A 57,671-nucleotide genomic window follows, 5' to 3' on the forward strand; every position below is an offset into this window, starting at 1 on the left:
GATAAGCGGCACACATCGCCTTGAACCTTCCCGGAGCGGTAACGGTTCTGCGTCGCTCTTCGCCTTTGAACACGGCACCCAGGTGTTTGAGCTCACGATTCAGGGCCATGGGGGAATCATAGGGCAAGGTGAGGGTTGCCGTCTCGAGGGTGGAACCGGGGAGTTGCCGGCTGGTTAATTGCTGCCAGTCGGTATGGTGGGTAAAACGGTTTACGTGGGGTTGGCCGGGGTCGGCCTCGGCCCAGGCTTGTTTGAGCTCTTCCAGGGTGCCGTGCAGTAGGGTGGAGATGGCGAGGGTGCCGCCGGGTTTGAGGATCCTTTGGCATTCGGCCAGGATGGTTTCCGGGCGAGTGCTCCACTGGATCATCAGGTTGCTGAAGACCAGATCGACGCTGTTGTCCGCCAGCGGGATCTGTTCGGCGTCTGCGTTAAGCCAGGTGATGGTTTCGGGGCTGAAGGATCGGGCCTGTTGCAGCATGCCGGGGGCGAGGTCTGCGCCGGTGACGGCGGCATTCGGGTATTGGTTTGCCAGTTTGCGGGTGAACCAGCCGGTGCCGCAGCCGAGATCCAGGATACTTGTTGGTTCGAAGTTTTCGGGAATGCGGGCGAGCATGGCGTCGCCCATGGCTTTTTGCAGGCGGGAGGCGCCGTCGTAGGTTCCGCTGGCGCTGCCGAAGCCCCGGGCGATGCAGGCTTTGCTGCCGGTTCCGCCTGCGGCAGGGGCTATTGCCGTCAGATCGCTATAGGCACTCATACCGCCACCGGCTCCTGAACGGCCTGCTCTGGTAACAGCGAGCGACACTGCGCCAAGGCTTGCAACAACCGATCAACCTGCGCTTCCGAATGCGCAGCGCTCAGGGTTACCCGCAACCGGGCCTCGCCTTCCGGCACCGTGGGCGGGCGGATGGCAGTGACCAGTATGCCCTGTTCCTCCAGTGCCCGGCTTAGTGCCAGTGCGGCATGATTATCACCCACCATGATGGGCTGGATGGGCGTGTACGAGGGCATCAACTGATAACCCAACTCCTGCGCACCGGCACGGAACCGGGCAATCAGGGCCTGCAAGTGGGAGCGGCGAGCATCATCCTGCTCGATCAGGTCAATACTGGCGCAAGTGGCTTTCGCCAGCGCCGGCGGCATGGCGGTGGTGTAGATGTAAGTGCGCGCCTTCTGCACCAGGTAATCCATCAACACCTCCGGCCCGGCCACAAACGCCCCGCTGGTGCCCACGGCCTTGCCCAACGTACCAATCAAAACCGGCGCATCCGCCTCCGACAACCCCGTCTCAAGCACACTCCCCCGCCCCTGCGGGCCAAGCACGCCAATACCGTGGGCATCGTCCACCACCAGCAAGGCGTCATGGGCCTTACATACCCGGGCAAGCTCCTTCAACGGCGCCACGTCCCCGTCCATACTAAACACACCGTCGGTTACCACCAGTTTATGGCCCGACGTCTCCGCCAGCATCGCCTCCAGCGCAGACACATCTCCATGGGCATACCTGCGCACCTTCGCCCGGCTCAGAACGCAGCCATCGATGATCGAAGCATGGTTCAACCGATCCGAAAAAATCGTATCCCCCCGCCCCGCCAGCGCTGAAATCACGCCCATGTTGGCCATATAACCGGTGGAGAAAAACAACGCTGAACTACGCTGCGTGAACTCCGCCAGCCGCTGTTCCAGCTGATGATGGGCGTCGTGATGGCCGCAAACCAGGTGAGAAGCGGCGCCGCCCAGACCGGTTTCAGGCAAAGCTTCACTCAAGACTGAAATATTTCCAGCATGATTTGCCAGCCCCAAATAATCGTTACTACAGAACGACAGCAGCGGTTTTCCATCGGCTATCAGCTCAGGTTTCTGGGGCCCAGACACTAACCGGCGAGTACGGTACAGCCCGGCCTGTTTTCGCTGTTCAATCTCGGCGCCAAAGTCACGCATAGTGTCGCTTACTCTCAAATGCTGTACTTAAGGTTCCGCAGCAAACCGGGTAGGGCTTTCCGGGACACGCTCACTTGGGGCGTAGCCTTCGGGGTCACAATCACCCAGGTTTACTGGCCGCGGGGCGGGGTCCCCTTTCCGGGACCATAGAGGGCCATGGATGGCCCGACCTGAGCGCACAGGGACGTCTTGAGCGAGTCCCGGAAAGGGGACCCCGCCCTGCGGCCCTGCACCGTAAGCCCCGGTGAAAGGCCAAGACCAAAGTCAGACTGAGGCAGCCGACTCCCGACTCGCGTCATAGAACAGATGCCGCGTAGCCTCATACTCGACGGCATCAGACAGCGCCTCCACCTCCTGCTCCTCGGTAGCACACTGCTCCCGCTGCTCCGGCCGGATCCCCAACTTGCGGAACAGCTGCATATCCGCATCCGCCTCCGGATTCGATGTGGTCAGCAACTTCTCGCCGTAGAAAATCGAATTAGCACCCGCCATAAAACACAGCGCCTGCATCTGCTCATTCATCTGCTCCCGACCCGCAGACAAGCGCACATGGGATGCGGGCATCAGAATCCGCGCCACCGCGATAATCCGCACAAACTCGAAGGGGTCCAGATCCTCTACGTTCTCCAGCGGCGTGCCCTTTACCTTCACCAGCATGTTCACCGGCACACTCTCCGGATGCTGGGGCAGATTCGCCAGTTGCACCAGCAGCCCTACCCGGTCGTCCTCGTCTTCGCCCATACCCATAATGCCGCCGCAGCACACTTTCATGCCGGCCTTACGCACGTTATCCAGGGTATCCAGCCGATCCTGGTAGGTTCGGGTGGTGATGATGTGGTTGTAGTACTTCTCGGAGGTGTCCAGGTTGTGGTTGTAGTAATCCAGCCCGGCGTCAGCCAGCTCCCGGGCCTCTTCCTCTTTCAGCATGCCCAGGGTCATGCAGGTTTCCATGCCCAGGGATTTGACCTGTTTCACCATATCCAGAACATAGGGCATGTCCTTTTTGGACGGGCTACGCCAGGCAGCGCCCATGCAGAACCGGGAGGCGCCCTTCTCTTTGGCTGCGCGGGCTTCAGCCACCACCTTTTCGATTTCCAGCAGCTTTTCCTTTTCCAGCCCGGTGTTGTAGTGACCGCTCTGGGGGCAGTACTTGCAGTCCTCCGGGCAGGCGCCGGTTTTGATCGACAACAGGGTGCTGACCTGCACTTCGTTGGGGTCGAAATGCTCCCGGTGAACCGTCTGGGCGCGGAACAGCAAATCGTTGAACGGCAAGTTGAAAAGATCCCGGGCTTCCTGAAGCGTCCAGTCGTGACGGAGGGCAGTAGCGGTCATGGCAAAGTCCTGTTAACCTTCGCAAGGTTTTTGGTTTACGGATAAACCGCGATGATAAACGGACTGAAATCGCTGTCAACCTTGATCAGCCAAAAGGTTAACAGCACAAAACGAGGTGGCCGCTGCGTCACCTGTCTTTCGCCCCATGCCAGCTTCGGGTTGTGTCAGGGCTGTCGGGACGACCTTCCAGCCATCCGCTGGGCCTGCCACACCTGTGCGTTGCCGCTGCCCTTTGCCAGCCCCGGGCTCCAGTGCGGGGAATGCCAGGTGGCAAAACCACCCTTTTCCCGCGCACTGATTCCCTGGCGCTACCAGTTCCCGGTAGACGGCATGATCGGCCGCTACAAGTACAACGGCCACCGAAAGTTTGTGCGGCCACTTCTGGCCGGCTTCAGCGAGTTTGTCGAACAACAACTGGCTGCCGATCAACGGCCCGATGCCCTTATTCCCGCCCCCATGCACTGGTCACGCAGGTGGCAGAGAGGCTTCAACCAGGCCCTGGATATCGCCGAATTCGTCGGTTCACAGCTGGATATTCCGGTCGCTGGCGATGTGGTTCGGCGTCGACGGCGGGTAACGGCCCAGCGGAAACTGAACCGGGCCGAACGGCTGGTCAACCTGGCGGGGGTGTTCGAGGTGTGCGGGCCGGTGCCGGCGCGGGTCGCCATAGTGGATGACGTGGTGACCACCGGGGCAACGGCGAAGCTGCTGGCTGATGCGCTCCGCGACGCCGGTGCCCGGGACATTCAGGTCTGGGCCCTGGCGCGAACTCCCGGTTAGGTAGCCGCAAGCATCGATTTCACATACCCGGCGATGGCCAGGCTGGACGTGAGCCCCGGGGACTCTATGCCGAACAGGTTAACCAGTCCGGCCAGGCCATGTTGCTGCGGGCCATCAATGCGGAAATCGAAGAAGCCGCCCTCAGGGCCGGTAAGCTTGGGGCGAATGCCGGCGTAGGCGGGTTGCAGGCGACCGGCGTCGATGCCCGGCCACCAGGCCCGGATACCTTCCACAAACCGATGCACCCGTTCCGGGTTGACTGTGTAATCTTCGGAATCAATCCACTCTACGTCCGGGCCAAAGCGCGCCTGGCCCGCCAGGTCTAGGGTCAGGTGCACGCCCAGGCCACCCGGTTCTGGCAACGGATAAATCAGGCTGTCGAAAGGATGCTTGCCGTTGTAGCTGAAGTAAACGCCCCGGGCCAGCCATTGTCGGGGGCGGGCAGTATCCGGCAAGCCCTGCCAGCTACCGGCCAGGGCCGGAGCGCCGAGGCCTGCGGCATTGACCACTTCCCGGGCCTGCAGGGTTACGCCTGCAGCTCCACCAACGGTCAGGGTATGGAGCGGGCCGTCCGAGCAAACGGCCGTCACCGGGCTGTTGAGCACCAGCTGGCCACCAGCGTCTTCCAGCTCGCCCAGCAAGGACAACATCAGGCCATGGCTGTCGACAATGCCGGTTTCCGGTGACCAAAGACCGGCTTCGGCATTAATAACCGGAATTTTCCGGGTGATATCCTGGCGGCCTGCCAGCTGCAACGAAACGCCATTCAGGGCCGCCTGCTCACGAATACCGGCCAGCTTTTCGCTCTGGGCCGCGTCTGTGGCGATGATCCACTTACCACACTTGCGGTGGCCTACCTTATGACGCTGGCAGTAGTCATACAGCAGTTGGCGGCCACGCACGCAGAAGCGGGCCTTCAGGGAATCCTGCGGATAATAGAGGCCGGCGTGGATAACCTCGCTGTTTCGGGAAGAAATGCCTTCACCAAAGCGGGGGCCCGCTTCCAGAACAATGACTTCCCGCCCGCTAGCGGCAAGCTCGCGGGCAACGGCCAGCCCCACCACACCGGCGCCGATCACCACCGTTTGCACCTTGTAACTGTCTTCGCTCACACCCATTCCTGCTTTCCGGCACGGACTGCAGAAATTACCGCAGTTAGCGGGCCGTTGCATTACCTGAGCCCCCATAACAGGTATACTTTGCGCCAAATCCTGCTTCCAGTTGGGCCTTATGAACACCGAGTCTTCAGACATAGCCGTGTCTACCCACCCTTACGACAGTCTCACACCCGAAGTGATCCTGGACGCCATGGAAGACGCCGGTTTTGAAGTCAGTGGCCGGCTGTTCGCCCTGAACAGCTATGAAAACCGGGTGTACCAGGTAGGGCTGGAAGAGGGCCCGCCGGTGATCACCAAGTTTTACCGGCCGGGGCGCTGGTCAGACGCAGCCATTATGGAAGAACACGAGTTTTCCCTGGAGCTGCAGGCCGCAGACATTCCGGTCATCGCCCCCATGATCATGGAGAACGGCGAATCCCTTGGCCGGCATGCCGACTTCCGGTTCGCGGTATTCCCCCAGCGGGGCGGGCAGGCGCCGGATACCAGCATTACCGACACCCTGTATCGTCTCGGCCAGTGGCTGGGCCAGATCCACAACCTGGGCGCCACCAAAAGCTTTCAGCACCGCCCCGGCTTTGATCTGGTGCAAGGCATTCAGGATCATAATGCCCTGCTGATTGAGGGTGGCTGGGTACCGGACGATCTCCGGCCAGCGTGGGACAGCCTGATTCCGGACCTGGTCAGGGGCTGCCAGCAGCGGATCGAAGAGGCCGGTGTTGTCGACACCCTGCGCATTCACGGAGACTGCCACGCCGGCAACATCCTGTGTCGTGACGAAACCATGCTGTTTGTCGACCTGGATGACTGCCGCACCGGCCCCGCGGTACAGGATATGTGGCTGCTGCTGAACGGCGAGGCCACTGAAAGGGGCAGCCAGCTAGGCGAGCTGCTGGAAGGCTATGAAATGTTCCGGGACTTCAACCGCCGGGAGCGGCACCTGATCGAACCCTTGCGCTGTTATCGGCAGATCGCCCACTGCGCCTGGCTGGCCCGGCGCTGGGAAGACCCTGCCTTCCCCCGGTTCTTCCCCTGGTTTGCCCAGCCCCGTTTCTGGTCCGACCAGGTCCTGGCATTGCGTGAGCAACTGTCGGCCCTGCAGGAGCCAGCCATTTCCCTGCCCGGGCAATACTGAATTTCGTAAAGAGGTAAGCAATGAGCGACAACGAAAACCGTTATTCCGTGCGCAGCCTGATTGTCACCGCCCTGGTGGCTGTAGTGGGCACCGTGCTGGCGCTGGAAGCCAGCGGCCGCATCGACCACTCGGACAACAAGGACCATGTGCCGGTGGGCGACTTCCAGGCCATCCACGTCAAGCCGGGCGAGGAATTCCGGATGTCCCGCAAGTCCTCCGAGTTGCATGCGGTGTGTGATAACGGTTACCTGGCCATTGCTGCCGATGTGGACCCGTCTTTCCGGGGCATCCTGGTGGACTACAAGAATCGCGGTATCCGCTGCCAGCGGCCTTCACCCACCGACAAGGACCTGGCCTCCGAACCCGCCGGAGAAGCCGGCAATGAGTGACCGCAAGCCGACACAACCGGAGCAGCTGACCGACCGACTGTTTGCCACGCAACGCAATCCGGAAGACTTCCGCTTTGATGCCTCGGTTGCCCGCGTATTCCCGGACATGATCCGCCGATCGGTGCCCGGCTACACCACCATTATTCCGATGATCGAGGTGATCACCGAGCAGTACGTGCAACCAGGCTCCCACTGCTATGACCTGGGCTGTTCCCTGGGCGCATCCACCCTGGCCATGCGCCACGGCATTCCCTACGGTGACTGCACTCTGGTGGGTGTAGACAACTCCAGCGCGATGATCGAGCGCTGCGAACATTACATTGCCCTGGATGACCACGAACTGCCGGTCACCCTCCGGTGCGAAGACATTCTGGCGACGGAACTGAGCCAGGCCTCGGTAACCACCCTCAACTTTACCTTGCAGTTTGTGCCGCCCGAACAGCGGCTGGATCTGTTGACCCGCATTGCCGATGCCACCCTGCCGGGCGGCGTGCTGATCCTGTCGGAAAAAATCCGCTTTGAGTCGGATGCCGAGCAGGATACCCAGACCCGCCTGCACCATGAATTCAAACGGGCTAACGGATACTCCGACCTGGAAATCAGCCAGAAGCGGTCCGCCATTGAAAACGTGCTGATCCCGGAAACCCTGTCAGCCCACCGCGAACGACTCATGAACGCCGGCTTTGACCAGGTACTGGTGTGGTACCAGTGCTTCAACTTTGTCTCCATGCTGGCCATCAAGAACCCCTGATTCCGAGACCGACCAAGACCCATGGCAGCTTTCGACTGGCGTAACCATTTCACTCCGTTCCTGGACTACCTCAATGGCGAGCACCAACAGGCCTGGGCCAGCGTGCTCACCGGCCAGCTGGTCAGCCGTTTTGAAGACAATCCCCACGGCGACATGGCCCGCTGGCAGGCCGCCCTTGACGCACTGCCATCGGTGACTGATGCCACCGTCGACCTCAACACCTCTGCGGTGTCGGTGTCAGGCCCAGAGCCTCTTTCTCCGGAGCAGGCGGAACGCCTTGAGCAGGGCCTGCGTGGCCTGATGCCCTGGCGCAAAGGCCCGTTCGAGTTTTTCGGCACCCACATTGATACCGAATGGCGCTCAGACTGGAAATGGGACCGTGTGGCACCGCACCTGGGGGACCTGTACGGGCGCACCATCCTGGATGTGGGCTGCGGCTCCGGCTATCACTGCTGGCGTATGGCCGGGGCCGGGGCAAAACGGGTGGTGGGTATCGATCCGGGCCTGCTGTTCATGTTCCAGTTCCTGGCGGTGAAGGGGTATCTGGACAACGTACCGGTCGACCTGCTTCCAGTGCGTATGGAAGACCTGCCGGAGAACCTGGAGCTGTTCGATACCACCTTCTCTATGGGCGTGCTGTACCACCGCCGCTCTCCGCTGGATCACCTGCTGGAACTGAAAGGCACCCTGCGCCGGGGCGGCGAACTGGTACTGGAAACACTGGTGGTGGACGGCCCGGAGGGATACAGCCTGATGCCGGAAGACCGCTACGGGCAGATGCGCAATGTCTGGTTCCTGCCCAGCTGCCCCACCCTTCTGCGCTGGCTCGAACGCACCGGTTTCCGCAATGCCCGGGTGGTGGATGTCAGCGACACCACCACCGATGAGCAGCGCAGTACCGACTGGATGCGCTTCAATTCCCTGAAAGATTTCCTGAACCCGGACGATCCCTCGAAAACCATCGAAGGCTACCCGGGGCCAAAGCGGGCAACCATCATCGCTGAAAAGCCCTGAAGTCTGTCTCCCTGAAACGAAAAGAAAAGAAACGAAAAAACCGCCTGAAGCTCTCGCTGCAGGCGGTTTTTTTTCTCCTGGCCGTTACTCCCCGAAAGGATGGCGCAGGGTAATGGTCTCGATACGGTCAGGACCGGTAGAGATGATGTCGATCGGCGCTTCAATCTGCTCTTCCAGGAAGCGGATGTACGCCTTGGCGTTCTCCGGCAACTGGTCGACGCTGGTCAGGCCTACGGTGCTGTCGCTCCAGCCCGGCAGCTCTTCATACACCGGCTCGATGTCGGCATAGCTGTCGCAGCCAATCGGCGGACGGGTAATCTCGCCGTTCGGCGTTTTGTAACCCACGCATACCTTTACCGTTTCCAGGCCGTCCAGAACATCCAGCTTGGTCAGGCAGATGCCGGACACACTGTTAATCTGGATCGCGTGGCGCAGGGCCACGGCGTCAAACCAGCCACAGCGGCGGGAGCGACCCGTGGTGGTGCCCACTTCGTTACCCTTCACGGCCAGGTGCTCGCCCATGGCATCAAACAGCTCGGTGGGGAACGGACCGGAGCCCACGCGGGTTGTGTAGGCCTTGGTAATACCGAGTACGTAGTCCAGGTAAAGCGGACCAAAACCGGAACCGGTGGCGGTGCCGCCCGCGGTGGTGTTGGACGACGTTACGTATGGGTAGGTACCCAGGTCGATATCCAGCAGCGAACCCTGTGCACCTTCGAACAGGATATGCTCGCCACGCTTGCGGTAGTCGTGCAGGATGTCGGTTACGTCGGCAGACATGGGCAGGATTTCCTCCGCCATCTGCATCAGTTCTTCCAGGGCCGCATCGATATCTTCCGCTTCTTCCTTGAAGTACTCGGTCAGCACGAAGTTGTGGTAAGACATGATCTCGCGCAGCTTGGCTTCAAAGTCGGCCTTGTTGCACAGATCGCCGACACGTACGCCGCGACGGGATACCTTGTCTTCGTAGGCAGGGCCGATACCACGACCGGTGGTGCCGATCTTGTCGTTACCCTTGGCGCGCTCGCGGGCCTGGTCGATACGAACATGGGTACGCAGGATAATCGGGCAGGCCAGGCTGATCTTCAGGCGCTGACGAACCTGCACACCGTTAGCTTCCAGTTCACGGACTTCCTTGAGCAGGGCTTCCGGCGACAGAACCACGCCGTTACCGATCAGGCACTGGACGTCCTTACGCAGAATACCGGACGGAATCAGGTGCAACGCGGTCTTCTTGCCATCGATTACCAGGGTATGACCGGCGTTATGGCCACCCTGGAACCGTACAACGGCAGACACCTTGTCTGTCAGAAGGTCGACAATCTTGCCCTTGCCTTCATCACCCCACTGGGTGCCCAGCACAACTACATTTTTACCCATGATTCTCTCTCACATCAGGCAGCCCGGAGGCAGGCGCCTTGCAAATTTACGCGAAAATATCAGCAAGCAACGGGCGATGTCTCAGCCCAGAGCTTCCAGAATCCACTGGCCGTCACGCTTGACCAGTTGCCGGTCGCAGCCCTTTGAGGCCGGATCGGTGTGTGCATCTTCAGGCAGTGCCCGAATGACGGTGTCGGTTGCCCGAAGCGCGGCGACCGCCTGCTCCAGGGCAGGATCGGCGTCTGCCGGTGCCCAGACAGAGCCCGGACGCTGCACAGAGCGCTGCCCCAGTGCCACCAGGGCCCGGATATCCAGGCTGAAACCGGTTGCCGGCCGGGCGCGGCCGAAATCGCTGCCGATAGCGTCGTAGCGACCACCCTTGGCAACCGAGTCGCCATGGCCGGGCACATAGGCGGCAAATACCAGGCCGGTGTGATAGTTGTAGCCGCGAAGCTCGCAGAAATCGAAGCCAAGGCTCACTTCCGGATAGTCCCTCTGCAGCATGTCTGCCACCCGGGACAACTGGTCCAGGGCAGCATCCAGCGCATCGGAAGCGCCACCCAGAATACTGCGGGCTTCATCCAGCGCTTCCACGCCACCGTTTACCCGAGCCAGCTTGCGCAGGCGCGCACCGGCTGAGCCTTCGGCGCAATCGCCCAACAGTTCATCCAGTTCAGGCACCGACTTGCGCGCCATGGCATCAAACACCGAGGCTTCGGTGTCTTTGTCAAAGCCGGCCGCAGAGATCAGGCTTTCGTAGATGGAAACATGGGCAAGGTCCAGGTGCACCCGGGGCAGGCCAGCCACCCGGAGGGCCTCCAGCATCAGGCTGATCACTTCCAGGTCTGCAGATTCAGAGGCACTGCCAAACAGTTCGCAACCGGCCTGGATCGGCGTACGGCCGGTCAGCATGTGGCGCGGGCGGGTATGCAGAACATGGCCGGCGTAGCACAGGCGGGTAATACCGTCCTGACCCAGCGTGTGGGCATCAATGCGGGCGGCCTGGGGCGTCATATCGGCGCGCACACCCATCATCCGGCCAGTCAGCTGGTCGGTGAGCTTGAAGGTTTGCAGTTCCAGGTCGTGTCCGGTACCTGTAAACAGGGACTCGAGATATTCGATCAGCGGGGGAATTACCAGTTGGTAGCCCCAACGCTGGCAGGTGTCCATTACTTCCCGGCGCAGGGATTCGATCTGTCCGGCCAGCGGTGGAAGAATATCTTCGACACCATCTGGCAGTAACCAGCGATCAGATACAGTCATGAGATTCGGTTGTCCGTTTTTCCCTTTCCGGCCACGTGCCGGGGGAATGACTCAGGGTTCAGGATGAGCGGGCCAAAAATACCCGCACAAAACCGCCAGAATTCTACACCCTTGGCAGACACAAAAAAACCGGAATACCTGAGTATTCCGGTTTTCAGTGCCTGCGGGCCGATCAGTTGGCGCCGGCAGGGTCCTTCAGGAACTTCATGAAGTTGCTGTCGGAATCGATGACCATGATGTCATCCTTGCCGGCGAAGGTGTTCTGGTACGCCTGCAAGCTACGGTAAAAGCTGTAGAATTCCTCGTCAGCACCGTAAGAGTCCGCGTAAATCCGGGCAGCTTCACCGTCACCCTCACCGCGGGTTTCCTCAGCTTCGGCAAAGGCCGTTGCCAGGATAACGGTTTGCTGACGGTCCGCATCGGCACGGATACCTTCAGCCAGCTCCTGGCCCCGGGAACGGAATTCCTGGGCCAGCTTCTGGCGCTCGGTCGCCATCCGGCGATACACGTTCTCGCTGACGGAGCCCGGCAGTTCGATGGCCTTGACCCGGATATCCAGGATTTCGATACCGAACTCCTCGATGGCAGTTTCGTTGGCGCGGTCCCGCAGGGTGTGCATAAGCTCATCACGCTGGCCGGATACCACCTCGTGCATGGTACGGATACCGAACTCGTCACGCAGGCCATTGTCCACGCGGGACAGGATCAGAGTCTGGGCACGGAACTCATCGCCACCGGTAGCCCGATAGTACTGATCCACATCACGAATTTTCCAAGCCACGTAGGAGTCCACGTCCAGGGGCTTCTTCTCGATGGTCAGGTACTGACGGGAGGGAAGGTCCATGGTCAGCACCCGGATATCGAACTCACGGATCTGGTCGATCACCGGCACCTTGAAATGGATGCCTGCCTGGATATTGGTTTCCACCAACTCACCGAAACGCAGTTTCACGCCCCGATGGGTTTCGGGAATGATGTACACGCTGGACAGCACGAGCAGGACAACAATAAGGGCGCCTGCAAGACCCACTACACCTTTAGGTCCCATGGCTTATCTGCTCCTCCGGATGTTGGTGTCCTGACGGGTACGCAGTTCCTGCAGTACCTGGTCGGTCAGTGTCTGGATATCAAGCTGCTGGTTACCGGAACCGGAATTACCGGAACTGTTCGCCGGCAGGCGACCCTGAGTCAGACGATCCAGGGGCAGGTACATCATGTTGCCGCTGCTTTCGGTGTCGACAAAGATCTTGCTGCTGTTACCCAGAACCTGTTCCAAGGCCTGGATGTACATACGCTCACGGGTAACCGCCGGGGCGTTTTCATACACGGCAAGCAACTGGTTGAAACGCGCGGTTTCACCACGGGCCCGCTCGATCACCTCTTCCTTGTAGGCGCTGGCTTCTTCAATCATGCGCTGGGCCTGGCCGCGGGCTTCCGGAACAATCTTGTTACGGTAGGTTTCCGCTTCTTCCTTCAGGCGCTGCTCGTCTTCACGGGCACGCTGAACTTCACGGAAGGCGTCCTGCACCGGTCCTGGCGGCTGGGTGCTTTCCACGTTGACACGAACGATCTCAAGACCCGCGCCATAGTCACGCAGGAAGCTCTGCAACCGCTGTTCAACCCGTACAGCCAGCTCGGCACGGCCTTCGGTCAGCACGTCATCCAGGGATGAACTACCCACTTCATGGCGCAGGGCACTGTCGGTGGCAAAGGCCAGGGCCTGGTTGGAATCCCGGATGTTCAGCACGTAGGCCTTGGCATCGCCAACCCGGTACTGGACCTGGAGATCCACGGTCACCAGGTTCTCGTCCTGGGTCAGCATCTGGCCGGAGGACTGGGCAGTACGTACGTTCGTTACCCGCACCTTGTACACGTTATCGATCAACGGCACCTTGAAGCGCAAGCCCGGGCTCTCGGTACGGCTGTATTCACCGAAACGCAGCACAACGGCGCGCTCCTGTTCGTCTACGGTGTAGAACGACTGGTACATCACGTAACCGACCACCAGGATCGCCGCGATCGCCAGGATGGCACCAAAGCCACCACTGCTACCGCCCGAGCTGCTGCCGTTGTTGCCGGAGCCAGAGCCGCCTTTGCCGCCCAGCATCCGGTTGAGTTTGTCGAGGCCCTTTTTCAGCGCTTCGTCGAGGTCTGGCGGACCCTGATCATTGCCGCGACGACCACCGGTCCCCCAGGGATCGTTGTCGTTGCGGTTTCCACCCGGTTCGTTCCAGGCCATAGTTCTCTCCGTTCGTGTTTTATCGAATGGCTGCAAATACTAGGGATTTATCCTGCCCCCGGCAATAGCCGGGTGGATTCAGGCGTTCCGCTGCTCAAGGCGTATGGCGTCTTCACGCACCCCTGCCCGGCTCAGCAGTTGCTGCCAGTCCCGGTTCTGCAACCTTACTTCTACTACCGATTCACCGGTGTCCCGATGCTCCTCACTCAGCACCGAGCCGGCTTCGTGCAGCAATGCCCGAAGCTTGCCATCGGCCGGCCCGAGCACAACAAAGTGATGCACGACGTCTTCTGCCAGCCGCTCGACAATGGCATCGAACAGCAAATCCAGGCCGGCGCCGGTGACCGCCGATACCCAGGCCCGCACCGGAATACCTTCTTCGTTACGGTCTACCCTGGGCTCGAAATCTTCCAGCAGGTCAATCTTGTTGAACACCTGCAATTGGGGAATTTCATCGGCGCCGATTTCTACCAGCACTTCTTCGACCTGCTCGATGTTTTCATCACGACGATCGTCATGACAATCGATCACATGCAGCAGGATCGTCGCCTGGATGGTTTCTTCCAGCGTCGCGCGGAAGGCTTCCACCAGTTTGTGAGGCAAGTGCCGGATGAAGCCCACCGTGTCCGCCACTACGACCGGCCCTATGTCCGGAAGTTCCAGCCGGCGCAGGGTTGGGTCCAGGGTTGCGAACAACTGGTCTGCAGCATATACGCTGGAAGTTGTAATCCGGTTGAACAGGGTGGATTTACCGGCATTGGTATAGCCCACCAGGGACAGGGTCGGGATATCTGCCCGCTTCCGGGCACGGCGGCCCTGGTCCCGCTGTTTACGCACCTTCTCCAGGCGCTTGTGAATGGATTTGATGCGTTCACGCAGCAGCCGGCGGTCGGTTTCGAGCTGGGTTTCACCCGGGCCGCGCAGGCCGATACCGCCCTTCTGGCGTTCCAGGTGGGTCCAGCCCCGTACCAGCCGGGTAGACATATGCTCTAGCTGAGCCAGTTCTACCTGCAGCTTGCCTTCGTGGGTGCGGGCGCGCTGGGCAAAGATATCCAGGATGACCCCGGTACGGTCCAGTACCCGGCACTGCAACTCCCGTTCGATGTTCCGCTCCTGGCTGGGGCTCAGGGCGTGGTTAAACAGCACCACGTCGGCCTCGCTGGCGGCAACCGCATCACGGATCTCCTCCAGCTTGCCCTCCCCTACGAACAGCCGGGGGCTGGGCTGCTTTCGCGTTCCGGTTACGCTGGCAACCGGCTCAACGCCGGCCGAGGTAACCAGTTCCCGGAACTCGCCCGGGTCTTCAGTGTCTTCGTGGGCGGTAAAATCGATGTGGACGAGAACCGCCCGTTCTCCGACGTCAGGACGTTCAAACAAGATTCGGTCTACTCCATAAAAACAAACACCCGCGGCCACTCCAGCTCAAGGGCTGTCCTGGAACGCGGGTGTTAAAACCGGAAACTCCGGAGGTATCAGTCTTCAGATTCTTCCTCTCCTGCCGCGGTCGCTTGCGGCAAACGCACATTGCGGGCCGGCACCACGGTAGAAATAGCGTGCTTGTAAACCATCTGGCTGACAGTGTTCTTCAGCAGGATTACGAACTGGTCAAAGGATTCGATCTGGCCCTGCAGCTTGATGCCGTTTACCAGAAAGATAGAAACCGGAATGCGTTCCTTGCGCAGAGCGTTGAGGTAAGGGTCTTGTAAGGAATGCCCTTTTGACATGTTTATTCTCCTGTTTATAGGTAAGTGCAGATCGTCATTTTTCAGAATTAAATGTGGTGGGTAGTCCGGACTTTTTCAAGGTTTCCAGCACCACTTGCGGATCACCGCTGTTCAGCCAGTGCAAATCCGGCCATTTTCGCAACCAGGTAAGTTGGCGCTTTGCCAGCTGGCGGGTAGCCGCCACGCCCCGGTTTACAAAGGTTTCGTAGTCACAATCGCCAGCCAGGTATTCCCATGCCTGTCGATAGCCCACGCAACGCATGGACGGCAGCTCCGGGTTCAGGTCTCCCCGGGCCATCAGGCTCCTGACTTCTTCCAGAAAACCGGACTCCAGCATCAGCAGGAAGCGTTTTTCGATTCTCTCGTGAAGAACCTTGCGCTCCTCGGGGGCCAGAGCAAACTGGAAAACAGTATACGGCAGGTCTCCGGTTTCGTCTGCCTGCCACCTGGTGAAATACGTGTAATCCTCAATACCGGACCGATGTTGCTGTGCAGAAGTTCCCGACTCTGCCTGCCAGAGTTCAGAAATCGGCCGGCCGGTCAGGCGAATCACCTCGATGGCACGCATCAGGCGCTGGCGATTATTGGGGTGAATCAGCTCAGCCGCCACCGGGTCCTTAGCCGAAAGCTCATCATGCAGGTGCTGCCAGCCAAGGGATTCGGCTTCCTGCTCGATTTGCCGGCGCAACTCCGGGCTGGCAGAGGGTAAGCCTGACATGCCGTGCAGCAAGGCCTTGAAGTACATCATGGTGCCGCCCACCAGCAGCGGTATTCGCCCGCGGCGGGTTATATCGGCCATTTCTGCCAGTGCATCCCGGCGAAAGTCGGCCGCCGAGTAGGTATCGGCCGGGTCGCAAATATCAATCAGGCGGTGTGGTGCCCGGGCCAGCTCTTCAGCGCTCGGCTTGGCGGTGCCGATATCCATGCCACGGTAGATCATGGCGGAATCAACACTGATGATCTCGCAGGGCAACCGGTCACACAGGGCCATGGCCAGGTCGGTTTTACCAGAGGCGGTGGGCCCCATCAGAAAAATGGCCGGAGGCAATGGCTGTCCGGCACCGGCAGAAGGCTGCGTCATGGCGATCAGCGCCCCCTGAGGAACAGCTTGTCCAGCTCGGACAGGGTCACCAGGGTCCAGGTAGGCCGTCCGTGGTTACACTGGCCGCTGCGTTCGGTGGCTTCCATATCCCGCAGCAGGGAATTCATTTCAGGGATGGTCAACTGCCGGTTGGCCCGCACCGACCCATGGCAGGCCATGGTGCCCAACAATTCGTGGGTGACGGCTTCTACCCGGTCACTCTGGCCATGCTCGATCAGGTCAGCCAGCACATCCCGCACCAGCTGTTCAGTATCGGCACCCCGCAGCAGCGCGGGAATCTGCCGAACCGCCAGGGTTTCCGGCCCGATGCGTTCAATCTGCAGGCCCAGGTGCTGCAATTCTTCCCCATGGGTTTCCGCCAGCGCCGCTTCCTTCTGGCTGACGGCAAGGGACAGGGGCACCAGCAACGGCTGGCTTTTCAGGTCCTGCTCCACCAGCGCACGCTTCATACGCTCGTAGGTAATGCGTTCATGGGCGGCGTGCATATCCACCACGATCATCCCTGCCCGGCTCTGGGCGAGGATATAGATACCATGCAGCTGGGCAATGGCATAACCCAGCGGCGGTTCTTCCTCGCCATCCTGTGGCGGCGTTGGCATGGGCTGCGGTGTAAAGCCTTCAGACCGGGATGCGGTGGCCACACCACCGCCTTCGTTCAGGGAATTATAGAAAGCCATCTGGTCGCTGGCTTTCCATTCCTGCTGTGGCTGCGGGCCTCCGGCCTGTCCGAAATGTCCGTTAAAAGCAGAGGGCTGCCCGGATATCTGGTGCGACTGCGGCTGGAATGCCGGAGCGTCGGTACCCGCGCCAGCAGCAGGCTCCGGCTCACGCCCGAATGATTGCGCCACGGCGCCCCGCAGGTGATCATCCGGGCGTACATCGGCCAGTGCCCGGTGCAGGGTACGGAAAATAAAATCGTGCACCAGCCGGCCATCCCGGAAGCGCACTTCATGCTTGGTGGGGTGCACATTCACATCCACCGTGGCCGGGTCCACTTCCAGGTACAGCACGAAGGCCGGGTGACGGTTGTTGTAGAGTACATCCCGGTAGGCCTGGCGCACGGCGTGGGCCACCAGCTTGTCGCGAATAACCCGGCCGTTGACGAAGAAATACTGAAGATCCGCCTGGGAGCGGGAGAACGTTGGCAGCGCCACCCAGCCCCACAACCGCAGGCCACTGGCCTCGGCATCGATCACCACGGCGTTGTCGATAAACTGCTGGCCGCACAGGGAACTGATGCGCCGTTCTTTATCCAGCGGCGATTCCGCCGGTCTCAGGCTCTGCACTACCCGCTGGTTGTGGCGCAGGGTAAAGCCGGCATCAAAACGGCTCAGCGCCTGCCGGCGAATGCATTCTTCCACGTGGTTGAATTCAGTTTTTTCCGTGCGCAGGAATTTGCGCCGGGCCGGGGTATTGAAGAACAGGTCCCGCACTTCCACCGTGGTGCCCACCGGATGGGCGGCCGGCGAGATTTTCGCGTCCATGTCCCGGCCTTCCACTTCCACCCGGGAAGCGGCTTCCTGCGCCTCGGTTCGGGACGTCAGGGACAGGCGGGATACCGAGCTGATACTGGCCAGGGCTTCACCCCGAAAGCCGAGGGTGCCCACCGCTTCGAGGTCGTCCAGGGTCAGGATCTTGCTGGTGGCGTGGCGGCTCAGGGCCAGGGGCAGGTCCGCTTCGTCGATACCGGAACCGTCATCACGAACCCGGATCAGCTTGACCCCGCCCTGCTCGATCTCGATATCTACCCGGCCGGCCCCTGCATCCAGGGCATTCTCTACCAGCTCTTTAACTACGGATGCAGGGCGCTCCACCACCTCGCCGGCGGCTATCTGGTTGGCAAGCCGGGGCGAGAGCAATTGGATGTGGGGCATAACCGGGAACTACCTCTTGATCAGGATGAGGGAATACGAATGGTTTGCCCTACCATAACACGATCATCGCTCATGCCGTTAAAGCGCATGAGCTCACTGACGGTGGTCTGATTCTGCCGGGCCACGCCCGACAGGGTATCGCCACGGCGAATCCGGTACTGGCTCACTTCCGGGCTACCCTTGTTCTGTTTTTGCCAGGCCAACAGGGTGCCTGGCGGCGGCGTGCGCCGGAAGTATTCATGAATACCATCCATGATCGCGCTCGCCAGCTTGTCGCGGTACCACTGGCTGGCCAGGTTCTTTTCTTCCTTGGGGTTGGAAATAAAGCCGGCCTCAACCAGGATAGAGGGAATATCCGGGGATTTCAGCACCACAAAGGCCGCCTGCTCCACCCCGGGCTTGTGCAGCTTGGCCACGTTGCCCAGCCGGCCCAGAACCGAACTACCGACACCGAGGCTGGCATTGATGCTGGCTGTCATGGACAGATCCAGCAGTACACCGGCCAGCATTTCGTCCCGACCTTCCAGCGAAAGGCCTCCGGCACCGCCGATCAGGTCCGAACTGTTTTCACTCTGGGCCAGCCACCGCGCCGTCTCACTGGTCGCGCCGCGCTGGGACAACGCAAACACCGAGGCTCCACTGGGTTGCGGTGTGCGGAAGGCATCCGCATGCACCGACACAAACAGGTCGGCGTTGTATTTGCGGGCCAGGATGGTGCGGTTGCGCAGGCCGATGTAGTAATCCCCGGTACGGGTCAGCTTGGCGGTAAAGCCCGGCTGTTTGTTAACCAGGTCTGCCAGGGTTTTCGCCATCCTCAGAACGACGTCTTTCTCGCGGGTGCCCCGGGGGCCGATGGCGCCGGGGTCTTCGCCACCGTGGCCGGCATCAATCACCACAATGATATCCCGCTTGCCTGCGGAGTCCTGGGTGACGGTGGGACTGGTAGCCCGCTCTATGCGGCTGCCTTTCTCGTCGATCAGGTCAACCACCAGCCGGTGTCCGTATTGCTGGTTGGGCTCCAGGGCAAAGCTTCGGGGCTTGATATCACTGGCAAGATCCAGCACTACGCGCAGGTCGCTGCCATTTCGCCGCGCGCTGCGGATGCGGCGAATCGGGCTGCCTTCCAGGTCCACCTTGCTGAAGTCGGTTTTCAGGGAAACGTTTTTCAGGTCGATGACCAGCCGGGATGGATCAGACAACGAAAACACGTTGTGCTCCACTGCACCGGCGGTGTCCAGCACCAGGCGGGTGTGATCCGGTGCCGGCCAGATACGCACACCTTCCACCTGAGCAGCGGCGCTGGCCAGGCTTGCAGTCATCATCAACAAGAACCCCAGTACAACTCTCATGATTCCGGCCCAATTAACTCAATTTCGTTCAGCAGTCTGGCGCCCAGTTCCGAACGTGCCCTGAGCACGACCGAACGCCCCTCGCCTTCCCGTTCCAGGTGAATCTCGATATCCGGGTCCGGCAATATGCCTTCGCCGCGCTCCGGCCATTCGATCAGGCGGAAACTGCGACTGGCGAAATAGTCACGGATACCCATGTATTCCAGTTCTTCAGGATCGCCCAGCCGGTACAGGTCGAAGTGGTAAACCGGCGGTTCCAGGTCTTCATAGGGCTCCACCAGCGTATAGGTGGGGCTTTTAACCGCGCCTTCATGGCCCAGGGCACGAATCACACCGCGGCTCAGGGTGGTTTTGCCCATACCCAGGTCGCCATCCAGAAACACCGTCAGCCCCTGCTCCGAGGCCTGGGCCAGCCGGGCCAGCTCGGAGCCCAGCTTCACGGTTTCGGCCTCGCCTTCGAGAAACAACCGGCGTTCGTTGCCAAAAATACTCATCGCGCCTCCCGGTCGTCATGGAATGACATGGTTTCAGTTTGCTTCAATACCGGCGGCAAAGCATCCAGGACATCGGCCGGCACCAGGGACTTGTAGCCAACCCGTTCCGATGCCAGGTCTGCCGCTGCTAGGTGGGCAGAGGCCGCCGCAACCGTGGCCCGGGTAAAATCCTCCAGCTGGCCAAGAAACGCTCCGATCATGCCGGACAACACATCCCCCATGCCTCCGGTCGCCATACCGGGATTGCCCCCGGCCACCACAAACGGCGTGTTGGTCCCGCCAGTAATCACGGTTCCTGCGCCTTTGAGCAGAACGATACCACCCCAAAGCTGCTGAATCCGTGTGGCCGCTCTCAGACGGTCTGCTTCAATCTCGGCCACGCTGCATTCCAGCAGCCGTGCCGCTTCGCCCGGATGCGGGGTCAGTACACGGTTGTCGGCCGTTGCCACCGCACGGGCAGCCATCAGGTTCAGGGCGTCGGCATCCAGCACCTGCGGTTTCCCGCTGTCGAGAACCTGCTGCAACATCTGCTGGCCCCAGGCCGAGCGGCCAATGCCCGGGCCACACACTATAACGTCTGCCTGTTGCAACAGCGGTGCCAGTTCCGACCCATGAATCAGGCCATGGCACATGATATTCGGACACCGGGCCAGGGCTGCGGTTACATGCTCAGGCCGGGTAGCCAGGCTGACCAGCCCCGCGCCGGAACGGGCCGCCGCCTCTGCCGCCATGATGCCGGCGCCACCAAAGCCACGATCACCGGCCACCACCAATACATGGCCAAACTGCCCTTTGTGGGCGTTCAGGGGCCGCTCAGGAAACCAATCCCGGCACCGGGCCCAGGACTGCAAACTTGCCAGCGGCTGTCCGGCATAGCCTTGCAACTGCTCCTGCATACCCAGGGATTCAAAAACCACCCGCCCGCAAACACCGGCACCTGCACCGGTAAACAGCCCGGCCTTGGCGCCGATAAACGTGACCGTAACCGTGGCACGAACCACCTCGCCTTCAGCCGCACCCGTCGTAGCATTCAGGCCCGAAGGCAAATCCACTGCCAGCACCGGCACCCGGGCCTGGTTTAATGCCTGGATAATGCCGGCAAACGGTTCCCGGGGAGCACCCGCCGCACCGGTACCCAACATGGCATCCACCACCACGCCGGCAACGGCAAGCCGTCGGGCCAGGTCACCTTCCGGCAACCCGGCGAAATCGGCCACGGTAACACCGGCCTGTTCGGCAGCCTTGAAGGCCTTGAGTGCATCCCCCGACAGCTTGCCGGCCGGGCTGACCGCCACACACTGCACCGGAATCCCCTGCTTATGGGCATTCAGGGCGATCAGGTAACCATCGCCGCCATTATTGCCAGCCCCGCACAGCACCAGAATCGAAGCGGGAGACGGCCAGTGCCGAAGCAGTTGGCGAAACGCTCCCCTGGCCGCGGACTGCATCAACTCAAAGCCATCAACACCCTGCTGATCAATAAGATACCGATCCATCGCTCGAACCGAGTCGGCGGAGTACAGGGCTTCTGGTAGACTGTCCGCATAGCGCATGGGGTATCCCGTTAAAGAAACCGGTTTAAGAAAATTGGCCAGATACCTGTTAAGCATAGCAAAACAGGAAAAAAGGTCATAACTTAATCAAATTAAATCTCTGCAGGCTTGAAAGGCCGAAGTTACGATCATGACCAGCCCGCCCGAGACCACAGAAAACCAACCGCCCGGCACCGAACTGACCGCCCTGCCGGAGCAAATCCGGCAGTGGGCAAGGGATCTCGGCTTTGCCGATGCTGGCATTACCCTGGCCGACACCGGCCCCCATGCCGAACGCCTGCAACGCTGGCTGGCCGCGGGTTACCACGGCGACATGGCCTACATGGCCGATCACGGCGACAAACGTTACACCCCGAACTCCCTGGTACCCGGCACCCTGCGGGTCATCTCCGTGCGCATGGATTACCTGCCTTCGCCCGACAACCCGAAACAAGCGCTTACTAACCGGGAAACCGCCTACATCACCCGCTACGCCCTGGGGCGGGACTACCACAAGCTGATGCGCAAACGCCTGGCAACCCTGGCCAAACAGATCGATGAAGCCGTCAGTGGCTACGACTACCGGGCCTTTGTGGACAGCGCCCCGGTCCTTGAGCGGGGGCTGGCGCAACGGGCCGGGTTGGGCTGGATCGGCAAGAACAACATGCTGATTCACCCGAAAGCCGGCTCTTACTTTTTCCTCGGTGAAATCTTCACCAGCGCACCGCTGCCGGTGGATGAGCCCTTCGACAAACAGCACTGCGGCTCCTGCTCCGCCTGCCTGGAAGTGTGCCCGACCGATGCCTTTGTTGGCGCTCACTTACTGGATGCCCGCCGCTGCATCAGCTACCTGACCATTGAACTGAAAGGCCCGATTCCGGAAGAGCTGCGCCCGAAAATGGGCAACCGGGTATTCGGTTGCGACGATTGCCAGCTGGTCTGCCCCTGGAACAAATTCAGCAAGCCCACCCGGGAAGACGACTTCCAGCCCAGACACGGCCTGGACAACACCAACCTGGCCGAGTTGTTCCTGTGGACGGAAGAGCAGTTTCTGAAAAACACCGAAGGCTCTGCTATACGCAGAACCGGCTACGAGAACTGGCTGCGCAACCTGGCGGTAGGACTGGGCAATGCCCCGAGCACCATTCCGGTGATCGAGGCACTGAAGCAACGGGCGGACCACCCGTCAGAACTGGTGCGGGAGCACGTTACCTGGGCGTTGCGCCGGCACGGCCTTACAGCTTGAAGAAGTGCTCGCGGTAGTGGCGCAGTTCCTCGATGGAATCGCGGATATCGTCCAGCGCCAGGTGGCTGCCTTTCTTCTTCACGCTATCCAGCACGTCCGGCCGCCAGCGGCGGGCCAGTTCCTTGATGGTCGAGACGTCCAGGTTCCGGTAGTGGAAGAAGGCTTCCAGCTCCGGCATGTACTTCACCAGGAACCGGCGATCCTGGCCGATGCTGTTGCCACACAGGGGCGATTCGCCGGCGGACAGGTACTGCTTCAGGAACGCTAGCGTTTCCTGCTCGGCTTCTGCTTCACTGGTTTTGCTGTCCTTCACCCGCTGGGTCAGGCCGCTGGCGCCATGGGTGTTGGTGCACCATTCATCCATAGCCTCCAGCAGGCTGTCAGGCTGGTGAATGGCAATCACCGGGCCTTCGGCCACCAGGTTCAGTTCCGAATCGGTAATAATCGTGGCCATCTCGATGATCCGCTCTTTCTCCGGATCCAGGCCGGTCATTTCCAGGTCTATCCACACTAAACGGTTGTGGTCGGGCATTCTTTTTTTCCTATGCGGTTTAGTTTGGGAGCTGGTGCAGGTGTGGTTGTGCTTTCCGGAAACCGCTCCTTGCGGCACATCCATGTGGCGCTTCTGCTCCGCCATCCATGGCTCCGCACATTTCCGGAAAGCACAACCACACCTGCACTTCGGGCTACATTGCTGGCCGCGTGTTGAGCTGAAACCCACGCCGTGGTTAGTGGTGCTGGCCGGGGACACCTTTCCGGGAGTGTCTGAAGCCAAGGATGGCTTCAGTCAAGCGCACAGGGACGTGCTCGTAGCGTCTCCCGGAAAGGTGTCCCCGGCCAGCACCTGCACCTAAGTCAGAGTCCAGACAGACATGCGCCAAACATCAGAAACTCTGCCTATTGTCCATGATTCACGTATCATGTGTCACACCACTTCCCCCGGAACATTTGAGAGCCGATGGCCAAGAGAAAACTGAATAAACGCCAGCAGTGGCGCATCGAGAAAATCCAGAAAGAACGCACCGAGCGCATGGCCCGCAAGGAAAAAGCCGTGGAGGCTCAGGCCGAGGCCGGGGAATTGGGGCCGGAGCAGGAAGGGTTGGTGATTGCCCACTACGGGCAGCAACTGGATATCGAGGCGCTGGAAGGCGAAGACACCGGGCAGGTGTTCCGGTGTTTTGTCCGGGCCAATATCGACAGCCTGGTAACCGGCGACCGGGTGGTCTGGCGGCCCGGCAAGAGTGAAACTGGGGTGATTGTGGCCCGGTGTGAGCGGGATAACCTGCTGCAGCGGCCGGATAATTTCGGGGCCCTGAAGCCGGTGGCGGCGAATATTGACCACATTATCCTGGTGATCGCCCCCGAGCCCGAGCCCCATGACAACCTGATTGACCGCTACCTGGTGGCTTCGGAAAGCACCGATATTCCGGCGGTGATTCTGCTGAACAAGACCGACCTGGTTAATGATCGTAACCGGGAGCAGATCGAAACCCTGCTGGCCCGCTATGAAGCCCTGGGTTACCAGGTTGAACGCACGTCGGCTGCGGCCTGCGAGGGCGAAGCGGCGCCGGAGGTCGAGACGCTGGTGCGGGGCAAGACCAGTGTGTTTGTGGGGCAGTCCGGTGTGGGCAAGTCGTCGATCATCCAGACCCTGCTGCCGGATGAACTTTTGCGGGTGGGCGCGGTCTCAGAGAGCACCGGTAAAGGTGTGCACACCACCACGACCGCCAAGCTGTTTCACCTGCCCGGCGGCGGTGACCTGATTGATTCTCCGGGTATCCGGGAGTTTGGCCTGTGGCATATGACACCTCAGGAGCTGGAGTACGGGTTCCGGGAGATCCGGCCGCTGATTGGCCTGTGCAAGTTCCGTAACTGCCGGCACATGGGCGATCCGGGCTGCGCCCTTGAAAGGGCGGCTGCGGAGGGGGAGATTTCCACCGAGCGTCTGAAGAGTTTCCACCGGATTCTGCAAGACATGGCCGAACAACAGGCCCGCGGCCTGAAGCTGCCCTGACCGTGACCTCAACAACCCTTATGGCACGAATTCATTTCTATTCGGCGGCTGCGTTTTGCTAAACTTCGCCGCTTTCCCGAGGTAAGAGACTTTCCGGATGCTTGATAAACTGTTTGTCCTGAGCCAGTACGTAACGCCGCAACTGGCAGTTTCCCGCCTGGCTGGCCGTTTTGCCGACAGCGACAAATCACCCGCACTTAAAAACCGCTTCACCCGCTGGTTTATCAATCGCTATGGCGTGGATATGAGCGAGGCGGCCGAGTCCAACCCCGAGGCCTACGCCACCTTCAACGAGTTTTTTACCCGGGCCCTGAAGCCCGGCATCCGGCCGGTCGCAGACGCTGCCGATACCTTTATCAGCCCGGTAGACGGCGCCATCAGCCAGATCGGCCAGGTCGGCGACGACCGGGTGTTCCAGGCCAAGGGCCAGTCTTTCAGCCTGACCGAACTGCTCGGTGGTAACGAGGAACGGGCAAAGCCGTTTGCCGAAGGCGAGTTCTCCACTATTTACCTGTCACCGAAAGACTACCACCGGGTGCACATGCCGCTGGCCGGCACCCTTCGGGAAATGGTCTACGTGCCGGGCAAGCTGTTCTCCGTTAACCCGGTAACCGCGGAAAACGTACCCAACCTGTTCGCCCGCAACGAGCGGGTGGCCTGTATCTTTGATACCGAAGCCGGCCCCATGGCACTGGTTCTGGTCGGCGCCATGATTGTCGGCAGTGTAGAAACCACCTGGGGCGGTGTGATTGCACCCAACCCCCATAAGGTATCCCACTGGCAGTATCAGGGCGACGAGGCCGTCAGCTTCGAGAAAGGCGAGGAAATGGGTCGGTTCCGGCTGGGCTCTACCGTGGTGCTGGTGATGCCCAGGGGCTCCATGAAATGGAAGCCGAACCAGGTGCCCGGTAAAACCGTACGCATGGGCGAAGCCTTCGGCACCTTGCGCGCCTCAAAGGCCTGACCAGGGCGGCGGGCTCAGGCCCGCTCGACCGGAAATGCCAGCACCTCTTCGATGCTGGCTGCTCCCACCTTCAGCATTAACAACCGATCCAGGCCCAGCGCAACCCCGGAAGACTCCGGCAAGCCGGCATCCAGCGCGTCAAGAAACGCCTGGTCGACCGCCATTTCCGATTTTCCTGCCGCCCGGCGCTGTCGGTTATCCGCCTCGAATCGTTGCAGCTGTTCCTGCGGGTCGGTCAATTCCCAGTAGCCGTTACACAGCTCCAGGCCATTGATATAGAGCTCGAACCGGTGGGCAACGGCAAAGCCGTCGTCATCGGATACCCTGGCCAGGGCTGCCTGCGAGGCCGGATAACGGGTAAGGAATACCGGGGCATCTACGCCCAGCTTCGGCTCCACCACAAAGCTCATCACCAGGTCCAGGCAGGCATCCCGCCCCATGCCGGCCAGCTGCTCCGGCTCCAGCCATTGTTCGCAATAGCGGGCCAGGTCCCGATCGCTGACTTTCATCGGGTCAAAACCGGCATAGGCCTGCACCGCATCCCGGTAGGCAAGCACCAGGGGGCGCTTGCAACCGAGCCAGCCGCAGACCAGGTCCGCCACCTCGGCCATCAGCTGCCGGTCGTCAAAACCCTCCCGGTACCACTCCAGCATCGAGAATTCCGGGTTGTGGCGGCGCCCGCGCTCGCCATTCCGGAACACCCGGGCAACCTGGAAAATAGAGCCGGAACCGGCCGCCAGCAGCCGTTTCATATGGTATTCGGGGGAAGTCTGCAGCCAGCCGGACGTGATGCCGGGCGCATTGACCGAAGCCGGGATGCCGTCCAGGTTCACATCGGTTACGCCATGGCGGCCAAGCACCGGGGTTTCCACCTCCAGCACCTGCCGTTGTGCAAAAAAGCCGCGCACGTATGCCAGTAGCTGTGCGCGGCTTTTCAGAACATCCCGCGAGGCAGTGGGCTGCCAGACAGGTTTGTCAGTCATGGGCAGGGATCAGCTGCTCTTGACGCGGTTCACGTATTCACCGGAGCGGGTGTCTACTTTCAGCACCTCACCAATGGTGATGAACAGGGGCACGTTCACCACGGCGCCGGTAGACAGGGTTGCCGGCTTGGAGCCACCCTGGGCTGTGTCGCCCTTCATGCCCGGATCTGTATCCACCACTTCCAGTTCCACAAAGTTAGGCGGCGTAACAGACAGCGGCGCACCGTTGTACAGGGTCACCGTGTATACGTCCTGCTCTTTCAGCCATTTCACGGTATCGCCTACCGCCTTGGCATCGGCAGCGAACTGCTCGAAGGAGCCGTCAGTCAGCATGAAATGCCAGAACTCGCCGTCGGTATACAGGTATTCCATGTCCTGCTCGACTACGTCGGCCGCTTCCAGGGATTCGCCGGACTTGAACGTACGTTCCCAGACCCGGTTGGTCATCAGGTTGCGCAGTTTTACACGGTTGAATGCCTGGCCCTTGCCCGGCTTGACGAATTCGTTCTCAAGCATGATACAAGGGTCGCCATCCAGCAAAACCTTGAGACCGCTACGAAATTCGTTGGTAGAATATGAAGCCATGAAATGTCCACCTGACAGACTGTCGTTAAATTTTCAAAGGTCGCTATGATACAGCGAACCCCCTCCCCTATAGAAGCCCATGATTTGACAGAAGGCCGTGATTTGAGCCAACCCGCATCCCGCACACAGAACATTGCCCCGAAGCAGGATTCCGGCTCCTCGTGGCAGCAGATCCTGAGCCAGTCTGTCACCCGGCCGGAACAGCTGCTGGAGCGCCTCGGGTTACCGGTTGAGCGTTGGCTGGGCGGTGCACAGGCGGGCCATAAGCTGTTCCCGATACGGGTTCCGGAACCCTTTATCGAACGAATGCAGCCGGGCAACCCGGACGACCCGCTGCTGCGACAGGTACTGCCCCTGCTGGAAGAAACCGCCGAGCAATCGGGCTTCGTTCGCGACCCGCTGCAGGAAGACAACGCCATCCAGGCCACCGGACTGATCCGGAAATACCACAGCCGTGCCCTGCTGATGGTGACCGGCCAGTGCGCGATCAACTGCCGCTACTGCTTCCGCCGCCACTTCCCCTATGGCTCCCAGAAGCTTGGCCCGGATGACCGCCGGCAGGTTATCGACACCCTGCAACAGAGCCCCGAGATCAACGAGATTATCTTCAGCGGTGGCGACCCCCTGGCCGTCAACGACCAGCTGCTGGCCAGCTGGGCACAACAACTGGATACCGTGCCGCACCTGCGCCGGCTGAGAATCCACTCAAGGCTGCCGGTGGTGATCCCTCAACGGGTCAACGACCAGCTGCTGGACTGGCTGTCGAACACCCGACTGCAAACCGTGCTGGTGGTGCATATCAACCATCCGGCAGAAATCGATGACGCCACCCGGGAGGCCTTCCGGAAACTGAAAGCCGCCGGCGTCACCCTGCTCAACCAGAGCGTTATTCTGCGTGGCGTGAACGATTCGGCCGCAACCCTGGCGCAGCTGAGCGAATCCCTGTTCGAGGCCGGCGTACTGCCCTATTACCTGCACGCCTTCGACCCGGTGGCCGGTGCCCACCATTTCGATGTCAGTGATGCCAGGGCTGCAACACTGGTGCGGGAACTCATGGAGCAACTCCCGGGATTCCTGGTGCCAAAGCTGGTTCGGGAGCTGCCCGGAGAGGCCAGCAAGACCCCGATTACTGTCGGAGTTTGAGACCTGTCGCATAAGTTGGCGCACCGTAACTTGTAAAACATTGTCAACTCGTGCTTTTCTCGCTTTTTGTTGCCGCTTTGCTATCTTAGAGTTCATGACCGACTAACAATAACGGCCTGTATTTGTGGCAATTTCAGCCCGAATACGATGCTGCCCAGACATTGGCGTGAGAACATGGAAGGCACGATACTCAAACCAGAGCTCAAGGTTCCCGAGCAGAAAACAGCAAGCCTGTCGTTTTGCGATACAACGCCGAAGGCATTCCGGGCCTGGGTCGACCAGCTGCCGATGGCCAATATTGGCGAATCATCGCGGCAGCTTTACCACGCCATTATCGAGCTCAACCACCTGTTTCTGACACCCCAGATGCGCATCCAGTACCTGGAGGCTATCCGCGGCAGCATCCACTTCGTGTGCAACGAGCTTTCGCGCCACTTCCTGGGCCTGGCCGTCGCCCTGCCGGAAAAACAGCGCAAGATTGCCAACCTGACCCAGGCCCTTCAGCTGCACCTGGCTTCCGGCTATAAGCTCTGCCTGCTGGAATACCTGGATAACGGTGGCCTGGACAAGAACCGCAAACACATTGCCATCGCCATCCATCGGGCGATTTCCGAACTGGCGGCCACCATTGTCCGTTCGCACCAGCTCTACTGCCCCAGCCCGGCCCACAGCTGGCTTGAATGTCACCGGCTGTACCGCTTTGCCTGCCGAAACAAGCTGGCAGACCACGATGTGGAAGACGACACCCTGAGCGCAAGCCGGGGCAGCACCGTGGCCGACAGCTACATACGCATCCTCTTACTCGGATGTGCGCGCCCGAACCAGCTGCGGCAATCCGAGCTGACCCAGATCTACGAGTTGTTCGAAGGCTGGACAAAATACTGCCAATGCGGCCCTGATGTCGGCCCTGACAGCCTGTTCGTGGTCAATATGGAGCGGGACAGCGCTCCGGTCTACCGTAGCCTGCTGGAAGGCAAGGCAGGCGACAACGGATTCGGCTTCGACACCCAGGAGCTATCCGGCTATCTGTCCGAAACCCTTGATGCCCGCAGATCCCACAGCAAGGCCCAGACCCGCCTGGAGGTTCCCGGCCGGGTCAGCGATACCTTGCTCACCCACCTGAGCCAGGCGCTCGGCATCATTGCCAAGCGTAACTTTAACCGTATCGCCAGCCAGGGCACCCTGGAAATCTCTGTTGGCCTGTCGGCCACCCATTACTTCGTCTCAGGCGAGAAGAGCTTTGCGGAGTTCCTGGATGGCAACGACAACGGCCACCACCAGGACAACCGTTTTATCCGCAATGCCAACCGCAAAGCCGATGCCTGGTCTGAAGCCCACGATGCCGGCCCACACGACGACCGGCTACACTCGGTTGACACCCCGATCACCTTCCGCGGCAGCACCAATGCGGTTACCGAACATCACGACCGCAACCTGCCCAAGTCCCACCACGCGCTGCTGGTGAACACCAGCCCCGGCGGTTACTGCGTGGCCTGGGAGAACAACGTACCCAAAACCCTGCAGGCCGGAGAAATTCTCGGGATTCGGGAGCAAAGCAGCCACCCCTGGAGCATTGCGGTGGTTCGCTGGTTGCGGCAAGTACGCAACCAGGGCACCCAGATTGGCATTGAATTGCTGGCCCCCAGCGCAGCCCCCTGCGCCATCCGGCTGATCCAGAAAATGGGCAACAGCAGTGAATACCTCCGGGGTTTGTTGTTACCGGAAATCAGTGCGGTGAACCACGCAGCCACCCTGATTACGCCCCGGCTTCCATTCCAGACCGGCAGCCGTATTTCACTGATGCACGATGGCCGGGAAGACCACGGCCAACTGCTGAAGAAAGTCTCCTCTACCGGCAGCATCAGCCAGTTCGAGCTGAAACTGCGCAGCCCGGAAATACTCCCAAGAGATAACCAGAATCCGCCGTCTGCACCAGGTAGCCGGGAAGACGAATTCGACTCCCTCTGGCCGTCCCTGTAACGGGACGCCTGCCACAACCGGGGCGCTTCAGGGTTGTTATTGGTCGCCAACCCCTGCATCATTCAGGCATTAACGTATGTCTACCTTTCTTGATGCAGAGCCCTCGGAATGCAGAAAAAAACCGCGACCGTACACCTTCTGATTCTGGATCCATCCCAGAACGACGCAGAATCCATGGTCAGCTTGCTGCGCAACTCCGGCAAAGCGACCAGGGCGCACAGAATCACATCCGAAGAAGACCTCGAAGACGCCCTGAAAAACTCCAACTGGGATCTGTTCCTGGCACGGGACCTGGAACAGGAGTTCGGCCCGGATGATGCCCTGGCTACCATCAAACGGATGGACAAGGACATTCCCTTTGTTCTGCTGACTGAAGAATACGATCGCGAGCGTACCGTCAACATCGTCCGGGCCGGCGCCCAGGATGCCGTACCTTTTGAATACAAAGACTTGCTGGTTCTGGTGGCAAAGCGCGAGCTTGCCGCACTGGAAGACCGGCGCCGGCGCCGGATCCTCGAATCCCACCTGCGCGAAGCCGAGCAACGTTGCCAGCTGCTGCTGGAAAGCTCCAAGGATGCCATTGCCTACATCAACGATGGCATGCATATCTACGCCAACCAGTCGTACATGGAATTCCTCGGCTACGACGACATAGACGACCTGATCTGCATCCCGGTCCTGGACACCCTGACGCCGGAGAGCCAGGAGCGGTATAAGGAATTCATGAAAGCCTTTGCCGAAGAACGCAAAGACGGCATGACCATGAACTGTACCGCCCGCCGCAGCGATGACCAGGAACTGGCCGTTACCATGTCGGTCTCTGCCGCCACCTACGATGGCGAAGCCTGCACCCAGATTGTGCTGCAACCGGAACACAGCGATGCCGAGCTGGAAGAAAAGCTGAAGCAGATCAGCAGCCAGGACCTGCTCACCGGCCTGTACAACCGTCAGTACCTGATGGACGAACTGGCCCGCACCATCGCCGAAGCAGGCAAGAGCAACCAGACCGGTGCCCTTGCCTACATTGCCATGGACAACTTCCAGAGCATCAAACACCAGATCGGCATCTCCGGCACAGACCTGTTGCTGGGCGATGTTGCCGCCCTGCTCAAAGACAACACCGGCGAGGGCATTACCCTGGCCCGGCTCAGCGACGACGCCTTCTGCATGATGTGCATGCCTTGTGACGAGAAAGGCATGGCCATGCTGTGCGAGGGCGTTCGCAAGGCGGTGGATGATCACCTGTTCGACATCAATGGCCGTACCGTGCCGCTAACGGTGTCCATTGGTGTTGCCGCCATTACGGAGAATTCCCCGAAGGCTGAAGAGCTGATGGGGCGTGCCCATGTCGCTTCCGGCGACGTAAAGAAACTGGAAGGCCACGAGCGTGGCAACGGCGTCAAGGTATACAACCCCGCGGACTACGAAACCATCGAGGAATCCAATTCCGCCGATGCGGTTCTCAAGGCCATGGACGATGGCCGGTTCCGGGTAATGTACCAGCCGATCATGAACCTGCGTGGCGAAGGCGACGAGCACTACGAAGTCACCGTGCTGATGCTGGACAAAGACAATAACGAAGTCTCGCCCTTCGACAAGCTTCCGCCGGTCGGTCGTGACGACGCTGCCACCAGGATTGACCGCTGGATGATCCTGCAGACCATCAAGCAACTGGCCAGCCATCGCGCCAGCGGCCACGATACCCGGCTGTTCCTGAACCTGTCGGCTGAAACCGTTCAGGACAAGACCTTTACGCCCTGGTTGAGTGTTGCCCTGAAAGCCGCACGGCTACCCGGTGACGCCCTGATCTTTCAGTTCCGTGAAGGCGACGCCAACAACTTCATGAAGCAGGCCAAGGAGTTCACCAAGGCGGCACACCAGCTGCACAGCAAGGTGTCTATCTCCCAGTTCGGCTGCGCGCTGGACCCGTACAACACCCTGAAACACATTGAAGCCGACTACGTTCGCCTGGATGGATCCTTTGTGGAGGAAGTGGACAAGGGTGATGCCGGCAAGGAGCAACTGAAAGCCATGGTGAAGGGCCTTCAGAACGCTGGCAAGATCACCATCATCCCGGATGTGCAGCATGCCAGCGTGCTGGCCCTGCTGTACCAGGCGGGTGTGAACTTTATCCAGGGTAACTACCTGCAGGCACCGTCGCCGGCCATGAACTACGATTTCGGGGCAGGCTGATCCGGCAACAGGTGCCAGAAAAACAAAGGGCGAGGTGTGATACCTCGCCCTTTGTGGTTTCAGCGGTCGGGATTCTGCAAAAACAGGTTGGTTTCGCTTTCCCGGAAACCGATCAGGTAGAGAATCGCATCCAGCCCCAGGGTGGAGATGGAATGCCGGGCCGACTCCTTCACCAGCGGCTTGGCCCGGAACGCCACACCGAGGCCGGCCTGGCTCAGCATGGGCAGGTCGTTGGCACCATCGCCCACGGCAATCACCTGCTCCCGGGAGATATGCTCCTTACCGGCAATCTCCAGCAGCAACTCGGCCTTGCGCTTGCCATCCACAACCTGGCCTTTTACCTGGCCGGTCACCTTGCCGTCGACAACCTCCAGCTCGTTGGCATAGATATAATCGATGCCCAGCTTCTGCTGCAGGTGGCGGGCAAAGTAGGTGAAGCCGCCAGACAGAATAGCCGTACGATAGCCCAGCGCCTTCAGGCTGCGGATCAGGTGCTCGGCGCCCTCGGTCATACGCAGGCGGTTAGCGATACCCTCCAGAACGGATTCATCGAGGCCTTTCAGCAGCGCCAGGCGCTCGGCAAAGCTCTGGCTGAAGTCCAGCTCACCCTGCATGGCCCGCTCGGTGATCTCGGCCACCTGCTCGCCGACACCGGCCTCGTGGGCCAGCTCGTCGATCACTTCCGCCTCGATCAGGGTCGAGTCCATATCAAACACCACCAGGCGGCGATTACGCCGGAAGATGGAATCTTCCTGGAAGGCGATATCCACATTCATCTCGCCGGCAATGTGCAGGAAATCCGCCCGCAGCTGCTCCAGGTCTGATGGCGTGCCGCGCACCGAGAACTCCACACAGGCAATCCGGTTATCGGACGAATTCAGCGAAGGCCGGGCCGACAGCCGGGTGATGTTATCGATGTTCAGGCCATGGCGGGCGGTAATCGCCGACACCCGGGCAATCTGTTCTGCCTTGATGTCACGGGACAGAAGGGTGACGATGTAGCAGGCACGGTTACGGCCTTCCGCCCAGGCCTGGTATTCCTCGACGGTAATCGGCGCAAAGCGCACCTGCAGGTCCAGCGAGTGCAGGCGGAACAGCAGGTCCCGGATGACCGGAGACGACTTGGACTCGTCCGGAATTTCGATCAGGATGCCCCAGGTCAGGTGATCGTGGATCACCGCCTGGCCGATATCCAGGATGCGCACATCATACTGGCCCATGATGCCGGTAATTTCCGACGTCAGCCCGGGCTTGTCGCGCCCGGATACGTTTACCAGTACCAGCTCACTCACTGTCTGTACTCTCCCCTTCCTGTTCCTGTGCTTCTTCCTGCGCCCGGGATGCAGACGGAATCACATCAATGCCATCTACCCGCTGCAAGCCTCTCGGCAACTTGTGGCCACGACGCCCACGCTCACCGAGGTAATGTTCCAGGTCGCCGAATTTCAGCCCCAGCTTGCGCTTGCCGGCCTTCACTTCCACCTGGTCTTCTTCGCCGAACACGGCGACCGCAACCACATACTCTTCGCGGCTCTGTACCCGGGCCGAGGGAATACTGATGATCTTGTTACCCTTACCCTTGGCCAGTTCCGGCAGCTCTGTGAGCGGGAACACCAGCATCCGGCCCTCGTTGGAAACCGCCGCGAGATACAGGGTGGACGCGGTTTCCGGGATTACGACCGGAGGCATGATCCGCGCCCCCTTCGGCACCGAAACCACCGCCTTGCCGGCGCGGTTCTTGCTGACCATGTCGTTCAGTGACGTCACAAAGCCGTAGCCGCCATCGGTCACCAGCAGCGCCTTACGTTCAGGATTACCCATCAGCAAGCCGGAGAAGGTGGCGCCGGACGGCGGGTTGATGCGGCCGGTCAAAGGCTCACCCTGCCCCCGGGCAGAAGGCAGACTATGAGCCATCAGGGCATAGGCCCGGCCGGTGGAATCCAGGAAAATGGCATGCTGGTTGTTGCGGCCCCGGGCAGCCAGGGCAAAACGGTCGCCAGACTTGTAGCTGAGGCCTGCCGGGTCAATATCATGGCCCTTGGCGGCGCGCACCCAGCCTTTGTCAGACAGCACAACGGTCACCGGGTCGTTGGATACCAGGTCGGTTTCACTGAAGGCCCGGGCCTCTTCCCGCTCAACGATCGGTGAACGGCGATCATCACCGAAGGTTTCGGCATCCTGCTTCAGCTCGGTCTTGATCAGTTCCCGCAAACGGTCTTCCGAGCCCAGAATGGACTGCAGCTCGTCGCGCTCGGCGGCCAGCTCGTCCTGTTCGCCACGGATCTTCATTTCCTCGAGCTTGGCCAGGTGGCGCAGTTTCAGCTCGAGGATGGCTTCGGCCTGGTCCGCCGACAGCCCGAAACGGGCCATCAACTCGGCCTTCGGCTTGTCTTCGGTACGGATAATCTCGATCACTTCATCGATATTCAGATAAGCGATCAGCAAACCTTCCAGAATGTGCAGGCGCGCCAGGACCTTATCCAGGCGATGCTGCAGGCGGCGGGTGACGGTGGTTTTCCGGAACGCCAGCCACTCGGTCAGCATGGTACGCAGGCCTTTCACCCCGGGGCGGCCGTCATTGCCGATCACATTGATGTTCACCCGGTAGGTTTTCTCAAGGTCTGTGCTGGCAAACAGGTGGGCCATCAGGCCGTCCAGGTCTACCCGGTTAGAACGCGGCACAATCACCAGGCGCGTGGGATTTTCGTGGTCTGACTCGTCCCGAAGGTCTGCCACCATGGGCAGCTTCTTGGTTTGCATCTGCTGGGCAATCTGCTCCAGCACCCGGTTACCGGAAACCTGGTGCGGCAGGTCGGTAATGACTACCTCTCCGCTCTCGCGAACCCAGCGGGCGCGCATGCGCAACGAACCGCGGCCAGTTTCATACATTTGCCGCAGGTCTTTGCGCGGGGTAATGATTTCAGCACGGGTCGGGAAATCCGGGCCCTTGATGTGTTCACACAGCTGGTCAACGGTGGCATCCGGCTCATCCAGCAGGCGGATACAGGCAGCTGTCACTTCCCGCACGTTGTGGGGCGGAATGTCGGTCGCCATACCCACGGCAATGCCGGTAGTACCGTTCAGAAGCACATGGGGCAGGCGTGCCGGCAGTACCGAAGGTTCTTCCATGGTGCCGTCAAAGTTAGGCGTCCAGTCCACGGTGCCCTGCCCCAGCTCTCCCAGCAGCACATCAGCGAAGGGCGCCAGGCGGGATTCGGTATAACGCATGGCGGCAAAGGACTTGGGATCGTCCGGGGAACCCCAGTTACCCTGGCCGTCTACCAGCGGATATCGGTAGGAAAACGGCTGGGCCATCAGCACCATGGCTTCATAACAGGCGCTGTCGCCATGGGGATGGAACTTACCCAACACGTCACCCACGGTACGGGCGGACTTCTTGTACTTGGAGGTGGACTTCAGGCCCAGCTCCGACATGGCATATACAATCCGGCGCTGTACCGGCTTGAGCCCGTCACCCACGTTGGGCAATGCCCGGTCGAGGATGACGTACATGGAATAGTCCAGATAGGCCTTCTCGGTATAATCCCTGAGGGAGACCCGCTCGAAACCTTCATCCGTTGTCTGAAACTCTGGCATAGATGCCTCTTTGCCTTAACTGCCTGTTTTGAAATGTGGTTGTGGTGCTAACCTCTGTGCCCGCCGTGTGCTTCGGGCAATGTCGGCACATTATATGGACGCCAGCCCGGATACACCAATTTCCAATAGCGGAATTCCCGCATGGAGAGTCTGTAAGGTGCGCCGTATTCTCGCCACAGTGAGTAGAAAGCCGTCTTATCTTTAACCAAGCGGAAACCTATGAAACCCAATCTGAAAGCCTGCGGGCATGCCATGGTCACGGCCCTGGTCAACGCCGTTCTGGCGGTTGTCCTGATGCTACTGGTGGAGTTTGCTATCAGTGGCACGTTCCAGGTACCCGAGCCCTATCTTTGGGCGGGTTTCGTTATCTGGATCGTGGTTTTTTCGGGACAGTTCTGGCGGCAGCGGTATTTGTGCCGGTCTGCAGAACACACAGGAAGCGCCCAGGAAAGCTGAGCGGCGCTCAGGAAAGGAAATAGCTGAAAAAGGCGGCCCGGGGTTATTCCCGGGGCGCCTTTTTTCGTACTTACTGACGAATACCTTCTACAGAAATCTCGATTTTCACTGTCTCTGAGGCCTTGCCCAGGTCCATCGGAATACCGAAGTCTTTCAGTTTCAGCTCGGTTTCAGCCTCGAAACCCATGCGGTAACCGCCCCAGGGATCCTGGCCGTGGCCCAGCAGCTCGGTATCCAGGGTCACTTCACGCGTTACGCCGCGCAGGGTCAGGTCGCCGATAATGTCTGCCTCGCCTTCTTCATCCAGCACTACGCGCTTGCTCTTGAAGGTGGCTTCCGGGAACTCACCCACGTGCAGGAAGTCTTCGCTGCGCAGGTGCTTGTCCCGCTCGGCGTGGTTGGAGTCGACGCTGGAGGTATCGATGGTTACAGATACCGAGCTGTTCTCCGGGTTTTCCGCGTCGTAGGTGAACTCGCCATCGAAGTCGTTAAAGCGGCCATACAGCCAGCTGTAACCCAGGTGAGAAATCTTGAAGGTAACGAACTGGTGCGCACCCTGGGTATCAAACGCGTAGGTGCCGCTGTGATCATCCGCCTGGACGGTGCCGGCAACGGCCAGTGACAATGCAGATGCCAAGAAAATCTTTTTCATGGTGTTCTCCTGTTACACAGTTTATTTGAGCAATTTCTACAACATTCCGGCAATCAGGCGCGGCCTGACATCCGGCGTAAGGTTTCATCCCGGTCTATAAAGTGGTGTTTCAGGGCGCCCAGGGCGTGTAGTCCCGCCAGGCCGACCAGTGCCCAGGTACTCCAGTAGTGAACGGCACCCGCAGTGTCTTCCATGCCCTTCACCCGACCGGTCAGGGACGGCACGTCAAACAACCCGAAGACACTGATCGACGAGCCGTCTGCCGTGGTTATCAGGTAGCCACTGACCATCGCCACAAACATCAGCACGTACAGCAGGCTGTGGGCCACGTGGGCCGAGACGACTTCCCAGCGCTTGTGGCTGGCCAGGGGCCTGGGACTGGCGTTTATAAGCCGCCACAGCAACCGGAACACCACCACCGCAAACAGTATCAGCCCGATGCTCCGGTGCAGGTCCGGCCCTTTTCGATACCATTCATCATAGTAGGACAGATCCACCATCCAGAATCCCAGGGCGAACAGCCCAACCACGACAGTCGCTACCAGCCAGTGCAGGACAACGGCCAGCCAGCCATAGTGATGTTCAGAATTCTTTAGCGACATGCCAATGCCCCTCCCGGGCTGAAATCGAGTTCGCAATCTTCAGGCACTAGTCTAGAGAGCCTCCGACAGTGAACCAACCAGAATGTTTTGCAGGCCAGCATCAGAATTTCTGATCAAGAATCCACAGAGGTTGACATCCACCACTTTTGGCGTATGCGGTTCTACGGATTGTTGAAATTCATGGCGGATATAAAATTTACTCATACTTTAAATCCGCCCCGTCGCGGGGCCTCAGTGACCGAGAGGAAACGACATGGAACTCGACTTCGACGAATCCGTAGTAGTACCCAGCAACAACTGATTTCAGACAAACCCGGCCAAGGCCGGGTTTTCTTTTTACAGCCCATACACAGTGGCAATGACTGCCACCGTCGTCAGCCCCACCAAAAGATTCATTGGCAACCCCACTTTCACAAAGTCGGAAAAGCGGTAACCTCCGGGCCCGAAAACCATCATATTGGTCTGATACCCCAAGGGCGTGGCAAAGCTGGCAGAGGCTGCCATCATCACGGCAATCACGAAAGGTTCTGCCGAAACCCCCATACTGGCGGTCATCGAAAGCACCACCGGAATAACCAGCACGGCCGCTGCATTATTGGTGATCACTTCCGTCAGAAACGAAACCGCACAGTAGACCAGGAACAGCGTGAGCAGAACCTGGCCGGCACTGAACGCCAGAATGCCCTCCGCCATAAACGTGGCCGCTCCCGTTTCCTCCAGTGCTGCTCCGAGTGCAAAGGACGCGGCAATGGTCAGCATAACCGGCACATCCACCGACTTCTGGGCCTGGCCCACCGAGCAGCAACCTAAAAGTATCATCATTGCAGCCCCCAGCAGGGCCGCATTGAGCATACTCAGCACTCCGCAAGCCGCCAGCCCCACCAAAACCAGCAGGATACCCCAGGATAACCACGCCCGGTCATGCCGTGGCGTTTCGGTTTCCAGGTCATTAATCAACAGGAAATCTTTGTTGTAGCGCTGGCGACTGACAAACGCCGGGCGCGCCTCCAGCAGCAACACGTCCCCGGGCTTCAGCCGGATATTGCCGAGGTTGCCGGACACCCGTTCGCCACCCCGGGCAACCGCCAGCACCACGGCACCGTAACGGTCCCGGAACCTTGCGTCCCGGATGGTCAGCCCCAGCACGTCAGATTGGGGAGACAGCGCGGCCTCAACCAACCTCCGCTCCGCACGGTCCTTACTGAGGCTGGGCTCATCATCGTGCACCGACGGCACGATGCCATTGATGCGTAGCAGGTCAGAAATCGCCTGGGTGTCACCGGCAAACACAAGCCGGTCGCCGCCACGCAGCCGTTCCTCGGAGGGTACCGCCGTAACCAGGCTACCGTCCCGCTCGATCTCCACCAGGTACAGGCGCTCCAGCTCCCGCAATCCGGCTTCACCCACGGTTTTCCCGACCAGTGGGCCGCCGGGGGACACCGCCACCTCCAGGGTGAACTCCCTCATGGAGCCAAACTTTTGCTGGTCTTTACGGTCTGGCAACACCCGTGGCATCACCAGCAACATCACCGCCAGCCCGATGATGGCCACCGGCAGGCCAACAACGCTGATCGAGAAGATCGAGAATCCGGCTTCACCTGTCAGCTGCTGGTACTGCCCGTTGACCACCAGATTGGTACTGGTGCCGATCAGCGTCAGGGTGCCCCCCAGAATGGCCGAGTAACTTAACGGAATCATTAGCTTGGAGGGTGCGATGCCGATCTTCCGTGACCAGGCATGAACGGCGGGGATCATGGTGGCAACCACCGGCGTGTTGTTCAGGAAACCGCTCAACAAGGCGACGGGCAGCGCAATACGGGCCTGGGCGGAACGGACGGATTTGGGGCTGCGCAGGAGGTGGTTCACCAACAGATCAACGCCGCCGGAATGATGAATACCCGCCGCTACCACAAACATGGCGACAACAGTAATCAGACCGCTATTGCTGAACCCGGCCAGTGCCTGGTCAGCCGAGATAATGCCGCTGGCACTGAGCACCACCAAGACCGCCATCATCACCATGTGCGGTGCAAAGCGGCCGGAACTCATCAATAACAGGGCTGCCAGCGCAAGCCCCAGGGAAAACCATCCTTGCCAGTCCATAACTCGGTCTTTTCCGGTTCAAAAACTGGCAGGATAGCGAGGCAGACAAATTCTGAGAAAGAATAACTATCGATTTTTATAGTTTATTAAGGAATATCAAACCGCCACGTCAGCCATATTGCCGTAGGCTTCCAGCCAGGCCCGGCGGTCTGAAGCCCGCTTCTTGCCCAGCAGCATGTCCATACGCTCGTCGGTGTCATCGCCGTCTTCCAGGGTCAACATCACCAGGCGGCGGGTATCCGGGGCCATGGTGGTTTCCCGCAGCTGAAGCGGGTTCATCTCACCCAGGCCCTTGAAGCGCGTTACCTGAAGCTTGCCCCGGCGCTTCTCGGCTTCCAGCCGGTCAATAATGCCCTGCTTCTCGTGCTCATCCAGGGCGTAGAAGGTTTCCTTGCCCAGATCCACCCGATACAACGGCGGCATGGCGACAAACACATGGCCGGCGGAGACCAGCGGCCGGAAGTGCTTCACGAACAGCGCACACAGCAGGGTGGCAATGTGCAGGCCGTCGGAGTCGGCATCGGCCAGGATGCACACCTTGTTGTAGCGCAGGCCGGTCAGGTCGTCAGAACCGGGGTCTACCCCGATGGCAACGGCAATGTCGTGGACCTCCTGGGACGCGAGGATTTCACCGGAATCCACCTCCCAGGTATTCAGGATCTTACCCCTTAGCGGCATGACGGCCTGGAACTCCCGGTCCCGGGCCTGCTTTGCAGAACCACCGGCCGAGTCCCCTTCCACCAGGAACAGCTCCGAGCGGTTGGTATCCGAGCCGGAACAGTCGGCCAGTTTGCCGGGCAGCGCCGGGCCGGAGGTGACTTTCTTGCGGGCTACTTTCTTGCTGGCCCGCAGACGGCGCTGGGCATTGCTGATAAACAGCTCGGCCAGTACCTCGGCGATGTCGGTATGCTGGTTCAGCCACAGGCTGAAGGCATCCTTGACCACGCCAGACACGAACGCCGCCGCTTCGCGGGACGACAAACGCTCCTTGGTCTGGCCGGAGAACTGGGGTTCCTGCATCTTGAACGAGAGCACATAGGCCACCCGCTCCCAGATATCTTCCGGTGACAGCTTTACGCCCCGGGGCAGCAAGCTGCGGAACTCGCAGAATTCCCGCATGGCTTCGAGCAGGCCGGTACGCAGGCCGTTTACGTGGGTGCCGCCCTGGGCGGTAGGAATCAGGTTTACGTAGCTTTCCATCACCGCGTCGCCGCCTTCCGGCAACCACTGGATGGCCCAGTCTACGGCTTCTTTGTTACCGGAGAAGCTGCCGGTAAACGGTTCCAGCGGGACCGCTTCAATATCCGCCAGCGCCGTGCGCAGATAATCCCGCAGGCCGTCCTCGTAGAACCACTCGTCTTTTTCGCCGGTCTTTTCCTGCAGGAAGGTCACCCGAAGGCCCGGGCACAGTACGGCCTTGGCGCGCAGGTTATGGCGCAGGCGGCTGACCGAGAAATTGGGGCTGTCGAAGTATTTCGGATCCGGCGTGAACTTCAGGCGGGTACCGGTGTTGCGCTTGCCAACGGTGTCGACCACTTCCAGCTCGGAAGCTTTATCGCCGTTGGCGAAGGTCATCCGGTGCAGCTGGCCGTCACGCTTGATCAGCACTTCCAGGTGGGTGGACAGGGCATTCACAACCGAGACACCCACACCGTGCAAACCACCGGAAAAGTTGTAGTTACCTTCAGAGAACTTGCCGCCGGCGTGCAGGCGGGTCAGGATCAGTTCGACCCCGGGCACGCCCTGTTCTTTGTGAATATCGACGGGCATACCGCGGCCGTCGTCTTCCACGCTCAGGGAATTGTCACTGTGAAGCACTACGTCGATTCTGCGGGCGTGGCCGGCCAATGCCTCATCCACACTGTTGTCGATCACTTCCTGAGCCAGGTGGTTGGGCCTTGAGGTGTCGGTGTACATGCCCGGGCGCTTGCGCACCGGGTCCAGGCCACTGAGGACTTCAATAGCGTCGGCGTTATATTGTTGCTGGCTCATAGGGACGGCATGACTCCGCAATTGGTCGTGAAAGCTGAGCCATAGCTTAGGGATTCACGCTGAAAGATCAACGGTTGTTTTGTGCCGGTGCCGGACCGCGTCACTTTCCAGCGGCTTTGACGATGGGCTGAGGCGTAAGGCCAGACACTTCCAGCCTTTGCCAGTGGTCGCCCTTCACCGCCAGCACCACACAAGGTGAAGTAATCACCTGCGCCACCATCATATCCGGTGCCGGTGAATTCACCTGCATGGCCAGTTTCAGTACCGGCTCCTGCCACTGGACATCCTGCAGGCCGACACTGTAGCCGGCCGTAGGTTTCTGCCCCAGAGTCACGATAATGAGCTGCTCTGACGCCAGGTCCACCTGCCGGATCACGCCGGTGGCCATATTCTGGCCACTGACACCCAACAGGTTCTCCAGCGCTTCCGGCGAGCTGACCGGCGCCACACCGGGTCCGGTCAGGCCACAATGGGCCGACTGGGTAACCTGACGCACCTGCGGCGCAGGCTGGGCTTCCTTGGGGGCATTGGCACTGCAGGCCGCCAGCAGCGTGGCAGCGAGTACTGCGGTTGCAGGTTTAAGGGGAAATCGGTTCATTGCGTCATCCTGGTTCGATTGTCGGCCGGGCCGGTTTGTGTCTCGGGAGCCCTCAGCTGATACCCCTGAAAGCCAGGCCGGGGCAGTATATCCGGTGAAGCCGCAGAAATCGTGGGCCGGGAGAAACCGGTGGTCAGGCGGATATCCGAGAGGCTTTGGCCTTCCTCGATGGTGATCACCTCCCGCAAGCCGGTAATCGGATACTCGGCGCAGGCCTCGCCGGGCTGGCAGATGATTCCGTCACCATCCAGGTCACTGCCTGCTACAAGATAGTAGTCTCCCGGGCGCACCTCGCGAAGCTGCTGCGGCTCTTCGCCATCGTCGTTCTCGAAGCGGAACGAATAGACGCCGTTTTCCGCATCCAGGGTAACCTGGGACTCGGCCATGTACAGGTCATTTTCATCAGGCTCGGTGTTAACCAGCAGCACAAAGTGCCGGCCGGCGTTTCGGGCCTGTTCGTCGCTGACCAGCTGGCCGATGACCGGGATGGACAGCGGATCTGCACTGGCACCGTCTACCTGGTAGTTCACCACGATAGAGCCCCGGGCCGGTTCATCCGGTGTGAGCTGGTCTTTGAGCAACGTCACCTGCAGTGCGCATGGCGGCGCGGACTGGCACCCGGTGACGTCTATCCAGGCCGGCATATCACCCAGCGACAGGCTGTAAACATTACCATCGCCGAAAACGCTGAGCTCAACCGATACGCTCTGCTCGCCCTCGTTGCTGAGTGACACCAGGGCCGGCGATGCCGAAAGAATGGTATCCGCAAAGCCGGTACCGGCCGCAGAAACTGCCCGGGCCGCATCCAGTACACCCCAGCCCAGGGTGTCATTCCGGCGTGCCTGGCCGTCCGTCATCTGCCCGCCCTGAAGCCAAACGCGCACCTTGTCATAGTTCATGGCCGGGTCACGGGCCTTCATCAGCGCCAGCACGCCCGCCACATGGGGCGAGGCCATAGAAGTACCCTGCAGCCCCCGGTATCCCGCAATGGAAACACCTCCGTCCCGCTCACCACTGGTGCTCCAGACCACGTCACCGGCACCATCGAGGTTGCCATCGCGGCTGGCATCACCACCGGGGGCTGCCAGGTCAATCCAGCTGCCAAAATTGGAGTAGCCAGCCAGCTGGCCTCCACCGTCCACGGCACTGACAGCGAGCACGTTGGGAGATGCGGCCGGATAGGACAAAGTTGACGTAGCTGCGTTACCTGCAGCGGCCACGAAAACCATTCCCTTGCCGACCCCCTTGGCAATCGCGTCTTCCAGGTCTTGAATTCTGGGCAAACCGCCCAGGCTCATATTGACCACGTCTGCATAGGGCTGGCCGCCGCTCCCGGCCACCAGCCAGTTGATGGCCGCAATCAGGTCTGCAGATGAGCCTGTGCCCCCCTCACCCAGCACCCGTACCGGAACCAGCCCCGCTCCGTAAGCTACGCCGCCACTGCCGGCATCATTCACCACGGCTGCAATCGTGCCGGCTACGTGGGTACCATGGAACACATCGCCGCCAACGCTGCTGCCAGGGTCTGCAGGAATCGTATCGTCATCAACAAAGTCGTAAGCGGGCCTTGACTGCACATTGCTGTCCAGGTCTGGATGCCATGCACCGGAAGGCAGCCTCAATAATCCGCTATCCAGCACCGCCACGTTCACACCAGTGCCACCGCCGGGCGCCAGCTGCCAGGCCGCAGGCCCGTTGATCAGGTCATAATGCCACTGCCGCGTGTACAGCGGTTCAGACACCGGTGTGCCGGTTTGCTGGCTGGAAACCACGTAGTTAGGCGTAGCCGACAGCACACCGGGCGTCGCCCGCAACTCCCGGATCCAGTTCAGTGTATCCTCGGCCACTGGCCCGGCCTGTGAACTGCGAACCCGGTTGCCGGGCATGGTCATCAGCCATTTACCCGCTCCCAGGCCACGAGCCTTTTCAGCGGCAGGTGTCGCCATGGCAGCTCGGACAGGGTCATCGTCGGCCAGGGCAACAACGGCCTCGCCTTCAATAAAGCGATAGCGGGGCCAGTTAAACGCCATCCCTTCGGCGCCAAAAGCGACTGACTTGGCCAGTATGTAGCGGGCGGGCGCATTCCCGGTGTTGCGCACCGTTACGAGGTATTCCGTGCTATCGCCGGCGGTGAGGGTATAACGGGCCGGGCCACCGTTGACAGAGGCCGATAGCGGGCCGGCGCCTTCAACCACCAGCTCGAGCTCCGGGTCAGCCAGGCAGCTGCCAAAGCTTTCCAGAACGAGGGTCTCCCCCGCCGCCAGGGGCACCGAGTACTCGTCCACCGCATCCTCGGCATAGGCGAAAGGCTGACACTGGGCAGAGGCGGAAGGATAGGTCCCTGCCGCTCCGCTGACATAGCCGGCCAGCACAAAGCTGGCAGGCAGAGCCTGTATGCCGGTTGCAGCTTGTGCGCCCTCAAGCCCCAGCTGGTCCATCGTATCCTGGTCAACCCGGCTGTTGGCTTCAATACTGATCACACCAGACAGCGGCGAAGGCGGCAAAGCAGGCACCGACGAACCGGAGCCTCCGCCACCACAGCCGGCCAACACCGCCATCCCTGACACCAGAACCACAGATCGACTTAGATATTGCACGGGGCATGTTTTCCGTTATCAACAGGTTTACCGGTTATACGGCCAATCTTCCCTGACCGACCTTTACAGGCATATTGCACCAGCCTGATCGTAAAAAAACCCGCGAGAGCAGAGCTTCGCGGGTTTTTTATGCTACTGCGCTTATAAAGCGTAGAAAAGCATGGGCACAAACGCCACCAGTAACAGCGTGGGTACCATTACCGCCAGCGGCAACAGCAGGCGCTGATAGCGATGCCAGAAGGAACCGGTGCGCTCGGCAGCCAGCACTTCGGTTTCGCCAACCACTTGCCGGGTCAGCAGGTGATTGAGGGCCACGGGCGGGCTCAGATAACCCAGCTCGAACGCCACCAGGCACACAATCCAGAAGTGCAGCGGGTCGATACCAATCTGGATAGCCGGCTGGGCAATGGTAGCCGATACCAGGATAACGGCACCGAACGGGTCCATCACCATGCCGATCACGGTCAGCATCAGCACGATCACCATCATGGCCACCCAGGGGCTGGTCAGGCTTTCGGGGAACAGGGCGTGTACGATATCGGAACGCTCCAGAATCCCGCCCAGGCAGATCGAGAAACCGATCAGGGCCAGCAAGGCGCCGATATGTACGGCCGAATCACTGGCAGCAGAGCTGCTGCGATCGAAGAACGCCTGGGTTCTGGACTGGCCGGTTTCCTGGCCTGCCTTGCCGGCATCCAGCATCACGACAGCCAGCATCACCAGCGGCAGAATCAGTGGCGCACTGTATTCATTGAACTGAAGCCCGAGTACAACCCAGATGACCAGGATTACGGCGGCTGCGGTCAGGGCATAGGGAATCAGGGGGCCAAGCTCACGCACGGCTGCACGAAAGGCACCCGGGGCCGGCCGCGGTTTCCAGTTACCTTCGGTCTTGCAGACGATGAAGGAGAACAGGGAAGCCGACATAATGAACACCCAGAAGCCCCAACCATACATCTCGGTGGTGGTGACTTCCTTGTTCAGTGCCGCTACCACCACGATCAGCAAGCAAGGATTCAGCACCACACCCAGGCTGCCGGACATCGCCGTGGTCGCCAGCGACAGCTGCCGGCCTGCACCGGCGCGACGCAGCTCGTCGTACACTACCCCGCCAACAGCCAGGATGAAGATACCGGAGGCGCCGGTGAAGGCCGTCGGGAAAGCGGTGGCGAAGATAATCACCGAGGCCAGCATGGGTGCAGGCAGGTTGAACGGCTTGAGCACATTCAGCAACAGCTCCGGCACCCGGGTCTGCTTGAGCATCATGCCCACCAGCACATACAGGCCGATGTTGATGAACATGGACGACAGGTTCGACATCATGCCGAAGTAAATCGCCAGGCCTGAGCTGTAGCCGTCGACAAAGAAGAAGTAGCTCATGGCGATCAGGCCCATGGTGCAGTACAGCGGCACCACCAGCCCCGAGGACATGGCAAGGGAGCCTGCTTTCATGCGCTCCGGCACAAACAGGAACCGGATGGCGTTGATCACCATGAACAGCCCGAACACCAGCGACCAAGCATATTGCAGGATTATGGTGTCACCGGACCCCGGGGATGCCTGCAGTCGCCCGACATAGGCACTGAGGGACAGCAGCATCAGCCCGTTCACCACAAACTGGGAACCCTGGCTCAGGCGCCATTCCGCCCGGTTTCTCGGCAAGCGCAAGGCAATGTGGTCCGCATCCAGCGCCGAGATGGCCGCGGCCATGGCAAACATGCCAATGAACAGGAACTTGGTCAGGTCGATGTTCTTGAGCAGAAAGTCCGCCAGCCCCTGTTCGATATCCTTGAACACACCCAACGCCCAGGTGGCATGCTTCTGGTTTTCGGCGAACTGCAGGTGACGCTGCTCACACAGGGCCAGGTTGCTTTGCAGGGACTTGCGGATAGCCTCCGGGTTAGGCGGAGAGCTGAACAGATCGTCCGGGTCCGGCTTGTAGGCGGCTACCCGGCGTTCCACTTCCGTGTCGATATCAACAAACAGGTTACAGGTAGGCTCAGTTGCATCCGGGTTGAGCAGGTAATAATTGGGCCATACCTGCTCGCCTACCCACAGAAGCCTGGAATGGAGCGAGTTGCCCATTCCCAGCGCCAGGGTCGCCAGAAGTAACAGCAGCAGGATTACCCCGTGCAGCCTGTGCACGGGGTAGAGCGTCCTTGCGCCGGTAGCGGTCATCGCTCGCCAGTTCATCGTCAGTGTCTCCGATTATTCCCGGTTAGCCGCGGTGCACTCGGAAGCACCCGGGTTGCTGGCACAGCGGATCTTGCTCAGCAGGCTCATCATTTTCGGGTGATAGACACTCGGTGCGTTGTTCACACCGTCACGCATCTCCAGCCGGTTCTCGCGGAACATTTCCTGGTAGCCGGTGATGTCTTTCTCGGGAATACGAATCCACTGCTCGTCCGGAATACCCTCTTCCTGGCCCTGGATCAGGTTCATGGCCTGCGGGTACATACCCCAGGCAACATCACGGGCTTTCTGGGCGGTGTCGTCGTCCAGCACTTCATCACGGGCAACAATCTGGATGGTCAGCTGGGCCAGCGGGTAATCCACAATGCCGCCCTTGTCGCCAATCCCCTTGTACAGCTCCAGCGCCTCGTAGGCGAAGGCCGGGGCGTAGGCTGCATCAACCGAGCCGTTGTTGAACTTGCCGGCAAAGTTGGTGATATCGGAGGGCACCACGGTGGCCTTCACATAGTTCACCATGTGGATGGCGTCTTTCTGGTAGTCCAGGGTCGCCATGCGCTTACCGGCCAGTTCACCGGCGGTGTCGATGCTGCGGTCGTTCACGAACAGGTAACCGGCGCCGGCCGGCACAATACCCAGAACTTCATAGCCGCCGTCTTTCATCAGCGGCGCCGCCTTGGCCTGGGCCAGGGTGGCCAGCAGGGTTTTCAGGTCATCGTAGGTGGGGATGGCACCCACGGCACTGATGCTACCGGTGAACTTGTTGAACGGACGGATACGGATATCGGTCGCCGCTACCGCATCACACTGGCCGGCATTGAAGTCGCCTACGGCCACGCCTTCATCGGTGTAAGGCTTGAGCTCGAAGTCCACACCGTGGGCTTTCATTTCCAGTGCGTAGTCTTTCACCAGGTTGTAAACGTCACCGTTGGCGCCGATGACATCGAACACGCACATGGAGACAGGCTGGGCTGAAGCCAGCGGTGCGGCCACAGCAAGGGACAAAGCGGCAAGGGATTTGCGGATCATGACGACCTCCGGGTCATTCTTGTGTTTGTGGATAAGGTTTTCGTGCCGGACGGCGCTGCTACAGCAGGCCGTCCAGGTCCATGGTTTCAACGTTTTCGGTGCTGCGTTCCGGGCTCATCTTGCCGAAGTAGCTCTTCGGTGTGCGGTGCCCGTAATTGGCGGTCCAGTGCTTGTCAGACGAGAAGGTCACAACGCCCCGGGCCACCTCATCAACCAGTCGGTACTCGTCCCACACCTCGATACGACCGTCCGCCTCTGCGAAGCTGGCGATGGCATCGGCCAGCACCAGCGGGCGACCGAAGGTCTCAGCCGCTACCGCCTGCAAGGCGTGGGAAGCGCGCATACCGGTTTGCACACCCAGCTCGGCGCTGTTCTCGAGCACCTGCCAGGGGTCGGGGGCGAGTTCCGGACGGGTATCCGGCAGCAGCAGCCACACCAGTGCACGAACGGCATTGGGCAGGCCGCCCCATTTTTCGTTGTCTACACACTGGGCTGCCCGCTCGGCCTGGGGCGCAATGTTGCGGGGCACGCCAGCCATGGCACCGGAGTTGGAATCGTTCACGATCGCCTGCATACCGGTCAGCAAGCCAAGCAGGAAGGTCAGCTCGTCCTGTTCGCTGAACAGGAACGGACATTCCAGAGGTTCTGCCGAAGGATCAAAATCGTAGGCCGCCATCGCACGCTGGAACGCCTGGTAACGGCGCTTCGCGGTCTGGGCGTGCAGTCGCTTGGCCTTTTCACGGGCATCCTTGGCGGCAGGAATGTCACCGCTGAAATCGGCCCGCAGGTAATCGAGCTCGGCTTCCCAGGTGCGGTATTCCATGCAGTTGGCCGCCAGCAGCATCAGCAGGGAACCGGTGGTATCCGGTGCAGAGGTTACCCGGGAGAATGAATACATGAGAGGGTCGACACCCTCGCCCAGGGCGCAGGCCATCTTCGGATCCGACATCTGCATCACGTAGGGTGTTGCTTCAGACTCCGAGTAATTGGAAAGCACCACGCCAGTGGTGGTGTAGATCGGGTTTGCAGAACAGCCGGCCAGCAACAGCACGGCCCCCGCGGTCGCTGTCTGGCGAAGGCGAGACGGGCAAGCACGCATGTAAGAAAACAGTGAGGAGATCATAGTTCGACGACCTTTCTTGCTTTGTTGTTGTGGGTGCAAGAATGCGGCGATTGCTGTCAGACAGAAATGGCTCGATTGCCGAAATGGATATGCCGATCAGGCCAATGGCCTGAATGGAAATCAAGAAAAGAGAAATTTATTGATATAAAACAATAGGTTTTGAATCAGCCAAAAATCAGGGGACACAGAAAATTTTTTAAGTATGTGAATGAATATTTTACAACTTCATAATTGCGAGCACCTGATCAGTCAACCCGTCGAGCGTTAATCCGCCCCGCTCCGGCCGGTACCAGGTCACCGTCCAGCTCAGGGCCCCGGTCAGCATCCGGCGCACAATGAACGGTTCCGCATCGATACTGCCCTCCGTGCGCAGTTGCTCCAGCACCGATAGCCACAGGCCTTCATAGTGATCCCGCAGGGCCAGTACTTCCGCCTGCGATTCCTCAGACAAACTCCGCCACTCATACACCAGCACCGCCATGGCCTCACCGGTCTGGCCGTTGATGGACTCCAGCTCGGCCCGCACCAGCGCCCGGAGCTTCTCCCGCAGGGTGACAGCCTGCTCCATAGCCGCGTGCATCAAGGCGGTATTGAGGCGAATGGTCTCCACCATCACGGCTTTCAGGATTTCTTCCTTGGTTCGAAAGTGATGAAACAGGCTGCCAGACTGGATACCCACTGCTGCTGCCAGGTCGCGCACTGTGGTGCGCTCGTAGCCTTTGTCCCGGAATAACCTGGCCGCCTCTTTCAACAAGCGCCCGCGAGCACTGGCGGGGTCGGAAACAAGCTGTTCGGCGATGAGGGACTGAAGAATCTCGTTCTGGTTCACAAAGGCCATCCGGTTGTCTTGCTGGGACTTTTTATTCTACCCGAGATTTGCCTGTTTACAAACCAAGCGCTTGCTTGGTATTGTCGATGACATCGTTGCACCAGTCCGCAATCGCCGGGCGCAAAGAACAAGGCAAACAACATGGCACAACCCGACAACCCTATCCGCATCGGCTGCTCCGCCGCTTTCTGGGGCGACACAGAAACCGCTGCCGCTCAGCTGGTACGCCAGGGCAACATTGATTACCTGGTGGCCGATTACCTGGCCGAGATCACCATGTCGATCATGGCCGGCCAGAAGATGAAAGACCCGGCTCAGGGCTATGCCCGGGACTTCGTTGAAACTGTTATGGCTCCGCTGCTGGGCGAGATCAAGAAGCAAGGCATCCGGGTGCTGACCAACGCCGGCGGCGTGAACCCGGTCGCCTGCCGCGATGCCTTGCAGGCCCTGTGCGAGCAAGCGGGCGTGGACCTGAAAATCGCCGTGGTGCTGGGCGATGACCTTCTGTTGAAGAAAAAGAAACTGGCCGACGCCGGCATCACCGAGATGACCACAGGCCAGCCTTTCCCGGCCATGATGGTGAGCCTTAACGCCTACCTGGGCGCACCTGGGCTGGTGGCTGCACTGGAACAGGGGGCTGACATCATCATTACGGGTCGGGTAGCTGACAGCGCCCTGGTACTGGCGCCGCTGGTGCATGAATTCGGCTGGAGCTGGAACGATTACGACAGGCTTGCCCAAGGCAGCCTGGCGGGGCATTTGCTGGAATGCGGCGCCCAGTCTACCGGCGGCAACTTTACCGACTGGGACCAGGTGGCCGACGGCTACGCCAATATGGGGTTTCCGATAGCCGAGGTCAGCGCTTCCGGCGACTTTGTGATCACCAAGCCAGAAGGTACCGGTGGCCTGGTCAGCCTGGGCACCGTGAGCGAACAGCTGGTGTACGAGATTGGTGACCCACGGGCCTATCTGTTGCCGGATGTTACCTGTGATTTCACTCAGGTGACTCTGGAGGAAACCGGCAAGGATCGGGTTCGGGTTATTGGTGCGAAGGGCCTCCCGCCCACCGACAGCTACAAGGTGTCCGGTACCTGGCCGGATGGTTTCAAGTGCGCGGTGACCTTCCTGCTGGCAGGCATCAATGCCAAGGCGAAGGCGCAGAAAGTGGCCGAAGCCATTCTGGCGAAGACATCCGCGATGTTTGCCGAGCGTGGCCTGCCGGACTATTCCGAAACCAGCATCGAGCTGTTGGGTACCGAAACCACTTACGGCGCCCAAGCCCGGGGCGACCAGTGCCGGGAGGTGGTGGTGAAGATAGCCACTGCGCATCCGAAGAAAGAGGCCCTTGTGCTGTTTTCGAGGGAGATTGCTCAGGCCGCCACCGGCATGGCCCCCGGCATTACTGGCATTGTTGGCGGCCGGCCGACGGTGTGGCCGAAGATTCGTTTGTTCTCCTGCCTGGTGCAGAAGTCTGAAGTATCGGTTTCCGTGGGCCTGGCGGGCGAGAAATCGACCGTCGAGGTGGCTTGTGAGGGTGGTTTTGATAGCAACGCCCTGCCCCCTGAGCGGGAATCCCGGACGGAGGTTTCAACAGACACGACGGTGCCGCTGATCAAGCTGGCGTGGGCGCGGTCTGGTGATAAGGGTGATCACAGCAATATCGGGGTGATTGCGCGGGATCCGGAGTTTTTGCCGTTTATTGAGGCGGCGTTGACGGAGCAGGCGGTGGCCCAGTGGATGAGTCATACGCTGAATCCGGAGTCTGGCAAGGTGACGCGCTGGTCTATGCCGGGGTTGCATGCGTTCAATTTCTTGCTGGAGCACAGTCTGGGTGGCGGTGGTGTGGCTTCGCTTCGGATTGATCCGCAGGGTAAGGCTTTTGCGCAGCAGCTTCTGGAGTTTCCGGTGCCTGTGCCTGATGGGCTGATCTCCCAGTGAACTCATTTTATTCGCTTCGGTGCAAGCACCCCAGCGGGGGTTGGCCTTACAAAAAGCGCTCCTGCGGCACCCCTTCGGGGTCCGGCCCGCAATCACAGATTGCGGTCGCTCAGCTGTCGCATGAAGCTTCGCTTCATAAACGCTCGGCTGAGCCCCTGTGGCGCTTCTGCTCCGCCATCCATGGCTCCGCACATTTTTGTAGGGCCCTCCCCCAGCGGGGCGCTCCGACGTTTTACGTGGATTCAGCTTATTTTGATAAGGACTTTTTATGAGTTATCAGTCTGTTCTTCGGCCGGGGCTGTTTGAAGGCCAGGTGTTTATTGTGACCGGTGGTGGTTCTGGAATTGGCCGTTGTACCGCCCACGAACTGGCGGCCCTCGGTGCTCAAGTTGCTCTCGTTGGTCGTAAGCAGGAAAAGGTCGATGCGGTAAAAGCCGAGATTGAGGCCGACGGCGGCATTGCCAGCGCCCATGCTTGCGATATTCGCGAGGAGGAATCGGTCAAGGCGACGGTGAAGGCCGTTATCGAGACCCACGGTGGGCTGAACGGGGTGGTAAATAACGCCGGCGGGCAGTTTGCGTCTCCGCTGACGGGGATTAATCAGAAAGGTTGGGAAACGGTGGTGCGCACCAATCTGACCGGCGGTTTTCTGATTTCCCGGGAGGCCTATACCCAGGCGTTAAGTAAAACCGGTGGTTCGATTGTGAACATTGTGGCGGATATGTGGGGTGGTATGCCGGGCATGGGCCACTCAGGGGCCGCACGGGCGGGGATGGTGAATTTTACCCAAACGGCGGCGGTTGAGTGGGCGCCTTCCGGGGTTCGGGTGAATGCGGTGGCGCCGGGGTGGATTGCTTCCAGCGGGATGGATAATTACCCGGCTCATATGAAGTCGTGGATTCGGAGCCTGGCGGATGCGGTGCCGATCAAGCGGATGGGGACGGAGTCGGAGGTGAGTTCGGCTATCTGTTTCCTGCTTAGCCCGGGCGCGGCATTTATCAGTGGTGACTGCCTGCGGATTGACGGGGCGGCTTCTCAGGGCGGGCGTGTCTGGCCGATGCCGAAGGCGAAGAATAACGAGCCCTATAACGGTTTCCATCGGGCGGTAACGCCGAAAGTTTTGAGTGACGACTGAGGATTTCCCATGCAGGTACTGGAAACAACAATAACCCCCCAGTCTGACGAGTTCCGGGCCAATGTTGAGGCCATGGAAGCGCACATCTCCACCTTCCGGGATGTGGAGCAGAAGGTTCTGGACCTGGCGGAATCGGCCCGGGAGAAGTTTACCAAGCGGGGCAAGCTGCTACCGCGGGACCGCATCAATCGGCTGCTGGATCGTGGCAGTGAGTTTCTGGAGCTGTGTTCACTGGCCGGTTACAAGATGCACGACGACAAAGACGGCTCCATGGCCGGTGGCGGGATTATTGCCGGCATAGGCAGAGTAGCCGGAGTACGCTGCCTGGTGGTCGCAAGCAACAGCGCCATCAAGGGCGGAACCATTACCCCCGCCGGTCTGGACAAGACCCTGCGCCTGCAGCAGATTGCCATGGAGAACAAGCTGCCGGTGGTGTCGCTGTCGGAATCTGGTGGCGCCAACCTGAACTACGCCACCGACATTTTCGTGCTGGGCGCCCGGGGCTTTGCCAACCAGGCCCGCATGTCGGCTGCCGGTATTCCGCAAGTAACGGTGGTTCACGGCAACGCCACCGCCGGTGGTGCCTATCAGCCGGGCCTGTCCGATTACGTAATCACCGTGCGCGAGCAGGCCAAGATGTTCCTGGCAGGCCCGCCGCTGCTGAAAGCGGCCACCGGTGAAATCGCCACCGACGAAGAACTGGGCGGTGCAGAAATGCACGCCACCGTGGCCGGCACCGCCGAATACCTGGCCGAAGACGACGCCGACGGCATCCGCCAGGCCCGGGAGATTCTCGGCGCCCTGCCCTGGAACGAAAACCTGCCGCTGCGCAAGGAGCCACATTGGGATGAGCCGCTGTATCCGGCTGAAGAGCTGCTGGGCGTGATTCCTTCCGACGCCAAGAAGCCCTACGACGTGCGCGAAATCCTCGCCCGCATCGCCGACGGCTCCCGGTTCCTGGATTTCAAGAACGACTACGACAGCCAGACCGTATGCGGCACCATCCGGATTCAGGGCCACAGTGTAGGCATCATCGGCAACAACGGCCCGATCACCCCGGCCGGTTCCACCAAGGCGGCACAGTTTATCCAGCTCTGCGACCAGGCCGGCACACCCATCCTGTTCCTGCACAACACCACCGGCTTCATGGTGGGCACCCACTCGGAGCAGAACGGCATCATCAAACACGGCTCCAAGATGCTGCAGGCCGTCGCCAACTGCCGGGTGCCGAAAATCGCCGTGGTGGTCGGCGGCTCCTACGGCGCCGGCAACTACGCCATGTGCGGCCGGGGCCTGGACCCGAGATTCATCTTCGCCTGGCCCAACAGCCGCACCGCCGTCATGGGCCCGGCCCAGGCTGGCAAGGTGATGCGTATTGTGGCCGAAGAAAAACAGCGCAAAAGCGGCATAGAGCCCGACGAGAAAACCCTGGCGTTCCTGGAACAGGCCACCGCCAAGAAACTCGAAGACGGCTCCACCGCCCTGTTCGGCACCGCACGGCTGTGGGATGACGGCCTGATCGACCCGCGGGATACCCGACGAGTTCTGGCCCTGGTTTTGTCTGTCTGCCGCGAGGCCGAGCAACGGCAGCTACGGCCCAACTCTTACGGCGTAGCTCGGTTTTAGATTGGGAGTTGGGTGCCACTTGAGTTTTGGCTCGGGTGGTGCCCGCCTCGGGGATTCTTGTTTAGGAGGTAGAACCATGTGGGAAGGGCTGTCCAAAAAACGCTACAAGCACCCGCAAGCGGGTCCAGCCAGCAATCATAGATTGCTGTCGCTCCGCAGCACGCGAAGCTTCGCTTCTAAAGCGTTTGCTCCGCCCATGTGCGCTTCTCTCCGGCCATCCATGGCCTGCGAAGATTTTTGGACAGCCCTTCCCACATGGTTCTGCCAGACAACAAACAAATTTCTTTCCGAGATGGCTTATCAAACTCAACCAAGATGGGTAACAGCCATGTATCAGCGGCACCGAACCCACAAATTGCTGGCAGGATGCACTTGAATCTTGCATCAAAGCGGATGTGTGGGCGGGCCTTCAGAAAATGTGCGGAGCCAGGGATGGCGGAGCCCAAGCGTCACATGGACGTGCCGAAGGAGCGTTTTTCTGAAGGCCCGCCCACACACCCGCGACCCCAAGCAACCAGACAAGCACCAAACAACAAATACCCGGGCTAACCATTTTTAAAAAGCAGGAGAGAACAACAATGAAATTCACAGCCGAACACGAAGCCCTGAGAAAAACCGTCCGCGATTTCGTGGAGAAAGAAATCAATCCGCACTGCGACGAATGGGAAGAGGCCGGCGAGTTTCCGATTCACGACCTGTTCAAAAAACTTGGCAACCTGGGCCTGCTCGGCATCCAGAAGCCGGAAGAGTACGGCGGTATGGGCCTCGATTACAGCTACAACCTGGTAGCCGCAGAAGAACTCGGCATGGCCAAGTGCGGCGGCGTGCCGCTGGCGATCGGCGTTCAAACCGACATGTGCACCCCGGCCATCGCCCGCTTTGGTTCCGACGAGCTGAAACGGGACTTTCTGGCCCCGGCCATCGCCGGCGACATGGTGGGCTGTATCGGCGTCAGTGAAGTGGGTGCAGGCTCCGACGTAGCCGGCCTTAAGACCACGGCGAAGAAAGACGGCGATGACTACATCATCAACGGCTCCAAGATGTGGATCACCAACTCCCCGAAAGCCGACTTCATCTGCCTGCTGGCCAATACCAGCGACGACAAGCCCCACAAGAACAAAACCCTGATCGTCGTGCCCATGAACACCCCGGGTATTTCCTTCAGCCCGCATCTGAACAAACTGGGCATGCGCTCATCTGAAACCGCCCAGGTGTTCTTCGACGACGTGCGTGTTCCCCAGCGCAATCGCATCGGCGCGGAAGGCACCGGTTTCATGTGCCAGATGATCCAGTTCCAGGAGGAGCGCATGTGGGGCGCGGCGAACGTAATCAAGGCGCTGGAGAACTGCATCGACCAGACCATCGAATACTGCCGCGAGCGCAAGACCTTCGGACAGCCGCTGATCAACAACCAGTACATCCACTTCCGCCTGGCCGAACTGCAAACCGAAGTGGAAGCCCTGCGCGCCCTCACCTACCAGGCCTGTGAACTGCACATTGCCGGTAAAGACGTGACCAAACTCGCCTCCATGGCCAAGCTCAAAGCCGGCCGTCTGGGCCGTGAAGTCACCGACACCTGCCTGCAGTACTGGGGCGGCAACGGCTACATGTGGGAAAACCCCCTGGCCCGTGCCTACCGCGACGTGCGTCTGGTGTCCATCGGCGGCGGCGCCGACGAAATCATGCTGGGCATCATCTGCAAGCTAATGGGCACTTTGCCTGGCAAAAATCGCGACTGATTAACGAGTTTGACGGAAGGCCATGAGGCGGGTTGCCCTTTCCGGGACACGCCTACGAGTACGTCCCTGTAGGCTCGTTTCGGGCCGTCCATGGCCCTCAACGGTCCCGGAAAGGGCAACCCGCCTCACGGCCCCGAACATTTTACGTGGAGTCCTTTTATGGAATACCAACTACCACATTGCGAAACACTGATTCTCGAGAAACAAGGCCCGTCCCTGTTTCTCACCATCAACCGTCCGGACGTCCGCAACGCCATGAGCCTGCAGATGGTCGCGGAGTTGGCCGCCCTGTTCACCGAAGTTGAAAACGACAACAGCATCCGCGCCGTCGTCATCCGCGGCGCCGGCGGCCACTTCTGCGCCGGAGGTGACATCAAGGACATGGCCGGCGCCCGGGGCCAGAAAGGCGAAGGCAAGGACGACCCGTTCTACAAACTCAACCGCGCCTTCGGCCAGATGATCCAGCAGGTCAACGAATCCTCCAAAGTCGTCATCGCCATCACCGAAGGCGCCGTCATGGGCGGCGGCTTCGGCCTGGCCTGCGTCTCCGACCTCGCCATCGCCGGGCCCACCGCGAAATTCGGCATGCCGGAAACCACCCTCGGCGTCATCCCGGCCCAGATCGCTCCGTTCGTGGTCGAACGAATCGGCCTGACCCAGGCCCGCCGGCTGGCACTTCTGGGTTTGAGAATCGACGCAGCAGAAGCCTGCACACTGGGTATCGTTCACCAGGTTGCGGAATCCGAAGAACAGCTGAACGACATGCTGAACCAAGCCCTTGAACGGGTTCGGCTGTGTGCCCCGAATGCCACGGCAGAAACCAAGGCGCTGTTGCATCGAGTCGGCCATGAAGCGATGACCGGTTTGCTGGATGACGCCGCCGAAAAGTTCGCCGCAGCCATAGGCGGGCCAGAGGGTACTGAGGGCACCATGGCTTTCATGCAAA

The 57,671-nt window shown here is 60.3% G+C and carries 48 protein-coding genes (2 of these 48 running past the window's edge); 17 read left to right on the forward strand and 31 right to left on the reverse strand.

Going from position 1 to position 57,671, the window contains the following annotated elements; genetic code table 11:
- From bioC to bioB, 3 genes are all read right to left on the reverse strand, one after another.
- On the reverse strand, window positions 1-754 hold the 5' portion of the coding sequence (gene bioC, locus AQ621_RS09995; protein WP_058341333.1) for a malonyl-ACP O-methyltransferase BioC. Its footprint begins 71 nt before the window's first position; the window shows 754 of its 825 coding nt (coding positions 1-754); its start codon is at window positions 752-754; the stop codon falls past the left edge of the window.
- Complete coding sequence (gene bioF, locus AQ621_RS10000) at window positions 751-1,938, reverse strand: 8-amino-7-oxononanoate synthase (protein ID WP_058341334.1); 1,188 nt, start codon at window positions 1,936-1,938, stop codon at window positions 751-753. The genes bioC and bioF overlap by 4 nt, the downstream gene beginning before the upstream one ends.
- Before the next feature lie 264 nt (window positions 1,939-2,202).
- Window positions 2,203-3,270 (reverse strand): biotin synthase BioB, encoded by a 1,068-nt coding sequence (gene bioB, locus AQ621_RS10005; protein WP_058341335.1) that lies wholly within the window; start codon window positions 3,268-3,270, stop codon window positions 2,203-2,205.
- Between the two features lie 51 nt (window positions 3,271-3,321).
- On the opposite strand from bioB, the gene AQ621_RS10010 reads away from it, so the two are divergent.
- Window positions 3,322-4,050, forward strand: coding sequence for a ComF family protein (locus tag AQ621_RS10010; protein WP_058341336.1), 729 nt, complete (start codon window positions 3,322-3,324; stop codon window positions 4,048-4,050).
- Here AQ621_RS10010 and AQ621_RS10015 read toward each other — a convergent pair.
- Window positions 4,047-5,162, reverse strand: coding sequence for an NAD(P)/FAD-dependent oxidoreductase (locus AQ621_RS10015; RefSeq protein WP_058341441.1), 1,116 nt, complete (start codon window positions 5,160-5,162; stop codon window positions 4,047-4,049). The two genes, AQ621_RS10010 and AQ621_RS10015, sit on opposite strands and share 4 nt — an antisense overlap.
- A gap of 118 nt (window positions 5,163-5,280) precedes the next feature.
- On the opposite strand from AQ621_RS10015, the gene AQ621_RS10020 reads away from it, so the two are divergent.
- From AQ621_RS10020 to cmoB, 4 genes are read left to right on the forward strand one after another with little or no spacing between them, the layout of a single operon-like run.
- On the forward strand, window positions 5,281-6,300 hold the full coding sequence (locus tag AQ621_RS10020) for a serine/threonine protein kinase (RefSeq protein WP_058341442.1): 1,020 nt from the start codon (window positions 5,281-5,283) through the stop codon (window positions 6,298-6,300).
- A gap of 20 nt (window positions 6,301-6,320) precedes the next feature.
- Window positions 6,321-6,689, forward strand: coding sequence for a PA3694 family proteiin (locus AQ621_RS10025; protein WP_058341337.1), 369 nt, complete (start codon window positions 6,321-6,323; stop codon window positions 6,687-6,689).
- The gene (gene cmoA / locus AQ621_RS10030; protein ID WP_058341338.1) at window positions 6,682-7,440 is read left to right on the forward strand and encodes a carboxy-S-adenosyl-L-methionine synthase CmoA; all 759 of its coding nucleotides are present in this window, start codon (window positions 6,682-6,684) and stop codon (window positions 7,438-7,440) included. Before AQ621_RS10025 ends, cmoA begins: the two co-directional genes overlap by 8 nt.
- A gap of 21 nt (window positions 7,441-7,461) precedes the next feature.
- A complete protein-coding gene (gene cmoB, locus AQ621_RS10035) occupies window positions 7,462-8,454 on the forward strand; it encodes a tRNA 5-methoxyuridine(34)/uridine 5-oxyacetic acid(34) synthase CmoB (protein ID WP_058341339.1) in 993 nt (330 codons plus the stop codon).
- An 84-nt stretch (window positions 8,455-8,538) separates the two neighbouring features.
- On the opposite strand, the gene AQ621_RS10040 is transcribed toward cmoB, so the two are convergent.
- The 11 genes from AQ621_RS10040 to AQ621_RS10090 form a co-directional block, all read right to left on the reverse strand.
- Window positions 8,539-9,834 carry an adenylosuccinate synthase gene (locus tag AQ621_RS10040; protein ID WP_022990698.1) on the reverse strand — a complete coding sequence of 432 codons (1,296 nt, stop codon included), beginning with the start codon at window positions 9,832-9,834 and terminating at the stop codon, window positions 8,539-8,541.
- Window positions 9,835-9,915: 81 nt separating this feature from the next.
- Window positions 9,916-11,097: an ATP phosphoribosyltransferase regulatory subunit gene (locus tag AQ621_RS10045; protein ID WP_022990697.1), complete on the reverse strand. Its 1,182-nt coding sequence runs from the start codon at window positions 11,095-11,097 to the stop codon at window positions 9,916-9,918.
- 172 nt (window positions 11,098-11,269) lie between these two features.
- Window positions 11,270-12,145 carry a protease modulator HflC gene (hflC, locus tag AQ621_RS10050; protein ID WP_058341340.1) on the reverse strand — a complete coding sequence of 292 codons (876 nt, stop codon included), beginning with the start codon at window positions 12,143-12,145 and terminating at the stop codon, window positions 11,270-11,272.
- A 3-nt stretch (window positions 12,146-12,148) separates the two neighbouring features.
- Complete coding sequence (hflK, locus tag AQ621_RS10055; protein WP_058341341.1) at window positions 12,149-13,336, reverse strand: FtsH protease activity modulator HflK; 1,188 nt, start codon at window positions 13,334-13,336, stop codon at window positions 12,149-12,151.
- Between the two features lie 78 nt (window positions 13,337-13,414).
- Window positions 13,415-14,716: a ribosome rescue GTPase HflX gene (gene hflX / locus AQ621_RS10060; protein ID WP_227498386.1), complete on the reverse strand. Its 1,302-nt coding sequence runs from the start codon at window positions 14,714-14,716 to the stop codon at window positions 13,415-13,417.
- A gap of 92 nt (window positions 14,717-14,808) precedes the next feature.
- Window positions 14,809-15,060 (reverse strand): RNA chaperone Hfq, encoded by a 252-nt coding sequence (gene hfq / locus AQ621_RS10065; RefSeq protein ID WP_058341342.1) that lies wholly within the window; start codon window positions 15,058-15,060, stop codon window positions 14,809-14,811.
- A gap of 34 nt (window positions 15,061-15,094) precedes the next feature.
- On the reverse strand, window positions 15,095-16,141 hold the full coding sequence (gene miaA, locus AQ621_RS10070) for a tRNA (adenosine(37)-N6)-dimethylallyltransferase MiaA (protein WP_058341343.1): 1,047 nt from the start codon (window positions 16,139-16,141) through the stop codon (window positions 15,095-15,097).
- A gap of 5 nt (window positions 16,142-16,146) precedes the next feature.
- Window positions 16,147-18,036 (reverse strand): DNA mismatch repair endonuclease MutL, encoded by a 1,890-nt coding sequence (gene mutL / locus AQ621_RS10075; protein ID WP_058341344.1) that lies wholly within the window; start codon window positions 18,034-18,036, stop codon window positions 16,147-16,149.
- 20 nt (window positions 18,037-18,056) lie between these two features.
- Window positions 18,057-19,358: an N-acetylmuramoyl-L-alanine amidase gene (locus AQ621_RS10080; protein ID WP_413772293.1), complete on the reverse strand. Its 1,302-nt coding sequence runs from the start codon at window positions 19,356-19,358 to the stop codon at window positions 18,057-18,059.
- A 23-nt stretch (window positions 19,359-19,381) separates the two neighbouring features.
- Complete coding sequence (gene tsaE / locus AQ621_RS10085) at window positions 19,382-19,879, reverse strand: tRNA (adenosine(37)-N6)-threonylcarbamoyltransferase complex ATPase subunit type 1 TsaE (protein WP_022990689.1); 498 nt, start codon at window positions 19,877-19,879, stop codon at window positions 19,382-19,384.
- The gene (locus AQ621_RS10090) at window positions 19,876-21,432 is read right to left on the reverse strand and encodes an NAD(P)H-hydrate dehydratase (RefSeq protein WP_082641026.1); all 1,557 of its coding nucleotides are present in this window, start codon (window positions 21,430-21,432) and stop codon (window positions 19,876-19,878) included. Before AQ621_RS10090 ends, tsaE begins: the two co-directional genes overlap by 4 nt.
- Window positions 21,433-21,562: 130 nt before the next feature.
- On the opposite strand from AQ621_RS10090, the gene queG reads away from it, so the two are divergent.
- The gene (queG, locus tag AQ621_RS10095) at window positions 21,563-22,657 is read left to right on the forward strand and encodes a tRNA epoxyqueuosine(34) reductase QueG (RefSeq protein ID WP_058341346.1); all 1,095 of its coding nucleotides are present in this window, start codon (window positions 21,563-21,565) and stop codon (window positions 22,655-22,657) included.
- Here the strand turns inward: queG and orn are convergent.
- On the reverse strand, window positions 22,647-23,189 hold the full coding sequence (gene orn / locus AQ621_RS10100; RefSeq protein ID WP_058341444.1) for an oligoribonuclease: 543 nt from the start codon (window positions 23,187-23,189) through the stop codon (window positions 22,647-22,649). The genes queG and orn overlap by 11 nt on opposite strands.
- 426 nt (window positions 23,190-23,615) lie before the next feature.
- Between orn and rsgA the strand changes: the two genes are divergently transcribed.
- Window positions 23,616-24,671: a small ribosomal subunit biogenesis GTPase RsgA gene (gene rsgA / locus AQ621_RS10105; RefSeq protein ID WP_058341347.1), complete on the forward strand. Its 1,056-nt coding sequence runs from the start codon at window positions 23,616-23,618 to the stop codon at window positions 24,669-24,671.
- A 97-nt stretch (window positions 24,672-24,768) separates the two neighbouring features.
- The gene (asd, locus tag AQ621_RS10110) at window positions 24,769-25,635 is read left to right on the forward strand and encodes an archaetidylserine decarboxylase (protein WP_058341348.1); all 867 of its coding nucleotides are present in this window, start codon (window positions 24,769-24,771) and stop codon (window positions 25,633-25,635) included.
- Window positions 25,636-25,649: 14 nt separating this feature from the next.
- Here the strand turns inward: asd and epmA are convergent, their stop codons facing one another.
- Both epmA and efp read right to left on the reverse strand, forming a co-directional pair.
- A complete protein-coding gene (gene epmA, locus AQ621_RS10115) occupies window positions 25,650-26,618 on the reverse strand; it encodes an EF-P lysine aminoacylase EpmA (protein ID WP_058341349.1) in 969 nt (322 codons plus the stop codon).
- A gap of 9 nt (window positions 26,619-26,627) precedes the next feature.
- Window positions 26,628-27,203 (reverse strand): elongation factor P, encoded by a 576-nt coding sequence (efp, locus tag AQ621_RS10120; RefSeq protein ID WP_022989948.1) that lies wholly within the window; start codon window positions 27,201-27,203, stop codon window positions 26,628-26,630.
- A gap of 45 nt (window positions 27,204-27,248) precedes the next feature.
- On the opposite strand from efp, the gene epmB reads away from it, so the two are divergent.
- From epmB to AQ621_RS10135, 3 genes are all read left to right on the forward strand, one after another.
- Window positions 27,249-28,346 carry an EF-P beta-lysylation protein EpmB gene (gene epmB, locus AQ621_RS10125; RefSeq protein WP_058341350.1) on the forward strand — a complete coding sequence of 366 codons (1,098 nt, stop codon included), beginning with the start codon at window positions 27,249-27,251 and terminating at the stop codon, window positions 28,344-28,346.
- A 174-nt stretch (window positions 28,347-28,520) separates the two neighbouring features.
- Window positions 28,521-30,326 carry a hypothetical protein gene (locus tag AQ621_RS10130; protein ID WP_058341351.1) on the forward strand — a complete coding sequence of 602 codons (1,806 nt, stop codon included), beginning with the start codon at window positions 28,521-28,523 and terminating at the stop codon, window positions 30,324-30,326.
- A 108-nt stretch (window positions 30,327-30,434) separates the two neighbouring features.
- Window positions 30,435-32,519 (forward strand): EAL domain-containing response regulator, encoded by a 2,085-nt coding sequence (locus AQ621_RS10135; RefSeq protein WP_058341352.1) that lies wholly within the window; start codon window positions 30,435-30,437, stop codon window positions 32,517-32,519.
- Window positions 32,520-32,578: 59 nt separating this feature from the next.
- Here the strand turns inward: AQ621_RS10135 and serB are convergent, their stop codons facing one another.
- Together serB and parC are read right to left on the reverse strand one after the other, a co-directional pair.
- Window positions 32,579-33,811 carry a phosphoserine phosphatase SerB gene (serB, locus tag AQ621_RS10140; RefSeq protein ID WP_058341353.1) on the reverse strand — a complete coding sequence of 411 codons (1,233 nt, stop codon included), beginning with the start codon at window positions 33,809-33,811 and terminating at the stop codon, window positions 32,579-32,581.
- Window positions 33,804-36,116, reverse strand: coding sequence for a DNA topoisomerase IV subunit A (gene parC / locus AQ621_RS10145; protein ID WP_058341354.1), 2,313 nt, complete (start codon window positions 36,114-36,116; stop codon window positions 33,804-33,806). Before parC ends, serB begins: the two co-directional genes overlap by 8 nt.
- Before the next feature lie 219 nt (window positions 36,117-36,335).
- Between parC and AQ621_RS10150 the strand changes: the two genes are divergently transcribed.
- Window positions 36,336-36,572 (forward strand): hypothetical protein, encoded by a 237-nt coding sequence (locus tag AQ621_RS10150; RefSeq protein ID WP_058341355.1) that lies wholly within the window; start codon window positions 36,336-36,338, stop codon window positions 36,570-36,572.
- A 70-nt stretch (window positions 36,573-36,642) separates the two neighbouring features.
- On the opposite strand, the gene AQ621_RS10155 is transcribed toward AQ621_RS10150, so the two are convergent.
- The 11 genes from AQ621_RS10155 to AQ621_RS10200 all read right to left on the reverse strand — a co-directional run bounded on the left by AQ621_RS10155 (window position 36,643) and on the right by AQ621_RS10200 (window position 50,296).
- Entirely contained in the window at window positions 36,643-37,224 is a 582-nt protein-coding gene (locus AQ621_RS10155) for a YceI family protein (RefSeq protein WP_022989955.1), read from the reverse strand.
- A 53-nt stretch (window positions 37,225-37,277) separates the two neighbouring features.
- Window positions 37,278-37,826: a cytochrome b gene (locus AQ621_RS10160; RefSeq protein ID WP_058341356.1), complete on the reverse strand. Its 549-nt coding sequence runs from the start codon at window positions 37,824-37,826 to the stop codon at window positions 37,278-37,280.
- A 51-nt stretch (window positions 37,827-37,877) separates the two neighbouring features.
- The gene (locus AQ621_RS17650; RefSeq protein ID WP_158499530.1) at window positions 37,878-38,030 is read right to left on the reverse strand and encodes a hypothetical protein; all 153 of its coding nucleotides are present in this window, start codon (window positions 38,028-38,030) and stop codon (window positions 37,878-37,880) included.
- Window positions 38,031-38,162: 132 nt separating this feature from the next.
- Complete coding sequence (locus AQ621_RS10165; RefSeq protein WP_058341357.1) at window positions 38,163-39,929, reverse strand: SLC13 family permease; 1,767 nt, start codon at window positions 39,927-39,929, stop codon at window positions 38,163-38,165.
- A 96-nt stretch (window positions 39,930-40,025) separates the two neighbouring features.
- Window positions 40,026-41,921: a DNA topoisomerase IV subunit B gene (gene parE / locus AQ621_RS10170; protein ID WP_022989958.1), complete on the reverse strand. Its 1,896-nt coding sequence runs from the start codon at window positions 41,919-41,921 to the stop codon at window positions 40,026-40,028.
- Between the two features lie 100 nt (window positions 41,922-42,021).
- The gene (locus AQ621_RS10175) at window positions 42,022-42,519 is read right to left on the reverse strand and encodes a protease complex subunit PrcB family protein (protein WP_058341358.1); all 498 of its coding nucleotides are present in this window, start codon (window positions 42,517-42,519) and stop codon (window positions 42,022-42,024) included.
- Window positions 42,516-45,116, reverse strand: a complete 2,601-nt coding sequence (locus AQ621_RS10180; RefSeq protein WP_227508294.1) for a S8 family serine peptidase — start codon at window positions 45,114-45,116, stop codon at window positions 42,516-42,518. Before AQ621_RS10180 ends, AQ621_RS10175 begins: the two co-directional genes overlap by 4 nt.
- 141 nt (window positions 45,117-45,257) lie before the next feature.
- A complete protein-coding gene (locus AQ621_RS10185) occupies window positions 45,258-47,309 on the reverse strand; it encodes a TRAP transporter large permease subunit (protein ID WP_058341360.1) in 2,052 nt (683 codons plus the stop codon).
- Window positions 47,310-47,324: 15 nt separating this feature from the next.
- Window positions 47,325-48,335, reverse strand: a complete 1,011-nt coding sequence (locus tag AQ621_RS10190; RefSeq protein ID WP_058341361.1) for a putative solute-binding protein — start codon at window positions 48,333-48,335, stop codon at window positions 47,325-47,327.
- Window positions 48,336-48,393: 58 nt separating this feature from the next.
- Window positions 48,394-49,458, reverse strand: coding sequence for a hypothetical protein (locus AQ621_RS10195; protein ID WP_058341362.1), 1,065 nt, complete (start codon window positions 49,456-49,458; stop codon window positions 48,394-48,396).
- 217 nt (window positions 49,459-49,675) lie between these two features.
- On the reverse strand, window positions 49,676-50,296 hold the full coding sequence (locus AQ621_RS10200) for a TetR/AcrR family transcriptional regulator (RefSeq protein ID WP_058341363.1): 621 nt from the start codon (window positions 50,294-50,296) through the stop codon (window positions 49,676-49,678).
- Between the two features lie 132 nt (window positions 50,297-50,428).
- Here AQ621_RS10200 and AQ621_RS10205 point away from each other — a divergent pair, with 132 nt between their 5' ends.
- The 5 genes from AQ621_RS10205 to AQ621_RS10225 form a co-directional block, all read left to right on the forward strand.
- On the forward strand, window positions 50,429-52,225 hold the full coding sequence (locus tag AQ621_RS10205; protein ID WP_058341364.1) for an acyclic terpene utilization AtuA family protein: 1,797 nt from the start codon (window positions 50,429-50,431) through the stop codon (window positions 52,223-52,225).
- Window positions 52,226-52,493: 268 nt separating this feature from the next.
- Window positions 52,494-53,360: an SDR family oxidoreductase gene (locus AQ621_RS10210; protein WP_058341365.1), complete on the forward strand. Its 867-nt coding sequence runs from the start codon at window positions 52,494-52,496 to the stop codon at window positions 53,358-53,360.
- 9 nt (window positions 53,361-53,369) lie between these two features.
- Window positions 53,370-54,986 carry an acyl-CoA carboxylase subunit beta gene (locus AQ621_RS10215; RefSeq protein ID WP_058341366.1) on the forward strand — a complete coding sequence of 539 codons (1,617 nt, stop codon included), beginning with the start codon at window positions 53,370-53,372 and terminating at the stop codon, window positions 54,984-54,986.
- Between the two features lie 578 nt (window positions 54,987-55,564).
- Window positions 55,565-56,725, forward strand: a complete 1,161-nt coding sequence (locus tag AQ621_RS10220; protein WP_058341367.1) for an acyl-CoA dehydrogenase family protein — start codon at window positions 55,565-55,567, stop codon at window positions 56,723-56,725.
- 159 nt (window positions 56,726-56,884) lie between these two features.
- Window positions 56,885-57,671, forward strand: partial view of an enoyl-CoA hydratase/isomerase family protein gene (locus AQ621_RS10225; protein WP_058341368.1) — the 5' portion only. It continues 29 nt past the right edge of the window; 787 of the gene's 816 nt are visible here — the first part of the coding sequence; its start codon is at window positions 56,885-56,887; its stop codon lies beyond the right edge, outside the window.

Origin of the sequence: Marinobacter sp. P4B1 (assembly GCF_001447135.1) — a bacterium.
Classification (GTDB): Bacteria; Pseudomonadota; Gammaproteobacteria; order Pseudomonadales; family Oleiphilaceae; genus Marinobacter; species Marinobacter vinifirmus.

Excerpts from the sequence above, each read along its gene's own strand:
- AQ621_RS10045 (WP_022990697.1), bottom strand. The coding sequence starts at position 11,097 with ATGACTGTATCTGATCGCTGGTTACTGCCAGATGGTGTCGAAGATATT.
- AQ621_RS10020 (WP_058341442.1), top strand. The coding sequence starts at position 5,281 with ATGAACACCGAGTCTTCAGACATAGCCGTGTCTACCCACCCTTACGAC.
- AQ621_RS10210 (WP_058341365.1), top strand. The coding sequence starts at position 52,494 with ATGAGTTATCAGTCTGTTCTTCGGCCGGGGCTGTTTGAAGGCCAGGTG.
- AQ621_RS10160 (WP_058341356.1), bottom strand. The coding sequence starts at position 37,826 with ATGTCGCTAAAGAATTCTGAACATCACTATGGCTGGCTGGCCGTTGTC.
- queG (WP_058341346.1), top strand. The coding sequence starts at position 21,563 with ATGACCAGCCCGCCCGAGACCACAGAAAACCAACCGCCCGGCACCGAA.
- bioB (WP_058341335.1), bottom strand. The coding sequence starts at position 3,270 with ATGACCGCTACTGCCCTCCGTCACGACTGGACGCTTCAGGAAGCCCGG.
- cmoA (WP_058341338.1), top strand. The coding sequence starts at position 6,682 with ATGAGTGACCGCAAGCCGACACAACCGGAGCAGCTGACCGACCGACTG.
- miaA (WP_058341343.1), bottom strand. The coding sequence starts at position 16,141 with ATGACGCAGCCTTCTGCCGGTGCCGGACAGCCATTGCCTCCGGCCATT.
- hfq (WP_058341342.1), bottom strand. The coding sequence starts at position 15,060 with ATGTCAAAAGGGCATTCCTTACAAGACCCTTACCTCAACGCTCTGCGC.
- parE (WP_022989958.1), bottom strand. The coding sequence starts at position 41,921 with ATGAGCCAGCAACAATATAACGCCGACGCTATTGAAGTCCTCAGTGGC.
- AQ621_RS10090 (WP_082641026.1), bottom strand. The coding sequence starts at position 21,432 with ATGCGCTATGCGGACAGTCTACCAGAAGCCCTGTACTCCGCCGACTCG.
- AQ621_RS10215 (WP_058341366.1), top strand. The coding sequence starts at position 53,370 with ATGCAGGTACTGGAAACAACAATAACCCCCCAGTCTGACGAGTTCCGG.
- hflC (WP_058341340.1), bottom strand. The coding sequence starts at position 12,145 with ATGGGACCTAAAGGTGTAGTGGGTCTTGCAGGCGCCCTTATTGTTGTC.
- AQ621_RS10200 (WP_058341363.1), bottom strand. The coding sequence starts at position 50,296 with ATGGCCTTTGTGAACCAGAACGAGATTCTTCAGTCCCTCATCGCCGAA.
- mutL (WP_058341344.1), bottom strand. The coding sequence starts at position 18,036 with ATGCCCCACATCCAATTGCTCTCGCCCCGGCTTGCCAACCAGATAGCC.
- tsaE (WP_022990689.1), bottom strand. The coding sequence starts at position 19,879 with ATGAGTATTTTTGGCAACGAACGCCGGTTGTTTCTCGAAGGCGAGGCC.
- AQ621_RS10010 (WP_058341336.1), top strand. The coding sequence starts at position 3,322 with ATGATAAACGGACTGAAATCGCTGTCAACCTTGATCAGCCAAAAGGTT.
- AQ621_RS10040 (WP_022990698.1), bottom strand. The coding sequence starts at position 9,834 with ATGGGTAAAAATGTAGTTGTGCTGGGCACCCAGTGGGGTGATGAAGGC.
- AQ621_RS10155 (WP_022989955.1), bottom strand. The coding sequence starts at position 37,224 with ATGAAAAAGATTTTCTTGGCATCTGCATTGTCACTGGCCGTTGCCGGC.
- AQ621_RS10220 (WP_058341367.1), top strand. The coding sequence starts at position 55,565 with ATGAAATTCACAGCCGAACACGAAGCCCTGAGAAAAACCGTCCGCGAT.
- epmA (WP_058341349.1), bottom strand. The coding sequence starts at position 26,618 with ATGACTGACAAACCTGTCTGGCAGCCCACTGCCTCGCGGGATGTTCTG.
- AQ621_RS10190 (WP_058341361.1), bottom strand. The coding sequence starts at position 48,335 with ATGATCCGCAAATCCCTTGCCGCTTTGTCCCTTGCTGTGGCCGCACCG.
- AQ621_RS10150 (WP_058341355.1), top strand. The coding sequence starts at position 36,336 with ATGAAACCCAATCTGAAAGCCTGCGGGCATGCCATGGTCACGGCCCTG.
- rsgA (WP_058341347.1), top strand. The coding sequence starts at position 23,616 with ATGGCCAAGAGAAAACTGAATAAACGCCAGCAGTGGCGCATCGAGAAA.
- AQ621_RS10135 (WP_058341352.1), top strand. The coding sequence starts at position 30,435 with ATGCAGAAAAAAACCGCGACCGTACACCTTCTGATTCTGGATCCATCC.
- epmB (WP_058341350.1), top strand. The coding sequence starts at position 27,249 with ATGATACAGCGAACCCCCTCCCCTATAGAAGCCCATGATTTGACAGAA.
- AQ621_RS10205 (WP_058341364.1), top strand. The coding sequence starts at position 50,429 with ATGGCACAACCCGACAACCCTATCCGCATCGGCTGCTCCGCCGCTTTC.
- AQ621_RS10165 (WP_058341357.1), bottom strand. The coding sequence starts at position 39,929 with ATGGACTGGCAAGGATGGTTTTCCCTGGGGCTTGCGCTGGCAGCCCTG.
- AQ621_RS10175 (WP_058341358.1), bottom strand. The coding sequence starts at position 42,519 with ATGAACCGATTTCCCCTTAAACCTGCAACCGCAGTACTCGCTGCCACG.
- efp (WP_022989948.1), bottom strand. The coding sequence starts at position 27,203 with ATGGCTTCATATTCTACCAACGAATTTCGTAGCGGTCTCAAGGTTTTG.
- AQ621_RS10185 (WP_058341360.1), bottom strand. The coding sequence starts at position 47,309 with ATGAACTGGCGAGCGATGACCGCTACCGGCGCAAGGACGCTCTACCCC.
- AQ621_RS10025 (WP_058341337.1), top strand. The coding sequence starts at position 6,321 with ATGAGCGACAACGAAAACCGTTATTCCGTGCGCAGCCTGATTGTCACC.
- hflK (WP_058341341.1), bottom strand. The coding sequence starts at position 13,336 with ATGGCCTGGAACGAACCGGGTGGAAACCGCAACGACAACGATCCCTGG.
- AQ621_RS17650 (WP_158499530.1), bottom strand. The coding sequence starts at position 38,030 with ATGAGTAAATTTTATATCCGCCATGAATTTCAACAATCCGTAGAACCG.
- AQ621_RS10195 (WP_058341362.1), bottom strand. The coding sequence starts at position 49,458 with ATGATCTCCTCACTGTTTTCTTACATGCGTGCTTGCCCGTCTCGCCTT.
- AQ621_RS10130 (WP_058341351.1), top strand. The coding sequence starts at position 28,521 with ATGGAAGGCACGATACTCAAACCAGAGCTCAAGGTTCCCGAGCAGAAA.
- orn (WP_058341444.1), bottom strand. The coding sequence starts at position 23,189 with ATGCCCGACCACAACCGTTTAGTGTGGATAGACCTGGAAATGACCGGC.
- cmoB (WP_058341339.1), top strand. The coding sequence starts at position 7,462 with ATGGCAGCTTTCGACTGGCGTAACCATTTCACTCCGTTCCTGGACTAC.
- bioF (WP_058341334.1), bottom strand. The coding sequence starts at position 1,938 with ATGCGTGACTTTGGCGCCGAGATTGAACAGCGAAAACAGGCCGGGCTG.
- asd (WP_058341348.1), top strand. The coding sequence starts at position 24,769 with ATGCTTGATAAACTGTTTGTCCTGAGCCAGTACGTAACGCCGCAACTG.
- AQ621_RS10080 (WP_413772293.1), bottom strand. The coding sequence starts at position 19,358 with ATGATGACTGCAAGCCTGGCCAGCGCCGCTGCTCAGGTGGAAGGTGTG.
- parC (WP_058341354.1), bottom strand. The coding sequence starts at position 36,116 with ATGCCAGAGTTTCAGACAACGGATGAAGGTTTCGAGCGGGTCTCCCTC.